This window comes from Vibrio sp. T11.5 (assembly GCF_027587155.1).
Lineage (GTDB): Bacteria > Pseudomonadota > Gammaproteobacteria > Enterobacterales > Vibrionaceae > Vibrio > Vibrio neptunius.
Genome location: NZ_JAPPTP010000018.1, coordinates 1 through 57671, shown reverse-complemented (window position 1 = coordinate 57671; position 57671 = coordinate 1). Strand labels below are relative to the sequence as shown.

Below are 57671 nucleotides of genomic sequence, written 5' to 3'. Positions count from 1 at the left end.
TGTCAAGGAACTGCTTAAACAAGGTGTGTCGCCAAGCAAGATCGTTCTCGGCGCTGCTATGTATGGGCGAGGCTGGAGCGGGGTCACTCGTGATAGCATGACCGATCCTACCAATCCAATCACAGGTACAGGCAACGGACCGATTGCAGGTAGCTGGGAACCAGGAGTCATTGACTATAAAGATATTGTCAGCGATTACCTTGGTCAATCCGGTGTCGAAGCATTCTACGATGCCACTGCAAAGGCCCCTTACCTATACAAAGAGTCCACGGGTGAAGTCATCACCTATGACGATGCTCGCTCTGTTGAGGAAAAAGCGGCCTATGTGCGCACTCAAGGATTTGCGGGCTTGTTTTCATGGGAGATCGATGGAGATAACGGCGACATCCTCAATGCTATGCAAAGTGGACTACTTGCAGGTGGAGAGCCGGGCAATCAAGCCCCCGTTGCTAATGCGGGTGATGATATCACCGTCGACTCCGCTCATACCGTACAACTTGATGGTTCTGGATCTTACGACAACGACGGCAACCTTATTTCCTATCAATGGGAACAGATTGCTGGCAATCGCCTCAACATCAGCGATGCAGACAAAGCGGTTGCTAGCGTTGCCATTCCCGACACAGGCACGAATGAAACATACAGCTTTAAACTAACGGTCACTGACAATCAAAATGCCACATCCACCGACATGGTTAACGTAAAGGCGCTATTCGGTAGTGTTCCCGATAACACCCCTCCTACCGCTGACCTTAATGGCCCGATTCAAGCGGAAGCTGGTGACCAAGTTGTGTTAGATGCTTCTGGCAGTTCTGATCCAGACGGTGACACTCTCACCTATAGCTGGTCTTCCTCAGACGTGGCACTGACTGACAATGGTCAAAGCGCAAGCTTTGTTGCTCCTGAGTTTGCGCAAGATACCAATGTTTCAGTCTCGGTGACTGTTTCTGATGGCACAGCTTCTGACACAGCTCGTCTATCAATTCTTGTCAAAGCCAAGGACGATGGGGGTAATCCAGATCAATACCCTCAATATGTTGAAGGTACTCCATATCAAGCAGGTGACCGCGTCACTAATGCAGGAAGTAACTACGAGTGTAAACCTTTCCCATATTCTGGTTGGTGCTCGGGCGTGGCTTGGGCCTATGCACCGGGAACTGGGTCAGCTTGGGGTGACGCCTGGACTAAACTCTAACCCAGACAGCAAACACCCCGCTATTGTGGGGTGTTTGGTTAAGTGCGGTACAGTACCTTAACAACATGCCAGCCAAATTTTGTCTTGACCAAGTGAGGGACCAACGTTTCGCCACTAAAGCAAACCTTGTCGAATGCAGGAACCATCTGCCCTCGACGAAACTCTCCCAAATCACCGCCTTTCTTTCCCGAAGGGCAAGTCGAATACTTTTTCGCCAATGTCTGGAACTTAGCCCCTTTCTTCAGCTGTTTAATAATGTCTTCAGCTTGTTCTTTGTGCTTGACCAAAATGTGTAAAGCCGCTGCGGTATTTGCCATATGAAAATCTCAAAGTGTAGGACATAGCTAGTGGCGCGTATTTTAACGATTTACGACACGATCACCATCCCATTTGCTAAATATCTATACTAATTGCCAAATAATCTTGCTTAATTGACCTATCTTAATTGAATAGATCTACAGATCAGTTACCATCTCGGTTTATAAAAGTATCAAATTTGAGAAACTCTCGTCATGGCAAAAACAATCAGTAAAGCAAATCAGTCTCAAGGCATGTTGATGTTCACACTGACCCATAGTGAACAGCTCTTTGCGATTGGTACATTAAAGGTTCGTGAGATTGTCCCTTATCAGCCGACAACTCAAATCCCCTATTCGCATCATCATGTCATTGGCACTGTCACTATTCGCGATAAAACTATCCCAGTGATTAATATGCCTGCCGCTATTGGCTTTAGGCCAATCCAGCCAGAAGAATACGATTCTTGCTATCTAATCGTCACCGATTGTTTAAGAACCGTTGTCGCCTTCATGGTACGTTCGATTGAAAAGATAATCGAATGTGACTGGCGCTCTATTGAGCCTTCTCCTCAGTCAGCAGGTAAAAACGTTTTCGTTACAGGCATCACCAGATACGATGAGCAGATTATTCAGATGCTAGATGTCGAACTCCTGCTATCAAAAATCTACCCTCAATATGAGTCGACTAAGATTCCAATGCTGACCGATATTGAAAGAGAAAGGCTCAAGGCACTGAACATTTTACTTGTCGATGATTCCTCGATAGCAAGAAAACAGCTCGCCGATGCGCTCGATAGCATTAATATTGCCTATCAGATCCGAAACAATGGCATTGAAGCACTGGAACTGATGAGAGAAGAAGCGGAACGGGGCCAACCGATTCAGTTGCTCGTCAGCGATATTGAAATGCCTGGGTTGGACGGCTATGAATTAGCGTTTGAAACCCAGAGTGATAAGCAGCTCAGTAACGCCTACATTATTCTTCACACGTCACTATCAAGTGAGATATGCGTTGACCGGGCTCGTCAGGTTGGTGCCCATGAGGCCTTAGAGAAGTTTAATGCGGGTGACTTAGTACAGGCGATGCTTCGTGGCGCAGCTATGCTCGAATCAGGAACCAAACCAGAGCGTGTTGAGGTAGCGGTTTAACCGTAACAAGAACCTATGATTTGATGAACTTAGCTAAGCTAAGTTCATCAAATCTATTACATAAATCAATTTTATTGCCATTAACTCAAGCATCTCAGGAGTAAATCCGCTAATCTTAACGTAATCGATAGTTAACGTAGAATTCTTATAATCAGATGACAGAAGACGATTTTAAAAAATCGACCGCTAACTTAAAAAAAGCTGTCCCACTTATGATGCAAAACCACGTAGCCGCAACGCCAGCCAATTATGCGTTATGGTATACCTATGTGGAAAATGCCATTCCTCAAATGAACCGTGAGCTTGAGACTATTCTGGAGAATTACGGTATATGTCCACCAGCAGCGGGCGAACAGCTCTATAACAATTATGTCGCCGCTAGAGCGGAAACCGACATTAGAGATCTGCGAGCAAACATCGAAGTGTTAGTGGGGCAAGTCGCCTCATCAATGACAGACACCCTCGCCGATACGTCACACTTTTCCCAAGTCATTGACAAAAGTTTTCAAAACCTTGAAAAAGTAGACGATCAATCGATGTCTATCGACGAGGTGATGAAAGTGATTCGTCAATTGGTCAACGAATCTAAAGAGATACGACACTCAACCAACTTTCTGAATAATCAGCTTGAGACAGCAACAGAAGAGATTCAACGACTCAAAACCCAACTGGCAGAAGTCCAGCAAGATGCCTTATTTGACGGGCTCACAAGCCTCTATAATCGTCGCTCATTCGACAATGACCTAGACACCTTGTGTCGATCTGAGCAGAAAATTTGCCTGATCCTCGCCGATATTGATCATTTCAAGAATTACAACGACACCTATGGCCATCTGTTTGGCGATGCCGTAATTAAAGGTATCGCAAAACGTCTTCAGACTAACAGCCGAGACGGTACTCATGCCTACCGCTTTGGCGGTGAAGAATTCGCATTGATTATGCCGAACAAGTCGTTAAGAATCGCACGCCAATTTGCTGAGAGTTTACGCCGTTCAGTAGAAAAACTGTCGATTAAAGACAGACGTTCGGGCAAGCCAGTAGGGAATATTACCGCCTCATTTGGTGTAGCAGAACTGCAAGCGGGTGAGACGCCTAACTCAATCATTGAGCGCGCTGATAAACTCCTTTACGAAGCCAAACAATTGGGTCGAAACCGCGTTATGCCGTTGTAAGCCCATTGCTATACGTTTGCCGCCAATAAATAGAGCCCCATAATGAGGGGCTCTTTTAGTCTCATGCCATTTAACCGTCTGAGGTTATCGCCTCAATCAGCTCTTTTTCGACATGCTGAACTTTATCATTGTCAATTTGACATGTTCCTGCGGCCTTGTGGCCACCACCTCCATATTTGAGCATTAACTCTCCTACATTGGTTTTTGAACTGCGATCAAATATCGATTTGCCGGTGGCGAATACCGTATTTTGCTTCTGGAAACCCCACATTTTATGAATCGATATATTGCACTGAGGGTACAAGGCATAAATCATAAAACGATTGCCAGCGAAGATGGTTTCCTCCTCGGTGAGGTCAAGAAAAACCAAATTGTCGTACACAGTAGCGCAGCGTTGGATCTGCTCTTTGAACAAGTTTTCATGCTCTTTGTACAGCTCAATCCGTTCTTTGACGTCGGGATGTTCCAGTATTTGGTCGATTGAATGAGAAGTGCAATATTCAATTAGGTCCATCATTAAGTTGTAGTTGGAAATTCTAAAATCTCTAAAACGTCCAAGCCCTGTTCGGGCATCCATCAGGAAGTTAAGTAAATTCCACCCCGTGGAATCTAACACCTCGTCTCTGGAAAACTGCGCTGAATCACCTTTATCAACCGCTTCCATCATGCCGAGCCAATCAGCAGGAAACGTTTGTTCGCCACCATAATACTCCCAAACCACTCTCGCGGCAGAAGGCGCATTGGGATCGATAATATGATTTGGCCTCTCCCCTGAATTTCGAATCATTTCTGATAGGTGGTGGTCAAACACAAGATGAGCCTGTTCAACATACGGAAGATTGGTAACAATATCACGCGCCGTAATTTCTATAATACCATCTTGCATATCTTTGGGATGGACAAACTTGATGTCATCAATGAGATCAAGTTGCTTAAGAAGCACGGCACATACCAAGCCGTCAAAATCACTTCGTGTCACTAAACGATGTTTCTGTTCCGACATCTTAAAATCCTTATCTTTAACAGCACAATGCACTTCATCACAATCAACCGCACTTATGTTTCACTCCTTTTTTATCGATAAGTGCCATTGGTCTATGTTTAATTTTAGACAGCTTCGATCTTTTAACAAACTTAAGGCAATGCTTTTTACCTACTCTTCTATACTTCATATGCAATTGATTTAATTAAAGAGAGGACAAGAATGAAGACAACAACCTGGGCTTTGATATCAGCATCTGCCCTAATGCTTGCAGGCTGCGCCAATGAACCTGATGAATATGAGGTAAAAGGCTATACATCGATTGCCAATCCAGCATCAGTCTTCTGCGCCAAGCAAGGTGGGAAACTAGAAACCGTGAGCGAAAATGAAAAACGTGTTACCTACTGTGTCCTTTCTTCGGACAACCGAATCGAGGAGTGGGAATACTATCGCCAACACCAAAAATCTTCAGATAGCTAATACTTATACCTACCGCGATTAATCACCCCAGCCACTTGAGGCAAATATTCGAGTGGTCTCGGGACAATTCAGCCAATAATTCCTCACCAATCGATTCAATCTGTAACAATATGCAACTAATGAACAGTGTTTTATTTATGACATTTCCCTGACAAAACCGTAAAAGTGAGCAATAGAATGTGTCACACATCACATTTATACCGTTCTACACTGGATGTCGTTATGAAGCACAAAACCCCCTCACTGCACGAGGAACGAGCAACTACCTCCGAATCTATTTCGCTTCAATCCAAAAAAATCATCTATAAATCAGCACTGAATGCGCTCATTATCATAGCAATCAGCATTTTGGTTAACTTATCGATTCGCGCTGATTTCAGCTACCTAAACGCCGGACTTGGTGAAGCCTCCATTACGGAGTCATTACAACTGCTGATGCTGGTGATTTCAGTCTGGGCCTTTTACAACCTGATGAGAGAGCGAAAAGACATAACTCATGCTGCTGCCTTAATGAGTGGCTTTTTCACTGTATTAGCGATTCGCGAAATGGATAGCTGGTTTGACATGATTTTCCACGGTGCTTGGGTACTTCCAGCATCAGCTGTCACTGCTGTTGCGTGTATTTATGCTTATCGAGGAGGTAAGAATACTGTCAACGAAATGGCAACGATTTTAAACGCTCGTGACATGAATTTCTTGATTGGCAGCGTCGTTTTACTGATCGTCTTTTCTCGTCTGTACGGCATGGGACATTTCTGGCACTCAGTCATGGGCGAGCACTATATTCGAGAAGTTAAGAACGTGTCCGAGGAAAGTATGGAGCTACTTTGTTACTGCCTCATTGCGCTCGCCGCTGTGAAAACTCGCATTAGCATGAGAGTTGGTTAACGCTACAGTTTGGCTGATTTTCTGGATCAAGCTGCCTGTTTAGCCACGTCAACGTTTGGTGGAAGTACGTCAACCGCGATTCTATTGCGTGACAGTCGAATTCTGAGGTTGTTGTGAGAACAACCTCTTTCATGGACTGTAACTTATCCTGTATTTCCACTGGGAGATTTAACAATTCCAGTAATGACAAAGCATGCAGAGCCAACTTTTCGGGTAAACACCTGACATCATCTAACGGCCTGTCAAATGCTCTGTTCACTATCCCTTCTAAATAAACTCGATACGTCGTCAACTCATCTACCAATAAGAACGCTTGAGCATACAAACCTTGGTGCGGATACATAACACTGCAATGCTGATCTATGTCTTGGTCAATATGCAGATTCAATCCAGAATTTGCACAATGCTGTTTAAGGGTACGCAACAAGCCCTGTTCATCCATCAGTGACTGGATTTCAAAAATACGCTTGAGATGGTAATCATTGGACACGAGTGTCACATCAACACGTTGATGTGCTAAGCCGAGTTGCTTTAACTTCAAAGCGGCATTGTGGATGTTTTGTACCGTATTCTGTGATTCGCCTTCTAGGATAATATTTGAGTCATGAAACTTCTTCGCTGACGGTAATTGTTTAAAGTAGTCTCTCATTGCCATTGCTTCAGACTTGGTTTGACCTGGTGTCACGCCACCACAAAACAACAACACCGTTTCATTCAGGTCATAAGAACTGAGTAACTTTGGCAAAGCTTCAACACGCGATTTCCCTTCAGCGGTCAGAGTATTGCCAACCAATCGTTTACCAAGAACAATAATCACATTACGAACGCCCACTATTTACTCACCTCTCAATTACTCATACTGATTTGCTTAAGTTCTGTACAAATATCACCTTTGCAGATAGCTTTAGCCAGGTTAATGTTTTGTTAACTATATTTAAATAGAGTCTGACTAACAGGCCACATCAACAGGAAGTAAGTCTATGCTGTCGATTTTTGATATTTTTAAAGTTGGGGTTGGACCATCCAGTTCCCACACCAACGGGCCAATGCTGGCTGGCCACCATTTTACACGTCTACTAAACGAGTCGATATCCAAGGTACATCGGATACAGGTTGATCTGTACGGCTCTTTATCCTTAACAGGTATAGGACATCATACGGATCGCGCTGTCATTCTCGGGCTGATGGGCAATCGGCCTGATACGATTAAAATTACCAGTGCCAAGCAAGCTTTACAGCATACGCTAGACCATGGTTCTCTGTTACTAGCAGGTGCCCATACCCTAACGTTTTACTATGAAAACGACATTATATTCCATAGCGACAACCTGCCTTTGCATGAAAATGGCATGACCATCACTGCGTACGACTCCTTTGGCGCGCAGCTCGCATTTGAAACCTACTACTCTATCGGTGGTGGTTTCATCGCCACGGCGGCTGAGCTAGAAAATGGAAGCAGTGAACAACCAGTCAAAGTCCCATATCCATTCACCTCTGCAGACGAAATGCTCAGTATGGCGGAAGAGCACGGGTTTAGTCTTGGTGGCATGATTCTGCAAAACGAAGTGTGCTTCTTTGACAGTGATGAGATTGATCGTAAGGCCGAACAAATCTGGAAAGTGATGTCCCTTTGTATGCAACGTGGCTTCGAAACAGAAGGCGTTTTGGAAGGAGGCTTAAATGTCACACGACGTGCTCCCAATTTGCTGAAAAAGCTAGAAGCAAACGAAGCGATTGAAAACGATCCAATGGAGATCATGGACTGGATTAACTTGTTTGCATTTGCGGTCAGTGAAGAAAATGCAGCAGGAGGTCAAGTTGTTACCTCTCCCACCAATGGCGCAGCAGGCGTTATACCCGCTGTACTGATGTACTATCATCGCTTTATTAAAGAGTTAGACCTCAAACAAATCAAAGATTTCTTAGCGGTGGCTGGCGCCATTGGCATCTTATACAAGACGAATGCCTCAATTTCAGGCGCTGAAGTCGGCTGTCAGGGGGAAGTTGGCGTTTCATCATCCATGGCTGCAGCAGGTTTGACCGCACTGAGAGGTGGCAGTAATGAACAGATTTGTATTGCCGCAGAGATTGCTATGGAGCACTCATTGGGTATGACATGTGACCCAATTGGTGGCCTAGTCCAAGTCCCATGTATCGAGCGCAATGCAATGGGAGCGATGAAAGCGATCAATGCTTCGCGAATGGCGCTGAAAAGAACCAGCAAGTGTCTAATTTCTTTGGATAAAGTAATCGCGACCATGTATCAAACAGGCAAAGATATGAACAAAAAATACCGCGAAACATCCCTTGGCGGGTTAGCGGTTATTCACATGGCACCGCCCTGCGAATAGAACAAGCGGCTACCAATCGCAAAACCAACACAAAAAAAGCGCAGCTGTTTCTGCGCTTATTCTAAGTTCAAGTAAGGCTAGATCTTATCTGCGACTGCCAGTGCAGCGGATAAGGTGTCTGCACCAAATTTAAGACTTCTTTCTGGCGACCATCCATAAAGTGGGTCAGGATAATCGTTATTATCTTTAAACGGCATTTCGATGGTGTAAGACAAGCACTTGAATTGCTCCGCGACCCAATTTGAACCGACTGTCAGGTTAGCTTTGCCCGGTTCATCTTTGTCATAGCCAAACTCATCTTGGAATTCTGGCGTAACGGTATACAGTGCCTGTTTGAATGCAGTTTCAAGTGAAGCCAAGCGCTGATCATAAGAAGGAATGCCTTCTGAACCGGCAACAAAGTTGTAAGGAATGGCTTCATCACCGTGAATATCAAGAAACATGTCCACACCAGTTTCAAGCATCTTCTCTCTTACCAAGAAGACTTCTGGACTTTTCTCCATGCTTGGAGATTGCCATTCACGATTGAGGTTCACCCCTACCGCGTTGCAACGCAGGTGCCCGCGGATACTGCCATCTGGGTTCATGTTCGGCACAACATAAAGTACCGCTTTGTCGAGCAAAGCACGTGCACCAGTGTCTTCATCATCCATCAAACGCTGAATCAGCCCTTCCATAAACCATTCAGCCATGGTTTCACCGGGGTGCTGTCTCGCGATGACCCAGATTTTCTTCTTACCTTCTTCAGGTTCGCCAAAAGTCAGCAAGCTCATGTCATTACCATCAAGGGTATGGCCAAGAGTTTCTAGTGTACAGTGATGAACGCTTTGCGCTGCATGCAATAGATCTTGGTGTCGGTCGTAGCTGTATGGCGCAAAATACGCAAAGTAGATTGAGCCATGTTCTGGGATCACAGTAAAACTCAGTGTATCTCCGTCAAATTCGGCAGGGACTCGAAACCACTCTTCTCGGTCATAAGACGCTACCACGTCATAATCCTTCCAACCCTCTGGATATGCAGAATTTTTGAGGTCAACGATCTGGATTGAGTGTGATTGCTCCGCTTCTGTCTCCAGTCGAAAGTGGAACCACTGATAAAACTCAGACTGATTGTCATTCGGGATCTTTAGTTGAATTGCCTCTTTATTATCGGCATTAACGACTTCAATATTACCACTTTCGAAATTGCTGAAGATCTTCATTGAACTACTTTCCTTATCAATAACAACGACTTTACCTAGAGACTAACACACTGGCTTGTGCACAAAAATGACAATCCATACACCTGATTAAAAGCCTCACTAGACGATGTGTTACCACGCAAACGATTTAGATCAATTTATATGTAAATAGTTCTGCGTTTTTTGCAAAAACTCGTACATCCGTAATCTGATCTGAGATAATGGCATCAGTTTATAACACTCGGCAATTAATACTATTATCAGATTTTAATTCTATATCAAACTCTAATTATGAGGCTATTATGTGGAATAATCTCAATAAATCAATGATGTTCTGCCAAGCAATGTTTGGTTTATCATTCTATGGTGTCATGGTGATCCTGACCCGTTTCTTTTTAGAAGATCTGGGATATAGTGAGGCAGACACTATGATGGTTGTCGGAGCTTTTTCTTCTATAGGCCCACTGTTCGCTATCGCGGGTGGATTCATAGCAGATAAATTCCTTGGTGCCTACCGCTCACTCACCATTGCTTACGGCACTTTTAGTACTGGCTACGCGCTACTTGTACTCGGCGCATCAACAACAAATATACCAATGAGCCTTGTCGGTATCGCACTGGCGAGTTACGCTCGTGGTTTGATGTCTCCCTCTTACCCAAGCCTTTACAAACGTACTTTCTCCACTGAAGAGGACTTTGAAAACGGCTATCCCGTTAACTACTCAGTGAATAACGTCGGTGCACTTCTCGGTCAGTACCTATTCCCAATGTTGGTTCTTGCCATCGGCTTCCATGGCAGTTTTATGGTATCTGCGGTAATGGCTGGTCTCGCTTTTGTTACTCTGGTGATCTTCAGCAAACCCTTGGTTAACGTTGGTGAAGATATCGACAAGAACTCAGTGAGCCTGAAAAACTGGTTATCGTTCTTTGCCCTTTCAGCAACGATGGTTGGCTTAGTGTTCTTCATGTTTTCAAATATGGATATTGGCCAGAACATTGTCTATGCCATCGGTGCTGCGGCTATCTTGTATTTCTTCACATTGATGATCAAGTCAGGCAAGTCAGACGCATTGAAAATGGGCACAATCCTTATCATGACTGTACTCACGACTTGCTTCTTCGTGTACTACGGTCAAATGATGACTTCGATGACCATAGTGACCATCAACACCATGCGTGGTGACCTGTTCAACATAATCCCTATAGCTCCAGAAGCTTCGATGGCAATGAACCCACTTTGGTGTATTGTTGCTGGACCCGTGATTGCCATGACGTTTTCTTCTCTAGAGAGAAAAGGCATCAACTTTTCCACGGCGACAAAGATAGGCTTTGCGTTTATTTTCACCGCTATCGCTTTTGGTATTCTGACAATAGCAGTAATGAATGTGGGTGAAGACGTTGTGATTCGTCCTGAAGTCTTCTTAGCGATTCACTTCTTCCAAGCATTTGCCGAAGTTATTGTTGGTAGCTTAGTCGTAGCCTTTATCCTTTCAGTAGCGCCAAAACACATTGAAGGTTTCTCTGTGTCACTCTTCTCAGTGGCGATAGCACTGAGTGGTATCGTGGGCGCGGTATTCTCAACGTCAATCGCGCTTGAAAAAGGCCAACAAATCACGCAAGAGATCGTACAGAATGTTTACGGCGATTACTTCCAATTGCTGACCGTACTCGCCGTTGCAATGGTAGCCATTGCTCTAGTTGCATCGGTTATCATTCGCAAGATGCTAGACGCGGCTCGTGCAGATGAGCAGCCTGAGTTAGTGGAAGCAGAAAACTAACCGATCCAAGAAACAGAAAGCCCCGGTTAAAATCCGGGGCTTTGGGTTAGTTGCTAGCGAAATAATTTTAGGCAATTAATCTCTATCGAACGCACGATAGCTGTAGTCTACATGTACAACAGGTTGGTAGGTAATCTGACCGTCAGGCCCCATCTTCTCAGTCAGAGTAACTGTCGAATCTTTAATTTCTAGCGAACGTGTCACTTCTGGGTGCCACAACTTAAAGCTCAAGTGACGGGTCAGCTCTCTAGAAGACATCGAGTCAATGTCATTGATGATATCTTGACCTTGAGCGTAGGCTGCCTCTTTCGAGGTTGCAGACTCACCGTTTACTGTTTTTGTATCAGAGTACATGCGGTATCCACCAGCGACCGCGGCAGTAGAGGTGATCATTAGGATGGTGGCAATACTTACTAATTCTTTCATAACTGACTCCTTAGTTACCTTAAACTCGAGCTCTTTACTTGACTCGAATACCAAAGTGGTACGTAGCAGAAGACCAAAAGGGCTTAGAAAATATTGCACTTGTTGTTCAATAAATTTGAAAAAGAAAACGTCTTTTTGTTGTCTAAAAAATCAGGGCCTTAGTGGCTTGTAATATGCATATGGTAAATATAACTTTGCTTCAATGACTTATGGTTCCGAGTCTTATTCAGAGACCAAAAAACTCTGTTGGCCTATATACTGATTGGGAATAAAACAAAGAGTAATTATCATAGTACAAAGAGGAAATTGTTGTCCGAGGTGGTGTTATCCACTAGGCGGTGAACAAAACTAAAGAACTGTCAAAACCAACCCAGTCAAGATCAATGTGGTTCCGGTAAAACGCGTAACCAAGAACTTTTCCGATAACCAAATAATCCCAAACACCATACCAAACACTATACTGAGCTGCCTCAACGCAACGACATAGCTGACATTTTCTGTCATTGTCATCGCATACAGAACGAGACCATAAGTCGTCGCCATCATAGTACCCGCCAACGCGGATGGCTTTTTAATCATCCATGCTTGCTTAAAATCTTCTAATCGTTTGGTCACTAACAAGTAAACGACGAGACACACAGCAATAGACCAAAATTGGATACCAAGATAAAAAATCGCAGAGCTCCTGTCACTTAACGCATGGCTAAATGTACTCCCCAAAACCAACAATGCCTCTTTATCCAGAATGGAATAGCCTGTGGTCCCTAGCGCAGCAAGCAGTGCGTAACACACCCCCGCGTTGAAGTAGCCATTGAGATGAAACTGCCTAAATGATTCTAAAGGCACAAATAAACAACCAAGCGTGATAAGCGAAAAGCCAATCCAACTGAGCGTTGACAACTCATAACCCAGAGCAACCGTACCCGCACCAACCATCAGCACAGGTAGCGCCCGCGCTATCGGATAAATGATCCCAATATCGGCATGCTTATAAGCAAAGCCCAGACCTAACAGGTAAATCATCTGTGCAATACCACTGAACAACAAAATCTGCCAAAAGACGTTGGGAAACGACGTTAAACCGACTTGATGAATGTACCAAATCACATAGGGCGTAAGCAGCAGTGCTACCACTGAACTGCTGGCGAGAAAGAAAGCGGGCCCAGAAGCCTTATTATTTTTACTGAGCAAATTCCATCCTGCATGGAGAAAAGCAGAAATAACGACTAGAAAAATAGCCCAAACAGACATAGAGAACCTTTGTAAAAAAGGCTTCCAAACAGAAGCCCAGTAAATTGAGATTTGAGATTAGTGGTTGAGCACCGCGATAGATTCAATACTGATCGCATCATGGCGCCAATATTCAATATCACAATCAATAAGTTCACCATGCTGATTGTAGTTGATACGTTCGACCACCATAGCGGGTGTGCCCGACGTAGCTCTCAACGCCTGAGCAGTATCTCCCAACAAACTGCTGGTACTGATGCGATAGCGAATTTTCTGATACACCATGCCGAAATGGTCACGATAGATATCAGTCAACGATTTAGATAAATCGCAGTCCAAAAGGTTAGGAAACAACTCAGGGCGAATATAGTTAGTCACAAAGACTACTGGGCGATCTTCTAGGTACCTGACCCTATCGACTTGATACACATCCGAGAATGGTTGCAGCCCAAGCATGCTAGCCGCCTGCTTATTTGCCAGAATACCTTTCGCGGCAACCAGTTCGGTCTTTGGTACACGGTGTTGTGCCAACGCCATATTACTAAAATTGAGCGTTTGAGTGGGATCATACTTAAGTGGCTGCGGGGAAATAAACCAGCCACGTCGGTCTTCGCGATAGATACGGCCTTCTGATTCCAGTAACGACAGCGCCTCACGTAGTGTTACACGAGTGGTATCAAACGATTCTGCCAATTTACGCTCCGCGGGTAGTTTTTGCCGCGGTGAAAGTAACCCTGATTCAATCTGCTCAACAATAGAATCTTTTATTTTTACGTATTGCACTCGTTGTCCTTACCTTTTGCGCCATGCCTGTGTTCTGTTTTCTAACCATTTCCCTAGCGTCATATGTATTAGCTTGGCAACTGAGGCTGAAATCATGATCATCACCGCCATTGCGGCTGCCGCGCCCGTTTTGCCTGCATCGTCCATATTTAATACAGAGACAGAAGCCGGAATGGTTTCAGTTGAATAGATGAATACTACCGCAGAAGTGGTGGTTAATGCATTAATAAACAAATACGTAGCGATATCCAATGTCGCAGGGACGCAGACGGGTAATGTGACTTTAAAGAACAACTTATATTGAGGTAGCTTGACGGAAGCTGCTGTCGCCTCGATTTCTGCTGGGATCTGCTTCAGCGCTGTCACGGCAGTCATATGGCCGACAGTGTAATAGTGAACCACTGTATTAATTACCAGAAAGGCCATCGTACCATAGAGAAAGCTCAGAGGGTTGTTCGCATCGTTAAAGTAGAATATATAGCCCAACCCAAGCACCATGCCCGGCACTGCCATGGGTACCACACTTAACATTTGCATAGCCTGCCTTACAGGAGCAAAGGCGCGCCCTTTCTCGATGCAGTATGCTCCGACCAAGATCAATGTTGTACCAATAATGGCAGTCCATGTCGCCAGTGATAATGAGTTGAAGTAAGGTTGCCAACCATAAGTGCTCATTTCTGCAAAGTTATAGTTGTTCAGCGTTAATGCTTTATTCCAAGGCCAGAACGTCACCAGAGAACCATAAACCGCCATGCCCAGCACCGTAATAACGGCTAATGAGATCAATGAGCAATACAAGAAACACGCACCATCTCGCAGTTTGTTCGGTTCAGGTTGATAGGGTACGGAACGCGTATCAAACAGACTCTTTTGCTTTTTCTGCACCCAGCGGTCTGCGACGAATGCTAACAAAGCGGGAATCAACAACAGAATACTGGTCACTGCACCCATAGAGAAGTTTTGCTGCCCGACAACCTGCTTAAAGATATCCGTGGCAAGAACGTTGTAGCTTCCACCGATAACTTTTGGCACACCAAAGTCACACACAACCAGAGTGAAGACAACAATCAAGGTACTGATCAAACCGTACTTCGCCGCAGGCAAAGTCACGATAAAGAATGTTTTAAGTGGCGATGTTTTCAACGCGCGAGCCGCTTCATACAAACGCGCATCAGATGTACGAAGCGAGGTAGTCAGTATCATCAACGCGTGGGGGAAGGTCCAAAAGATTAATCCCAGCGCAATACCAATTAGGCCATAAACGGAATTCCCACCCAAGATCTCTTTCGCCACACCCTGATTACCAAATAAAAAAATCAAGCTGATCGCAGGTAACAGCGAAGGGGCAAGAATAGGCGCAGTACCCAAAACATGGAACAAGCCTTTCATCGGCATACAAGAGCGAGTCAGTGCATAAGCATAACCAAATGCCAATACACCAACCACAGCGGTTACCAGCAAGCCAACCGTCAATGTATTGCCGAGAGATTGCCACAAGCTCGCCTGTGAAAAATAGCTGGCAAAATTGGCTAAGCCAACAAATTGACCTTCCGTGCCCTGCACGCTTTTCGCCAACATCGCCCATAAGGGCATGACGATAAAAACCACCAGCAACGAAAACAGAAGTGTAAGTAAGCCAAACAAGACGATGTTATCGCAACTGATACGCTTTAGCTGGCTAGTAGAGTGATTCTTAAGAGCAGTCAGCGTCGAATTATTCATTGTATTACTGTCCATTGTATTTATCCTAAGCCGCAATCGCTTTGTCGCCATTTGGGCTTAACACTGGGTATGCTCTTGCTCCTCGCTCGGCAAACTGAATATAACGAATATCACCAACGCGTAGCTTCATGTTTTGCGCTTGTTCACCGGAAACGTCAACAAAGATGGGAGCTGCGAGCTTGTCGTGCTGCAACTCACACTCATATCGGCAGAACGACCCTAAAAACTCATAGGTACGAATACGGATTGGCAACGCATCCTTTACTTGTTCGGAAAAGCGAACATTTTCTGGACGGATTGCTAAGTCAAAACGGTCACCTCGGACCAAATTTCGGTTTTCCAGCACAGGAGCTTGAATGAGTGACTCGGCAATACGTAGCTGACTGTCAGTTGCGACTGAAGCACCGATAAAGTTCATGCTGCCAACAAACTCAGCAACAAATCGGGTAGCAGGCTGTTGATAGATTTCCTGTGGCGTGCCAACTTGCTCAATAACGCCGTGATTCATGACCACAATGCGATCTGCCATTGACAGCGCTTCATCCTGATCATGAGTCACCATAATGGTGGTGATACCCAGCTTACGTTGTAGTTTGCAAATCTCATCACGCAAGTGAACACGTACTTTGGCGTCCAGCGCAGATAAAGGTTCATCAAGCAGTAGCAAGCCCGGAGAAAGAGCTAAAGCACGGGCAAGTGCGACACGCTGCTGCTGACCGCCAGATAACTGGTTTGGATACTTCTGTCCGGATGTAGCAAGTCCAATCATCTCCAGCCACTGATCGACTTTCTCTAGTGCTTCGCGGGTCGACATGCCTAGGTTCTTCAGGCCAATAGCAATATTTTCCTCCACAGTCAGATTAGGAAACAGAGCATATGATTGGAATACAATGCCAAAATCGCGCTTTTCAGGCGGCAGGAAAGTCGTCTCTTCACCGTGTTGAGAAATAGAACCTGAAGTTGGAAGATCGAGCCCAGCAATGGCTCTCAGTAGCGTCGTTTTACCGCAGCCAGATGGCCCAAGGAAACAAACAAACTCGCCTTTTTCAATGGCAAGTGAGATATTGTTAAGCGCTGTGAATTGTCCGAATTGCTTCACAACGTTTTCAATCTGTAGATAAGGTTGGTTAGTTGGCATAACACACTCTCCAAATGGTATATACCAACTCTAAATCTGGTTTATTTCAGACGCATGACAAATTTATTGACCAAAGATGACAAAAGCATGAAAGGCAGGGTGATTTGACCACCAAGACTGACTCAGACTAATCCCAAGCAACAGACATTCTGTAATATGGGATATCCCCCTTGTAAAAGCGCTCGCCCTGCTCTGTCATACCAAATCTTTTATACAGCGATAATGCACTCTCACGAGCATCACACCAAAAAACGATAACGCCCGTACTCTGCAATTGACTAATAATAACTTTGAGTAGGTTTGAGCCTATCCCCTGCCCTTGATACTCCGGAGAAGTGGCAAACTTTCTCAATCGAGCCACATCATCGGTAACAAATACAGAAGCGACACAAACAAGCTTCCCCGCAACAAATGCACCAAAGTGTAAGCTCGCGTCATCTTCTTCTAAACGACAAAAATCGACACTCTTCTCTGGCCAGAGTACCAGATGCCGTAAAGCAAGCGTGTCTTCTGCTGAGATCTTTCTAACGTCCATGATGTCCTCTACGCCGAATAACCTTTGAACAAATTTGCCTGTGATCAAGCCAAAATGCAAAAGGGAGAGCCCATGCTCTCCCTAAAATACTCAGCCACAACCAATAAGTTTATCTAGGTCTTATGATTTTGGCTCGGATTTAGCGTCAAATTTTGCCGACCAGGTTGCAAGGATATCTGCGCGCTTGCTACCCATTTGAGCAAAGTCCATATCTGCCATGTTCTCTTGTACGTTAGGGAAGTGAGAGACGGTCGCTTTGACATTTTTATGAGCAACAACCGGATACATTTCTACGTACAACTCGTTAGCCGCTTTAGAAATAGACCAATCAACCACGCGTTTGGCCGCATCGGACTCTTTGACTAAGCCTACCGCTTCTGACTCCCAGCCAATGCCTTTAGGTGTGATCACAGCCAAAGGTGCGCCCTGACTCTTCAACTTAGCACCACGGCTAGCCATAGAAATACCAATCGCCACTTCACCCATACCTGCTTGTACGCATGGTTTAGAACCTGAGTGGGTATAATGTGCGATGTTTTTATCCAGTGCTTCCATGTAGTTCCAACCTTTGTCTTCACCCATGTTTTGTAGCCATGCAGAAACCTGCATGTAACCTGTACCGGACGACGCTGGGTTTGGCATCGCAATATGACCTTTGTAAACCGGATCTGTCAGGTCTTGCCATGATGTAGGTTTAGGTAGGTTCAACTGTTTCGCCACCACTTCATTGAAACAAACGGCATTGAAAAACGCATCATTACCAAACCAAGCCTGATTCGATTGCGGGTCGTTAAGGTTCGCATGCAGAAACTCTATACCTTTAGGCGTGTATGGTTTAAGCAAGCCCTGCTCTTTCAATAATGCCATTGACGAGCCCGCTAAACCCCATACTACTTCTGCGCGTGGATTATTTTTTTCTGCCAGTAACTTAGCCGTCATGATACCCGTAGAGTCGCGGACCCACTTGATCTTGATGTCTGGGTTTTGTTTCTCAAACGCAGACTTGTACTTTGCAAGAATGTCCGTTTCAAAAGCGGTGTAAACCGTTACTTGCTGAGACGCCATTGCATTCGTTGCTAGCATAGACACAAGCGCAGCCAGCGATCCTTTCATCAAACGGTTGTTCATCATTTTCTCCAATTAAGACGATTTGTTGGAAACCGATTGACATGCATCCTCATCGCAAAAATCAATTGGTCTGTACCAGTTGGTAATATAAACCCTAAAATGGCATTGTGACGATCCTATGAACAATCGATGGCACTTTTTAGAAACCTCGCCAAAAGTTTGGTCAAGTTAAACGCCCAATCCATGTGATGTTAAAGTTTTATGAATTTGAGTTTTTGTCTATTTACTCATCGTTTTATGCCCTGATAGAGTACCCTTAAATTCTGGTGTATACCAAAGGGACATAGAAATGAAAAACGAATACTTACTGCTAACTCCTGGACCACTTTCAACGTCAGAAACGGTCCGTGAAGCTATGTTAAAAGACTGGTGCACTTGGGATGATGAATACAACAAAGACATCGTAGAAGTGATTCGCACTAAATTAACAAAGCTGGCAACTCCACACCAAGGCTATACAAGTGTGCTTATGCAAGGCAGTGGCACAGCGTCAGTAGAAGCAACCATTGGCAGTGCGATCGCAAAAGAAGGCAAACTACTCGTTGTTGACAACGGTGCCTACGGCGCGCGAATTGCAAAAATTGCACAGTGTCTGAATATTCCTTGTCATATCGTGTCCCCAGGCGAAACATCACAGCCGCACATGGGCGAGGTGGAAACAGCACTGGCAAAGGATCCAAGTATTACTCACGTTGCCATTGTCCATTGCGAAACTACAACTGGCATGCTCAACCCAATTGAGGCGATGACTCAGTTGGCAAAGCAACACGGTAAAGTAGTCATCCTAGATGCGATGTCTAGCTTTGGCGGTATTCCGATGGACATTGGCGAAATGGGCGTTGACTTTATGATCAGTTCTGCCAACAAATGTATTCAAGGTGTACCAGGGTTTGGCTTTGTCATAGCAAAGCAAAGTGAACTGGAAAGATGCCAAGGGCAAGCCCGCTCATTGAGCCTAGACTTGTACGATCAGTGGAAGTGTATGGAAGTGAACCATGGTAAATGGCGTTTCACTTCTCCAACGCACACTGTACGCGCTTTCTACCAAGCTCTGTTAGAACTTGAACAAGAAGGCGGGATTCAGGCACGTCATACTCGTTATCAGACTAACCAAACAAGCTTGGTCGCAGGCATGCGTTCGTTAGGCTTCGAACCATTGTTAAGCGATGACCTTCACTCACCAATTATTACTTCTTTTTACTCGCCTTCACATCCCGACTACCAATTTAAGGCGTTTTATGAGCGCCTCAAAGAGCAAGGGTTTGTCATTTACCCGGGCAAGGTATCTAACGCAGATTGTTTCCGAATTGGCAATATTGGCGAAGTCTACCCACAGGATATTGAACGTTTGATCGGTGCAATCAAGAACGCCATGTACTGGAAAGAAGTGCAAACGGTAGCTTAATCATGACTCAATTGATAAAAACAACCCACTTTCGCAGTGAAGGAGATGTGAATACCACCCCTGCTCGACAGGCTTGGAACGCATCCCTAAACGACGAACGCACGCAAGAACTGCTACAGCGCGATAGCGACGTCTTTCTGCATCAAGCCATGTCTACACCCTGTCTGGACGCACTTGAAGCAGCCGAAGGGATCTATATTCAAGATGCCACAGGCAAAAAGTACATGGATTTTCATGGCAACAACGTTCACCAGCTTGGCTACGGTCATCCACATGTGATTAAGCGAGTCACTGAACAACTTACGAATCTGCCATTTTCGCCTCGCCGTTTCACCAATGAAACCGCGATTCAGTGTGCTGAAAAGCTCACGCAGATCTGTGGTGGAGAACTCAACAGAGTCTTGTTCGCCCCTGGAGGCACATCGGCTATAGGCATGGCACTCAAGTTAGCTCGTCATGTTACCGGCAATTTTAAAGTGGTCTCTTTGTGGGACTCTTTTCACGGTGCCTCTCTGGACGCAATCTCTGTTGGCGGTGAAGCCTGTTTCCGTGAGGGTATGGGCCCTTTAATGGCAGGAGTTGAACGTATTCCGCCCGCGGTATCCTACCGCGGAGCTTTCCAAAGTGTCTCTTCTGATGGTAGCGATGTTCACTATGCCGATTATCTGGAATATGTGGTTGAAAAAGAGGGAGGCATTGGCGCTTTTATTGCCGAAGCTGTTCGCAATACCGATGTTCAGGTGCCAAGCAAAGCCTACTGGAAACGTATTCGTGAGATATGCGACAAGCACAACGTCCTGCTAATTATTGACGATATTCCTAACGGCATGGGGCGCAGCGGAGAATGGTTCACGTATCAAGCCTATGACATCGAACCTGACATATTGTGTATTGGCAAAGGTTTGGGCGGTGGATTGGTTCCCATTGCAGCGATGGTCACCAAAGACAAATACAACACTGCAGAGCAGATTTCTATGGGTCATTACACCCATGAGAAGAGTCCAATAGGTTGCGCCGCTGCACTCGCAACTATGGAAGTCATTGAACAACAAGGCTTACTGGAAAAAGTAAAAGACGATAGCGAATTTGTACGTGAAAAATTGCTGGAAATGAAACAGAAATACCCAGTAATCGGAGACGTTCGCGGCATCGGTTTACTTTGGGGCGTAGAACTCGTGACAGATAGGCAAACCAAACAAAGAGCGTTTGATCAAGCGGAAGCCGTACTTTATCAATGTCTGAATAATGGCCTCAGCTTTAAAGTTTCTCAAGGCAATGTTATTCAACTCAGCCCACCATTAATTATTTCACGTCAACAACTTACCGAAGCGCTGGCTATCTTTGAAGAAGCGATTGCCAATGTATGTAATGAACACAACGACTGATAACAGGATATCAATTATGACTTACTCTCACTCACCGATTCAGGCTGTCATCTTTGACTGGGCTGGCACCATTGTAGATTTTGGTTCATTCGCACCAACCAGCATCTTCGTTGAAGCATTCAAACAAGGTTTCGACTTTGATATCAACTTAGCAGAAGCACGCGAGCCAATGGGGCTTGGCAAATGGGACCACATTCAGGCGGTAGGTCGCCTTCCGGCAGTAGACAAACGTTGGAATGAGCAATTTGGTCGCTCCATGAATAGTGATGACATTGACCGCATTTACGCGACTTTTATGCCACTGCAAAAAGCAAAAGTCGCTGACCACGCAGAACCCATCCTGAATGCGATTGAAGTTGTCGATGGTTTAAAAGATCAAGGCATCAAGATTGGTTCATGCTCTGGTTATCCTCGTGAAGTCATGGATGTGTTAATCCCTGTCGCTGCTGACTATGGCTATAAGCCTGATTACGTTGTGGCGACTGACGACCTTCCTCAAGGAGGCCGCCCTGCACCCTATATGGCACTAAAAAACGTCATCGAGCTAAACGTAACGGACGTAAAGGCATGCATTAAAGTGGATGATGCGGCACCGGGCATAGACGAAGGACACAATGCAGGTATGTGGACGGTGGGTTTGCTGCTGTCTGGCAATGAAGCGGGACTCACCTATGAGCAATATCAGGCAGCGGATGAAGCGACACTAAATACTGCTCGCGAAAAAGCGAAAGTGAAGTTAATGAAGAGCACGCCACACTACCTGATTGACACCATTTCTCAGCTACCAGAAGTGGTTAGAGATATTGAGCGCCGACTGGAAGCGGGTGAACGCCCGTAAACTCATCGCTCGTGTCTAGCGCACAAGCCAGTAGTTCAATCCTACTGGTTTGTGATTTTAGAAAGGTATAAGGCTTTGTATTCCCATAAAAAATTCGGTCATGGCTAACGAGCCTTGCTTAGTAAGTGTCCAGCAAAATAGGCCAAAATTGGCACATAACGTTACCCAGAACAAACTCTTAAAGCCGATGTCATTGTACTTATGGTGCAACACAGATTGTGCAAGCAGAGCGCCCGGCCAGCCCCCGACAAGATTCAAGACATGGAAAGTCAGCGAAGGAACACGCCATCCTCCAGTATGAAGTGCCTGTTTATCTAGTGCGTAAACTATATAAGCAATCGTACTCAGTGCGATATAAAGCACCAATGAGAGTGGTGGATAATCGAGAATTAACACACTGGCCACTAGCGTGGTGAGAAACCAAATGGCAATCGCCAAAGAAAAATTAAACACCAGTTGTCTTTCAATATTCACAGCACGAATGCCGCCCTGATCATCTTTTGCCAGTCGAAACTGCACTCGTTCACTGATTCTTGGAGGGTGGCCGTACGCTTCTAAGTCACAGAGATGAAATTTGATTTGTGCATCTTGATCGTCAACCGAAATGTACCCGTAGCCCTTAGTATCGTGCCACTCACTAATGGTTCCTTGAATCGCCATTATGGTCCCTCACTCTCTCAAGCTCCCTGCCTCAGACGCCTTAGCCAAACACAACATATTCTCGTTTTACTTCTAAGTTCCAGTTTAGCCACATAATCAACAAGTAGCATAAAAAGAGTCAGAAATGTTTAGCACACCTAATATTTACATCAAAAATCATTACTGACAGATTCTGACACACCCCCGCCATACACTTGTTTCCGAAGTCAACTACACCACAAAAGGAATCATACAATGGAAAACGTGATTGAAATCGTTAGCTTTAAGCTGCTGGCAGGTACAACATCTGAAGACTTTATCGCAGCGGCCAATCAAAGCCAGAAATTCGTTGCGACATTAAAAGGTTTCCAATATCGTTCTCTAAGCCACAATGCAGAAAATGATACTTGGACCGATGTCGTCTACTGGGACTCAATGGAAGATGCCAAATCGGCGGGCGAGCAATTTGTTCACTGCACAGAGTGTCAGCCATTAATGGCATTGATTGATTCAGAATCGGTCAACATGCAACATCAAGTTCTACGTATGTGCGACCTTGCCGCTAAGTACCAATAGGCTTGACTTAACGCGGACTTAAGGAGGGTGCATAATGCGCCCTTCTGCAATGAGAAAGTAACGAGATGAGTAAATCTGAACGACTGTTTGAGCTGCTGACTTTGCTACGCTCAAAGCGTTATGCTGTCACTGCTGCTAACCTCGCCCAAACCATGGAAGTCAGTGAACGGACTATCTACCGAGATATTCAATCACTTGTGAATTCTGGGGTTCCCATTCAGGGCGAAGCAGGCGTTGGTTACATCTTACAGTCAGGGGCGCACTTACCACCATTGATGTTCTCAGAACGAGAAATGATGGCGCTGGAACTCGGAATGAGAATGGTTCGGGCTTGGTCAGATAGCGATCTTGCAGATGCCTCCATCAGCGCTTCAAACAAAATCCTCTCCGTATTGCCAGACAAACTCAAACAGCAGGTTGAGAGCTTTCCGATACTGGTACCTGACTTTTATACGCAGACCGCATCGGCTCGCCACGGACAAATGCTCAGGCATGCCATTGATGCAAAGTGGAAGATAGACATTGATTACGTCGCAGAAAATGGGTCTAGAACGCAGCGTACTCTGCAACCTCTCGGACAAATGTTCTGGGGAAAAGTCTGGACGCTAGTCGCATGGTGCGAATTGAGGGATGACTACCGTCACTTCAGACTGGATCGAATTGAAAAACTAAGCATCCTAGACCAGCAGTTTGAGACCAATAAAACTAAGTCTTTAGAGCACTTTATTACGCTTTACGCACCAAAGGACTAACCAGGAAGCCTAAAAGTGACGGGGTGTATATTTACCGCCATCATACACCCGTTAAAGTCATTCACGACGTCAAAATCGACATATTCCATTATATACGGCGGCCCGTCATCTCTACTCATATCTCTGACGTGAAAGAAGATCGTATGATGTGAGCTTTTATTAAAAGAGATTAAACCGTAGCCACGTTTAGCATCATACTTAACGATTAGTCCCTGCATATTCGTACCACATATTTGCCGCCTATGTTGACAATACATACTCACTGCAAGGAACAATGGATCACACAGTATTTAAGCGCGTAGAATATGCTTCAGTTCAAGTAGTGATTCAACCGTGTAGTTTGGTTCGATCCCTTCCACTTCATCTTCTTGAGTTGTATTTAACCAGCAGGTCTCAATCCCAAAGTTAATTCCACCTAAGATGTCAGAATGAGGGTTGTCTCCAACCATCAAGACTTTACTCTTACAAGGGTTACCCATCTTCTCCAGTGCGTGAGAAAAAATCCCCGCATCTGGCTTAGCGATACCGACTTCTTCAGAAATAATCACGTGCTCGAAGTAATCTGTCATTCCTGTTCGTTCTAATCGAATCGCCTGAAGTTCAGTAAAGCCATTGGTAATGATCCCTAGCTTGGCTTTGCCTTGCAATGCCTCCATAAGCTCTCTCGCTCCGGGTAGCAAAGTACAAATGTCTGCCATTGCTTCGAGAAAGGCAGTGTTCAGTTCTGAGGTCGTTGTCTCAAGCTTGTCAGCCCAGCCTTTAAATCGGGTGTGCTTTAATTCATGTGCAGTGATGGTGCCATTCTGGTAATCCACCCAAAGTGGTTTGTTTACCGTTTGGTAATGGCTGTAATCCTGTTGAGTAAATTCGATTCCTTTGCGAGAGAACATCAACTGCATCCCTTTAAAAGCATCAAAATGGAACAAGGTTTCGTCAGCATCAAATAAGATCCAATCGTATTTCATTTTTCTCTCCTCATTTTTCCCCGCTAGTGTAGATTGTTTTCCTCAAGATGATAATCTACTAATCAAGAAACTGATTGTTTACTAATACTCAACCAATGCAAGCCTATACCTCTATTCCTATTTTTGTTACCGTCGTAGAGAGCGGCAGCTTCTCTATCGCTGCAGAGAAACTTCACATCACCAAATCCGCTGTCAGTAAGCGTATCAACCAACTTGAAGACGAGCTGGGTATTCGTCTGCTAAATCGCACCACTCGCAAGTTAAGCCTAACTGAAGCGGGTCAACGCTATTACGATTACGTCGCTCAATCATTCAACCTTGCCCAACAAGGCATAGATGCGGTTACTGAACTTCAAGGAAAGCCAACAGGAAAACTAAAAATTACGGCACCAATGTCTTTCGGAGTGTTACATGTCGCCCCTTTAGTTGCAGAATTTCTAACTTTGTACCCAGACTTAGAAATCGACCTGCAATTGGAAGATCAAATGGTCGATTTGGTTCAAGACGGGTTTGATTTGGGCATTCGCATAGGCCATCTACCGCTTTCTAACCTGGTTGCGAAAAGGCTAGCGACTTGTCGTAGTGTTCTGTGCGCCTCTCAATCTTACTTAGACGAGCATGGAGAGCCAGAAAAACCCAGCGATCTGAGCCTTCACAATTGTCTACGTTACGCCTATTTTCGTGGCGGCAGCGAATGGACTTTCGAAAGCCCTACCGGACCAGTTAGTGTGGTGCCGAAAGGTAAACTGGTGGTAAACAACAGTGAAGCAATTCGCAGAGCTCTGCTGGAAGGCTTGGGGATTGGTCAATTGCCCACATTCATCGTGGCAAAAGATATTGCTGCTGGTACGCTCAGACCCATTATGACGGCTTATAAACTCCCTTCTCACTCTGTGTATGCTGTTTTTCCAGAAAGAAAGCACCTACCACTAAAAGTCCGAGTGTTTGTGGATTTTATCGCCGAGAAATTTGGGTCAGATGTCCCCTATTGGGATTTGACTTCACCGGCACATAAACCTTGAACAATGAGTCACTCAAGGTGTGACTCTGTCCTCATATCGCTGTGAATTGCTCGGCTCTAACTCGATTTCATGACCTAAAACAAAGGTGATAACACAATACAGGCACACAATTGAACGACTCATTGTTCCGTTGTATCCGAGGTCTTTATGAAACGATTTTTTCCTTCCAGTGTGATGCTCACCCCATTCGTGGTAAAACATTATTCTCAGCCAGAACAAGACGATACAGATATTGAACCCAGTGATGACTTTGACGAAAGCAGCGAATCGGAAGAGAAAGAATGAGACCCACTTCCGGTCCAAGTAGCCTATTTTCATCTAACCTATTGGCGTCAGTTCGATAAGGAAACAAATAATGAAAAAAATTGCAGTTATCCTCAGCGGCTCAGGCGTATTTGATGGCGCTGAAATTCATGAATCCGTGCTTGCGCTACATGCCATCGAAAAACAAGGAGCAAGCTGGCATTGCTTCGCGCCAAACATTGAGCAGCTTCATGTGATAAACCATGTTACTGGTGAAGAAATGGCGGAGACACGTAATGTCTTGACTGAAGCCGCTCGTATCGCACGGGGCAACATTGAAGATGTGGCGAAACTCAATGCTGAAGAATTTGACGCACTCCTTCTACCTGGTGGGTTTGGTGCGGCAAAAAACCTGACTGATTTTGCAGTCAATGGAGCGGAGTGCAGCATCAATACTCACGTCGCATCTGCTTGTCGAGCTTTCGCCCATGCCAGAAAGCCAGCTGGCTATTTGTGCATCGCACCAGCTATCATTCCGATGATTTACGCCAATGGCGTCAAAGGGACCATCGGCAATGATGAAGCCACGGCATCCGCATTCAATGCATTGGGAGGCGAACATATCGCCTGCGAGGTGGACGACATCGTCTTCGATGAAGAACACAAAGTGCTGTCAACACCTGCATATATGTTAGCGGGCAATATTTCTCAGGCAGCCAGTGGCATCGAAAAACTAGTAAGCAAATTGGTAGACATTGCTTAATTTCTCCATTCAGCACGACAGCCCTCTGCTCAATCGGAGGGCTTTTTTCATTTTCACACCAAGCCATCGCTGAACAAGATTCAAACAATCACGCTTCCTGTTGAATAAACGATTGCAGTAACCCACTAATATTTAACATTTTTATCATTATCAGAATAGTCATCTGACCAAGCTCACAAATCCAAAGCATACCGACCATTTTTGGGTAGGCAAATTGTTTGAGATCAAAATTGCTACGACCTTGGATATGCCAATCTATCTACAGTTTTTATTCTAAATATATTCGGAGCAAGTCGATGACAAGTGCATTTTTTATCCCTACTGTAAACTTAATGGGTGCTGGCTGTTTAAAGGACGCAGCAGACAGCGTGCAGTCTCAGGGCTTCAAAAAAGGTCTGATCGTTACAGATAAGATTCTTAACCAAATCGGTGTAGTAAAGCAGGTTCAAGATTTACTGACAGAACGTGACGTCCAAACGGTAGTGTTTGACGGTACCCAGCCCAATCCAACCACCAGCAACGTAAACGACGGTCTGGCTTTACTGGCAGATAATGACTGTGATTTCGTTATCTCTCTAGGTGGGGGCTCACCGCACGATTGCGCGAAAGGTATTGCACTAGTGGCTTCAAACGGTGGCAAGATCGGTGACTATGAAGGCGTTGATCAATCTGCAAAACCCATGCTGCCACTCATTGCCATCAACACAACTGCCGGTACTGCGTCTGAAATGACTCGCTTCTGTATCATTACTGACGAAGAGCGTCACATTAAGATGGCTATTGTGGACAAGCACACAACACCACTGATTTCAGTCAATGATCCAGAGCTGATGCTGGCAAAACCCGCCTCATTGACCGCAGCAACAGGTATGGATGCCCTAACCCACGCTATTGAAGCGTATGTTTCTATCGCTGCAACACCAATCACTGACGCCGTCGCCATCAAAGCCATTGAGCTTATTCAGGCTCATCTGCGCACCGCTGTTGAAAATGGTGAAGATATCGAAGCTCGCGAACAAATGGCTTACGCGCAATTTATGGCAGGTATGGCGTTTAATAACGCGTCACTAGGCTACGTGCACGCGATGGCTCACCAGCTAGGGGGCTTTTACGATCTGCCACACGGTGTATGTAATGCGATTCTTCTGCCACATGTACAGCGCTACAACGCACAAGTGTGTCCTGAACGCTTACGTGATGTTGCTAAAGCAATGGGTGTTGACGTTGAGGGCGTGACGGCAGAACAAGGCGCTGAAGCGGCAATCGATGCGATCGTAGCGCTTGCGAAAGATGTGGGCATTCCAGCAGGTATCAAGGAACTGGGTGCGAAACCTGAAGACATCCCAACACTTGCAGATAACGCGCTAAAAGACGCGTGTGGCTTTACTAACCCGAAACAGGCGACCCACGAAGAAATCTCTTCAATCTTCCAAGCCGCCATGTAATACCATTTTCTTTTCCTAACTCAAGCCTCCCGAGGGAGGCTTTTTTATTGAGCGAAAAGTTTAATATGCGCGGGTTAAAAGACCCAGTATTGAGGCGTCAGTTTCACCAAAATACAAGGTCACCGACTTGGTCTCGCCTTGTGCAAAGCTGCCATCTTGGTCAATTTTTGAAGGAGAAACATAGTGGTCATTGCCGAAATAAGCCTTAATTTGATTGGGTTTTAGAGTGATACCACCACCAGAGTTATTGGTCACCATCGCTTGTACCATACGCTTTCCACCCTGACTGTTATAGATGTCGTAAGATTCTAAGCTGAAGTAGCTATGGGAAGGCTTGTCTCGGTTGTGCTTTGGCTCAGGTACATACGCAGAACCATTAACGGTTCGCACGTAATGCATTGTATCTTGTGACTTTTCAATGCTATTTTTAATATCTCCAAGCTCCCATTTATCTTCACTGTCTACAGCCTGTGCAGACGTCGCACCAACTGAAACCAATAACATCAGTAAATAGCGGGCAAACATTGCGTATCCTATTTCGTTTCAAATTATAAAGGAGACAAGTCTAAAAAACGCTCAGTTTCATTTGTCAGTCAGGCGTTAATTTAATTACATTGCAAAGTAAGGTTCTCAAGCAGCCGTGCCAACACTAAGTATGTTGCTGGGAGCCTGAGACTTTAATTCATTCTGTGGTGTGGGGACGCTGCGCTTTCAGTGAATAATATACAACCACCATTGGCTCGTTCTATTGACATAGCAGTCACATTCCCTCTACTCATGATACTAAGACTAATCATCACTGTACTCACTGAGTGCGAACTTTCGCTACGAACAATGCAGCGCCGCCTTATTCACAGAGCACCTCAGCAATATTCGATGGAAAACTCAGTGCCTCCAGCTGTTCATTGATGATGATTGAGGTTCCATCATTTGTTATTACCGCAGAACGGCCAAAGTCTTTCCTATTGCCGCTAGATGCATAAATATAGGCACATGAGTCATATATCTGGTAAGAATAATTTTTTGCGCTACCTGACCTCGTAAACCCTTTAAAGACAGAACTGGCGTAAACACCAGCGGCGAAGCATACTCCTGCGAGCGCAATATAAAATATTATCCATCGGAGATTCAATTTACTGAGAATACTGGCTATTTGTTTCTCTTTAGGTTTCAAGTATTGCGGCTCGATAACTTGCTCAGACTGCGCCTGTTCAATTTTTCCGACAAATCGATAGCCCTTACCACGTTCAGTTTTAATGACCTTACCATACTTATCATCGAACGCTTTCCTACAGCAAGAGAGCGTATTCATTAAACTACTTTCTTCGACAAAGGCGCCTTTACGCGTCCATACATGATCCAACAAGTCTCTTTTAGACAACAACATATTAGAGTTATCTATAAAGTAGTTTAGTAATTCAATTTCATTAACTCCTAAACCAACGATGTAATTTGTTTCTGTATTTTTTACCATTCCTTTTTCAAGATCGACCTCGAAAGAACTATTGATTTTAATCATTATCCTTGCCAATTTAAATTCTACGTTTACTTACCAATTTCATAGTCGACACTTTATATTTATGCCTCGTTCTACACATAAGATAGGAGTAAAAATATCATTTTTATCCTCTCCTCCGTAATTTAAACATTTATTAATGCCGATAAAATGGCAATACAGACAATGCCTACAGCAAGCACTTAGGCCACTAAAATAATAATAAAAATCAGATAGTTAATCATCTAATTAAGGTTTATATATCTTTAATATTCGTAAAAACCCATCACATCAGATTAAAAATTAACCATGCATATAAAATTAAAATATAAAAAGAGAAATTATAGAAATATTTTATCTGGTCAAATATCAAGAAATTCAGTTTTTAAGTCAATGGAGTGAAATCAGTAAAATTTTAGCTTGTCTACTAGCCCGGCTGACAAATGATCACAAAAAATTTGTTTTAAAATAGCAATGCATCATTTTATGTCTACACTTCCTAAACTAACGGAGGTGGTTATGAAGATACAGTTGACGGTTATTCTCGCACTCGTGAGCGTATTTGCTACAGCGGGCGAAAATAAAATTTACAATGTAAATGGTAATGATTATGAAGGTTACTGGGCGAAAGTCAGTGACGATGCGCCATTAGTCTTACTCGTTCACGACTGGGACGGTTTAACCGACTATGAGATGAAGAGAGCTAAGATGCTCAATGATTTAGGCTACAACGTTTTTGCTGCAGACTTATTTGGTAAAGGTGTTCGACCAACCGAAGTAAAGGATAAAAAGCAGCACACAGGTCAACTGTATAAAGATAGAGACAAACTAAGAGCCTTGATGCAAGGTAGTTTAGATTACGCCACCAGTCTTGGTGGCAATGCCAATAATACTGTTGTTATGGGTTATTGCTTTGGTGGCGCTGCCGTATTGGAATCTGCAAGAGCTGGGATGAATGCCAAAGGTTTTGTCACTTTTCATGGCGGGCTAAAGACACCTCAAGGTCAATCTTACCAAGAGACAAAAGCTCCGATACTGGTTTTGCATGGTACTGCTGACAGTGCGATCCCAATGGAACAGTTCGCAGCATTGGCAAGTGAGTTAGAAGCCCAGGACGTAGCCCATGAGATGATTACCTACAGCGGTGCTCCTCATGCCTTTACTGTATTTGGCAGTGAACGTTATCGAAAAGAAGCAGATGAAAAATCTTGGCAGCGCTTTACGGAGTTTCTTGCCTCTTCCACCAACTAGTCTCGATTAGACCAGAGCCTCAACACCTCGAATCCATCTGGGTAGATTCGCATTGAACCAATCTAGATACTTTTGAAGTTGAGGCTTTTGACGTTCATACAGCAGATTAGTGACTTCGACCACTATCCACGCTTTAGCAATGATCACATGTCGGAACAATTCCTCTCTTGGCATCGCCTTGTGTACGTTCATGTAGCTATCTACAATGCGCAGCATGGCTTCTTCATCCCCGAGCCCTTTGATTAAAGGAACGAGATCTATCGCTGGGCTACCCTTGCTGAAGCGTTCCCAGTCAAACAATACCAGTTCCCCATTCTCTCTACGCCCCCAGTTACCATCGTTGGTGTCACCAGACAAGAGCGTTGGGTAATCAAAAATGATATGACTTTGGGACTGCAACTTTTTAAGCACTTTCTGTTCTTGAGAGCTGAGAGATAGGAGTTGAAACGCTGTACGCAGAGCATGATCACTCCAGCGATGCTGTTTAAGCGTCCAGTCCGAATTAATTGGAGTTTGGTGTATAGCCGCGATCTGACTAAATACTTGGCTTGAATGAGTTAGCTCCTCGAGTGTTACCGAATGAGGGATATACTCTATAACGATGGAATCAGCGTCAGCTTGGATAAGACAAGGTGACAGCACTCCCCGTTCACTCAAGGTTTTAGCAGCAGTGAGATAGAAAGCTCGCTCTACCTCATTTGCACCCTGCTTGTGAATACACCTCTGCCCTTGCCTTTCTATCAAACGTACTTTTGCGCTGCCCATTTGTGACAATTCATTGTCTTTATCCATACCTTAAGACGCCTAGCTCGCCGTTAACCCGTGTTCATACCCTACCTAAGTTTGATTAGTGAGCAAACCAAAATGCCCCATAACTTGGTTATAGGGCATATAAGTTTGCGGTTATGGGGCTGAGTCAATCTCAACCGGCAGGTAATGTTTTGGCTCTAGTTTAAGCCATTCCGGCAGCACGGTACCGATGGAGATAGAGGACCAAGTTCCCGACAATATGCCAATAAACATTGCAATCGCAAACCCTTCAAGTGCATTGCCGCCCATAATCCACAAAGCAGACACGGTAAGCAAGGTTGTGCCTGAAGTCACCATGGTTCGAGAAAACGTCGCGATAACGGCTTGATCGTTAATGTCGTCCGTTGGCGTAGACTGTTTGGCCACCAGTAACTCACGAATTCGATCTGCAATAATAATGGAATCATTGAGAGAATAACCCAGTATCGCCAGAATCGCGGCAAACACGGTCAAATTGAATTCCATTTGTGTCGCAGCAAAAAAGCCTAGTACCAGCACTACATCATGAATCAGAGCAAGCAATGAACCGCTTGCCAGTCTCCATTCAAAGCGGAAACACAAATAACCCAGAATACACATCATCGATATCAGCAGAGCCAGACCACCTTGGTCTACCAAGTCTTGTCCGACTTGCGAACCCACCATACTGTTGCTGACGACATCAACCTGATGAGAGATGGCAGACAGTACAGATGTAATGTCTGGCATAGACGCATCATCTTCTGGAACCGGATAGCGTATGATCCAGCGACCATCCTGATCCGAATGGGTTACCGCAGTGAACTCACCAAGTGTCGGCTGAAGTACTTCAAGTAAATCGTTGTTGTTCAGATTTTTATCGACCTGAACTTCGGTCACCATCCCGCCTGTAAAGTCCAACCCCATATTTAAGCCTTTGAAAGCAAAGATACCTAGAGAGATGACCATTAATGCAACCGAAACAAAGCTAGTAATGTAACGGATACGACGGATATTTTGTTTTAGATATTCAACCATAATTAAACCCTTACATCACGACGGCTATCGCGTCCCCAAACCAAATTGATAATTGCACGAGAGGCAAACACTCCACTGAACATACTGGTTAACAATCCTAGCCCTAGGGTTAAAGCAAAACCTTGAATTGGACCATTACCGATGGAGTACAGAACGACCGCAGTGATCATGGTAGTGATATTGGCATCAAGAATAGTACTCAGTGCACTCCCAAAGCCTAAATCGATAGATTGAGCAAAGGTTCGCCCCTCCGCTAATTTATCTTTAATCCGCTCGAAAATAAGAACGTTAGTATCCACCGCCATACCCACGGTTAATACCAAACCAGCGATACCCGGTAGGGTTAAAACCGCGCCCGGCAGTAAAGCAATCAAACCCAATAGGCTGACCATATTGACGACAAGTGCCACATTCGCCACCCAGCCCAAACGTCGGTACCATAGCGCCATAAAGGTCAGCGTCATCGCCATACCCAAAGCTAACGCGGCAAAGCCATTCTCAATGTTTTCTGCACCTAGTGATGCACCAATGGTGCGCTCTTCAACAATCGTAACCGGCGCCGTTAAGGAACCTGCACGAAGAAGCAATGCTAAGTTCTGTGCTTCATCCAGAGAGCCTGCCCCTGTAATTCGGAACTGACTACCCAACTGAGATTGGATGGTTGCGACACTGATGACCTTCTCGCTACGTTCTGTGTCACCATTAGCATTGGTGGTGTACTCACGGTATACGGTCGCCATTGGCTTACCAATATGCTTACCAGAGAAGTCACTCATGGTTTTACCACCCGAGTGATCCAGTGAAATATTCACTTCCGAGAAGCCCATGTTGTCTACGCCTGCGCGAGCATTAACGATGTGTTCACCCGTTAACACAGGGCGTTTTGACAGAACAACATCACGGCCATCATTGTCCTTGAGCACAATATCGCCATAGGAAATGCCTTGTGATGGCGATTTCGCTTCATGGAAAGCTAATGTCGCTGTGGCGCCAATGACGTTCTTCGCCTGAGAAGGGTCTTGCACACCTGGTAATTCTATGCGGATACTGTGCTCACCCTGACGCTGTACCAAAGCTTCGGTGATCCCAAGCTCTTCAATACGATCACGCATGATTTTCAGGTTTTGCTTGATAGTAACGGTTTGGAAGTCAGACTTGTTTTGTACCGTTGGCTTGACCGCTAGGTAGCCTGAATGGCGTTTAATGTCCCAACCCGGATAGTTCTGACGAATATAGTTCGCCGACTTAGTTAACGCGTCACCTGAATTACTTTTTAGGTCGAACCCATCCACGCCGACTTGAGCAAACTTAACGCCTCGAATGTGCTCTTGACGGAGCATGTCACGCATTTCATCAACGATGGTATTGCGCTGCTCTTCGAATGCTTTATCTACATCAACATTCAGTAAGAACTGTACTCCACCACGTAGATCCAAACCCAACTTAATTGGACTGAAACCCATATCAGTTAACCATTTAGGGGCTACAGATACGTATGAGAAAGTTATCGCGTCTTGTTTACCCAGTAAGCCATTCAATGCTTCACGAGCATGGGTTTGATCGGTTTCGTTATCGAAAACCAATGTGGTTGAGTTCTCTTGCTGAGTAATCTCTTTAGCATGAATGTTTCGTTGTTCCAAGTAGCGGTTCAGTTCGACTGGATTGTCGATGACAGTACTCTTTTGTGACGTTGTAACCTGTATCGAAGGCTGCTCGCCATACCACGTAGGGATCGCACTGAGCGCCAGTACAATCACCGTCACGACCAGTACCGCGTATTTCCAAGCCGAGTAGCGGTTCATCACTCTCGCATGTTTTGTTTTTGGCGTATTTTTCTTCATATTTTTATCTTTACATGCAGTACCCATTCAAAGTCTTAACTGAAATAGGTACAAAGTTATCTGACTCTTGGATTTGGTCAGTCGTATATACAATGGATTAGATCTGTAAAAAGGTAACGACTCTGAACTAATGCGTAGGATGACAACACAGCAGAGGTGATAATTAAGGTGCCAAGGGGCTTCAAGCTAGCTAATAAAACTAACTACACCTGTATTACAGATTGGATAGAAGGTGTTAGATGAATTGAGCGTTCAGGGCCACATACAGCGCGTTGGATTCTTTCCAACCTGAGATGCGATGATTTGACGTAAACGAGTTTTCGACCCAGCTGCCATTGTCAAACAGCGAGTAGGTATAAAGGCTATTGAGTGGCAGAGATGCCTGACTGGAATAATGACCATCACTGGTTCCTGGTGCTTCTCCCTCCTCTGAATGACGATCAGATAAGCTCCAGCGATTAAAATGAACAATGGCCAACACATCGGTGTCAATTTCAGATTGTGACACCGGATTTTGCGATGTTTCTTCTTGTTGAGACTCTTCGAACAGAGTCTGGTAATCCGCTTGGGATTGAGGTGCCGCATCCGTCGTAGGAGGAGCCAAACGCGCGCTAGCTTCATTTTCAGCTTGCGTAAAATACGCCATTGCTTGCGTTGGTAATACCATCGTAAGCAAAGTAAGCCAGAAAAATTTTATCAAACGTTGAGCCATTCACGACACCAATACTAGAAGACATTTGGATGGTAAGTCCAAGTCTATTTATAAACAACTAAAATGTTCTAAAACCTAATATTGCATATTTAATCGCAGTGCAAAATCAGTAAAACACCTGAGTTAGCACTGCTAGCGGTAAAATATTTCTCCGGTTTGCACATCCAGATAGATCTTGTTTGCCTGCTTGAGTCCCCCGCAGTATACGAAGTAAACGTCTCTCTTTTCAAACGTCAAAGAGCGCACCCAACCACTAGTTTCCTCAAAGTCTTCCGGCTCACACGTTTTTTCTTTGAGCAGTTGATCGGTCTTTTTAACAAACATCTCAAAATGTTGTTTGAAATCGTCAGACTTTTCTATGTAACTGCTGACTGTCTCAACTCGTTCCTCTTTGGTGATGGTTGGTGCAACCTCTAGTAGCGCTTCCATTGGCACCCATTCAGCCACCTCTTCCCCACCCTCTTCGTAAACATAGTAAGGAGAAATTCGCCCCCACCCATCTTTTTTTTCAAGAATATGCAGCTTGTCTCCTCGGTAAACCACGCTTTCAACAAATGCTTCATAACTCGGAAATTCTCTAACTCCGAGTTTAGGTGGACTAACGTAAAAGTCTGTTACTTCGGGCTTCGGTGGTGGTGGCGCCTCTTCTTTTATCGGCGCGGGCGGTGGTTGTTTATTTTCTTCCAGCAGCGCAGCAGCGGCAGCAGCGTCTTGCTGTGGCTTAAGGTAGAAGATGTAGTAACCACCACCTGCACACGCGATGCCAAGCAGCAGCAGAACAACCATAAGTATCTTTTTCATATTGAGTTAATGTCTTATCTATACTTAAACCATCTTTCATCAACAATATAGCTAATATGAAATGGCGCGGGCTATATATCACTGTAACGGCATTTATGCTGCTCACTTTACCAATTAAAGCTGTCAGTGAGCATTGTCGCGAAGATTCGTGGAATCAAGCCCTCAAATTTCAAAAGCAAACGGAGTCTTGGTACAACGAAAAGGCCAATAAATTCAATGATTTTCTAGCTTTTCATAAACAACAAGAATTCCTGTATCAAGAATTTAGTACAGCAGAGATGTCAGCGTTGTGGAACTCACAAAGCGAGCTATACCGGAGGAAGATCCTTGACCAATCGCAGGCTGCAACTACTGTCGTAGCAAACCTTCACAAAGAGATCGATGAAATTCGCCAACAGTCTTCGATCATAGATAGAGCAAACAATAACTGGAAAAACCTATCCACGCACTGTACCCAAGTGGCTCTCAATATAAATAGCTCTTCCAGCCAGTATTACATCAATACGAATCTCGCTTTAAAACAAGAGACCGAGCGCCTTGTAAGTAAGCTCAATGTTATGATTGGCATCTATCAGCAAGAAATTCAGGCTATAGAAGCCCTCAAACCATAACTAGACTTTGCCCATAACAAGCTAATAGAGATAACGCTATCATCGCTTCTTGCACCATGCCTTGAACAAGCTGGAGTCAGTGAACTAGCACAAAAAAGCAGCAAGTTTATCATTATTGCGCACTTGCAATTGGCAACAATGGAATAGGTTAGCGTTGACAAAAGGGTAGAGGGACAATGCATGTAAAAATGGCCTGAAGCAAGAAAGAGGAAGGGATTGCTTCAGGCCTCTTGGAATCAATCGCTCAGTTGGTCGCACTTTGCGGCGCAGATGAAATCATTTCGATGAAGACCTTTGATAGAGTGGCTCCACCAAGTGACCGTCACTTTACCCCACTCCAAAAGGATTGAAGGATGGTGAAACTCATCCTCCGCCAGTTGTGCGATTTGGTCTGCAAAAGCCCACGCCAACTTAAAGTTCTTAAACTTATACGCTTTTTCAAGTTGGGGAATTCCGTCACGTTCTATCAACTGCCACTCATTGAGCTCAGTCAGCAATAATCTTTGTTCTTCTTTAGTCAATGCAATCGCGTCACTGCTGCACGCTTCACATCGTAATTCATTAAGCATGTGTGATTTCCTTAGGTTCAAATAACGGCGGTAGCAGACCCGCTTTCATCGCCTGATGTACATATGACATCAAGTCCTTTTTGCTCAGGTCGTACAACTGTTTGATATCTTCGAGAAGAAAGTACGTTGGCTGCATAATATCGATGCGATATGGTGTTCTCAGCACCGTATGGATATCAAAGCCTTCTCGCAACGGACGTTCATCATCCAAAGCATAGAGTGTCTCTCCTGGAGAAGATAAAATTCCGCCTCCATAAATTTTGCACTCTTGCTCTTCTTTCACCAAGCCAAACTCGACGGTAAACCAGTACAGTCTAGCGAGGTAGACCCTTTCCTTACTCGTAGCCTCTTTACCAAGTTGGCCATATATATGAGTAAATTCAGCAAACTCAGGATTAGTCAGCATTGCACAATGACCAAAAATCTCATGGAAGAAGTCTGGTTCCTGCAAATAATCAAACTCTTCACGAGAGCGTAGAAAAGTCGCGACTGGAAATTTTTTATCCGCCAACAGAGCAAAGAAACGATCGAAATTTATCAATGCGGGAACAGGTTCAACTTGCCATCCTGTTTCCTTTTTTAAAACCTGATTAATTTCAGGCAACTGCGGAACCCGATCGATCGGTAAATCAAGCAGTTCCAAACCGCGCAAATATTCCTTACAAGCACGTTGATTCACTAAGTCCAACTGACGGGAAACCAAATCGTGCCAAATCTGATCTTCCTCGCGACTCCAGTCGACAAATCCTTGTTTATTAATAGGTTTAGATACGTACTGAGTCATCACCTTTCCTTTTAACAACTCCTTTACATTTAAGCCTATCGCCTCATGAAATCGGTGACAATTCACCAGGGTACTTCCCCTCCCAAACAGATGTAACATAAATTTTACATTTTACTTTTTTTTGCTTATTTTTCAGCAATATGTTTCTTGGCCGATTGTTTGACATTGACTGTTTTTGCAACAAAACTTAGCCATAGTTAGGGAAAATGTGTAAGACGAGGAAGTGATGTCCACTCAAGAGTCAGTTGAGCTGGTCCCCCTATGGGAACCCAGCGGAGAAAGAGCCTCCGCATCCAATTTGAATAAGTTTATCCAGCATATCAACATGCAGGGCGAAGCCATCGAAAACTACCACGACCTGCACCAGTGGTCTGTTGATAACAAAAAGCATTTTTGGCTTTCAATATGGCAATTTTGCGATGTGATTGGTTACAAAGGTGACTGCATTCATGGTGAGGGCATTGCACGTTGGGGCAAATTTTCACCGAGCCGTGACACCATATGGTTTCCTCAATCACAGTTAAACTACGCTGAAAATCTGCTCTCTTATGCCTTTCAGGATCCTGAAGGTGTGGCTATCTGGTTTAAAAACGAGAGAGGACAAAGCCGCAAATTGACTTGGCAACAACTGTGTGACCAAGTCTCCATCCTACAACAGTGGTTAAAACAAAACGGAGTTGAAAAAGGTGATGTCGTTGCAGGTTATCTTCCCCACATGCCTGAAACCGTCGTCGCAATGCTGGCTACAACCAGCCTTGGTGCAATATGGACATCCACCTCACCAGACTTTGGCGTAGAAAGCGTCAAAGAACGTTTTGGTCAAGTACAGCCGAAGATTTTGTTTTGCTGCAATGGCTACAGTTTCAATGGCAAAACGTTCAAAATGGATGAAAAAAACAACCAGATTGTTAGCGCTATATCTAGCATCCAAAACGTCTGTCACATTGATTATTTACAAATTGGACAAGAGAGTTCGTTCGGCAATGAACAATGCTCAGACTGGGAATCCATTCTCGCCAGTTACATCCCTCGCGGGCTGAGATATCAGCGGGTCGGATTCAATGATCCTCTGTTCGTTCTCTACTCTTCAGGAACAACAGGCAAGCCAAAATGCATTGTGCACTCGGTGGGTGGTACCATACTTAATCACTTAAAAGAGCATCAACTTCACTGTGATGTACAACCTCGTGATCGGGTATTTTATTATACTACCTGTGGCTGGATGATGTGGAACTGGCATGTCTCAGCACTCGCTAGCGGAGCAACCTTAGTCATTTTCGATGGTAGCCCAATGTATCCGATGCCAAGCGTGTTATGGGAGTTGGCTGAAGAGGCAGACGTCAGCTTGTTTGGTACGTCGGCCAAATACTTGGAAGCACTGCAAAAAGCAGAGTTCAACCCAAGTCATTACTATCGCCTTGATAGCTTAAAAACGCTCTGTTCAACGGGTTCCGTGTTGTACCCGCAACAATTTGACTACGTCTACAGCCGAATCAAAGCCGATATTCATCTTGCTTCTATTTCTGGTGGAACCGACATCTGTGGGTGCTTTGTGATAGGGAACCCTATCTCTCCTGTCTATCGTGGGGAGTGTCAGGCACCAGGATTAGGGCTAGATGTTCGTGTATTCAACGAAAAAGGCCAACCGGTGGTGAATCAGCGTGGTGAGCTTGTGTGCCTCAACAGCTTCCCCAATCAACCTGTCGGCTTTTGGCATGACAATGGTGAACGCTATCACAATGCCTATTGGGGAAAATATGAGAACACTTGGCATCATGGAGATGATGTCGAGATGACGAGCACTAGCGGTGTCATTTTTTACGGAAGGAGTGATGCAACACTCAACCCTGGAGGTGTAAGAATCGGAACTGCAGAGATTTATCAACAAGTGAATCAACTCTCTGAGGTTGAAGATTCTATTGCCGTCGGTCGGCTGCTCAATGGCGATGAAAAAGTGGTCTTGTTTGTCCAACTCGCGCGCGATGTAACACTCAATGAAGAATTAATGGCAACCATCAAGCAACAGCTGAAAACTCAGTGCTCTCCGCGTCATGTTCCCGCAGAAATTTACCCCATCAGCGAGGTACCAAAAACAAAATCTGGTAAGCTCGTTGAGTTAGCGGTGAAACAAGTATTGCATGGTAAAACAGTGCAGAACAAAGGCGCTATAGCCAACCCTCAGGTTCTTGACGAAATCGCTCAGTATGCCACTCAAGCCGTTTCCTAAAGCAAAAAGCCCGAACCATTAAGTTCGGGCTTTTACGATCTGAGAAATCAAGGTTACTTCTTGGCGATGGCCATCAATACTGTCAATTTTCCGTTCGGGGTATCGAAACTGAATGGTGTTGTTACTTCGACCTCATCAAAACCGACACTACTTAGCACTTGCAATACATGAGTGGGGGTCATTCCACCTTCTTCATCTTTCTCCGATAACCAGTCCCAATGAACAAAATAGTTGCCTTTATTGAGCAGGCTGTAGACGATATCAACGACGTCAGAATAGTTTGGCAAAAAGCTACAAACTGAAGACGCAACCACTAAGTCGAATTGACTTCGGAACGCCGGGTGCATGGCCACCAACCCTCTTGTTAGGAGGTCAACGACTGGCTCTACATTATCAAGTTCTTTCTTATCTAGCTGCTCAATCATCGCCTCTGAACTATCTAACGCTACGATATCTTTGGCGAGAGGAGACAGTTTTTGGCTCAGTAGTCCGGTACCACAACCAAAATCAAGAATTCGTTTCCCTTGGACATCGACAATTTCCTGAAGAGAGTCAAACGCTTTCTGTGCATACAATACTGCTAAAGGCTCGTTTTCCCACTCTGCTGCATAATCATCCCAAATAGTAGCCATCATGATCTCCCTATTACCTCATTCATTTGGCGTTAAACAAGAGTATCAAAACTGCATGAAATTCATAGCTTTTGGCGTCATAAAACAGACAAGCGTAATGTATTCTTATAACATTAGCCTATATAAGCACCAAATACGCGAATTGCCCAGATGAACCTATCGCAGATTGAAGCCTTCTGTACTATTGCTGACACTGGGTCAGTGTCCGAAGCTGCTAGACAACTCGAATGCAACCGAACAAAATTAAGCATGTCGATAAAAGCACTGGAAAAGGACCTAAACATTGAGCTTTTTGTCCGCACGGGCAACCATGTTTCTCTGTCAGAAGCAGGCAAAGCCATCTATAAAGACTGCCAGAATATGTTGGTTACCGTTTCGCGAATTCGTCAGACCTGTGCTCAAGTGTCCGGTGAGTTCAACGCTGAAGTCTGGATCGCACGCGATGATTCGTTGCCAGATGATATGTGGCAGAGCCTTTCCCACCAGCTCAACAATAAATTTCCTGCAACCTCGTTTAATATTGTCCTTGCATCCAGTGGTGATCTGGCAAACCTAGTGGTCACTCAACAAGTCGACTTTGCTTTTGGTGTTGATTACGAACGTATCGATGACCCCCATATAAGTTACCACCCGTTGGGCAAGATCCGACTGATGTCGGTATGCAAAGCCGATCATCGCCTCAGTCAGCTTCGACGCGTTTCGGACAACGAACTGCGTAATGCAATGCAAGCGGTCATGGTTTATCTCAACGAAAAAGATAATCCCGAATTGCAGCCTTTCTCATTACGCCATATTGGTTTCTCTAGTTTTGACTATATGCTCAGTACCATTCTCACCGAAGATGCTTGGGGGGTATTACCAGAACCTCTTATCCGTCATCATTTGCGTAAACAAGAACTGGCTGTCATTAAGCATACCTATGGTTTAACGCAAGAAGATTACTGTATGTTTACCGCAGCAGGCATGGCAGAGCACCCCGGCATGTCATGGTTGGCGGATAAATTAAACGAATATTTGTTTGATTTTTGATAGTTTCGCCTTTGTTCTCTGTGACAACGGAGGCGTTGCGCTGCGCTTATCTTAACAATACGACAGTCAGTGTCAGTTTTTATGACACTAAAAATCAAAGTTAATACCCTGAATTATAAAGACAAAGTGTGTAACACCACTATTTCTGGTTATTTTAAGTACAGATCAAGTTTGTCAAATAGGCTGAGTACGCAAAGAATAAAGATATAAATTGCGAAGAGAATACTCTATGTGTGACAGGACAAGCTTAAATGAAAAACGGATTCTGATCTTCTCAGCCCTATTAGCTTCAGGCTTTGCAGTGGGGGGATTGGTACTCGGGGTGCTTGTTGGTTCACTGGTTATTGTCTTTGATGGCGTTTATTCATCTGTCAGTCTGCTGCTAACTTTATTGTCGCTCGCAGCTTCCAAATATATTCAAAGCCCTTCAAGAAGCCACTTTCCATTCGGCAAAGCCGTGCTTGAGCCTGTTGTTATTGCCGTCAAGGGCAGTGTTATTCTCGCGGTAGTCAGTTACTCACTCTACTCTGCCCTTATTGCTGTCTTCAACGGTGGTCGTGAAGTGGATGCTTCAATCGCCACTTTATTTGGTGTGGTCAATGTACTAGGCTGCGGCTACGCGTGGTGGCACATCGCTCGCAAATCAAAACGTCACTCTTCTGGCTTGATTGAAGCGGAAGCCAAACAATGGCAGATGGACACACTACTGAGCGTTGCAGTCACACTCGGCTTTATTGTGGCATGGGGTATCGCCTTATCACCTCTGGCCGAATACTCTGTCTACGCCGATCCTATGATGATGATTCTAATGTCGTTTTACTTTATAAAAGTCCCTTTCGATATGCTTAAAGAAGCCATTAGAGAGTTACTAATGATGCCACCGAGCGATGAGATCTGCGATGTCGTTGATAAAGAGGTCATAGCGTTAGATAAACAAGTGAAACAGAAAATTAGGTTAGCCGCTGTCACTAAGGTAGGCCGAGAGCTTAGAGTTAACCTAGATGTCCACTCCATGGAAAAACAGGTGGCGGTGGCTGATCTCGAACAAACTCGACGTATTTTGAAGAGCAAACTGGCTAAACTTCCACTCGACTTAAGGCTGAACCTGAACATAGCCAGTTAAGCAAACTACTGTTTGCCAATGAAAACGCCTTCCCAACAGGGTGTTTTTATCTATAACCCTACAAAAAGCGCCAGTTAGTTCTATTATTATGTATATGATTTCATAATAAACATCTCCAGACAATAATGGAGAGGCCGTAGCACGAAAAACATCAAGGTTGGCGCCTATGAAAAACCCATTTGCATCACTACTTTCTGACAAACAGTCAAAGAAAACCGAACCTCATCAAGACGACAGCATTAAAACCAGCGTCTTAGACTTATTGTCTGACGGTATGGTGATCTTCGATGGTCAATCTGGATCAAATGCGATTTTTTATGCTAATCCGGCCTTTCTCAAGTACTACGGCCTTCTTTCAAATCAAGTGATCGGCCGTAACATCATTGAATTCTACTCACACTATCTTAATGATGATCATATTGCTGAACTCCATAGTGCCGTTCATGAGGCCGCTTCTCACACCAGTGAACTTTGTATACATCAAGAGGCACAAAAAGGCTGGCTACGCGTCAATTTAGAACCGATGAAGAAACAAGGAGGAGGCAACCATTACCTGATCCTCACTCAGGCCGACATCAACCAAATGAGGCAGGTTCGCCAGGAACTAAAGGCATCCAACCAAAAGCTCCAACAATTAGTCTCTAACCAGAATCAGCGGATCAATGAGCAAGAATTGCAAATGGGAGTGATGTTTGAGCAAGCGGTCGACAATATGCTGCTTCTCGATGACAAGCTGAAAGTACTCGACGTGAATGACTCGGCACGGACACTTTTTGAGCACAGCAAAGCTGACTTACTTGGGTTGAAGCTGACATCACTCCTATACGAGTTTACAGAGAGCAAGATTGAGGAAAAACTCTCAAGCGTCGAAATGTATCAAGAAGTCGCACTGGACGAAGTGATTAAAGTCAGCCGGACCAACGATGTGTTAAGCATGCTTGGCTATGTTAAATACATCACAATGAAGGCAAAAAATTACATTGTCTTGACCTTACGCGACATCAGCAAAGAGCGAATCGCCCAGAATGAGTTAAGAAGAAGCCAAAGCGAACTGGAAGAGGTGGTAAGAAGCCTGAACCTAGCGACTCAAGCCGGTGGGATCGGTATCTGGAGTTGGGATTTCAAAACCAACGAGCTCTCTTGGGATGAACGAATGTATCAGATTTATGGGGTCGACCCAAATAACTGCGACAATAACTACGCCATGTGGCAAGAAAGAGTGTTGGACGAGGATATATTTACTGCTGAGGAATCCCTTAACAAAGCGCGAGAAAACCTCACTCAGTTCAACGCTGAATTCAGGATACAACTGCCTGATCAGGGCATACGTTGGATAAAAGCGGCAGCAGACGTTCTCTTTGACCAAGACGGCACAACGCCTATTGGCATGGGCGGTGTCAACATTGACGTAACCAAAGAAAAGACGGCGCAGGCAAACTTGAGGCATGAAAGTGAGATCGCCTTAGCGGCCAGTGAAGCCAAATCCATGTTCTTGGCCAACATGAGTCATGAGATACGCACACCAATGAATGGTGTCGTCGGCATGTTAAGCCTGCTTAGTGAATCAGAGCTCAATGGTGAGCAGAGAAGCATGGTAACCACTATCAAAGACTCGGCGTTAACCCTTCTGCACATTATCAACGACATCTTAGACTTTTCAAAAATTGAAGCCGGTCAAATGTCGCTGGAAAGTGTCCCAGTCGAACTACAAAAGCTAATAGAAAGAACCTTGGATGTGCTCTGCCTGCAAGCCAACAATAAAGGTATTGAACTCTATTTAACTTACGATGCCAGTCTACCTAAAGTGATAATGAGTGACAGTGTCAGGCTAAGCCAAGTGCTACTTAACCTCGTTGGCAACGCCGTCAAATTTACGGACAGCACCGATGAGATGAAAGGTAAAATATGGGTCTCTGCCACACTGAACCAACACGACATCGCACCCTATGTCGAGATCATGATTGAAGACAATGGCATTGGCATGACGGAAGAACAAATAGAGAAGCTGTTCAAAGCCTTCAGCCAAGCTGATACCAGTACCACAAGACTCTATGGCGGGACAGGTTTAGGTCTCTCGATTACTCGCTCACTTCTCGAAATGATGGGGGGAGATATTCAAGTTGACAGTCGATTTGGTGTAGGCAGCCGTTTCTCGATTGAACTTCCTTTTATTGAAGTGGAAGAAGCCCCGCAAGATCCGACACCAAACTACGTGAACGGCTCTAGGATTCTGTTTGTCACCAATGACCAAAACATTGCCACTTTCTGCGACATCAACCTTGCTAACTTCCGCTGCAAAACCAACTGTGTCGCCAATATGCAAAGGGCGATTGCAGTACTGGATTACGCCAACAAAGCCGGTGCCACCATTGACTTGATTATTGTTGGCCCTGACTTGTATCACTATTACGAGGAAAAACCGCTCTCGCTGCTTGGGTCAGCGCTGCTTGAAGAGCAAAAATTTATCTTTCTCTCTCACGACCCGAGTGTTAAGCCTGGCCTCGCGAAACCCAACTACTACGTAATGCCTTGTAACCCTTTCAAGCCAAGTGAACTAACCACAGCCATAGGCGTCATGAGAGAACTGATTAGTGATGAAAAAAACATCAAGTCTATCGTAAACGAATCTGAACAATACATTAGTCAAAACAAAAATGGACTCATCCTCGTGGTCGATGATCAACCCACCAACCGTGACGTCATTCAGCGGCAGTTGCATCACTTGGGTTATCAATGTGAATTGGCCGTCCATGGACAAGAAGCGCTTCATAAATGGAAACATGGTCGATTTGATTTGATTTTAACCGATTGTCACATGCCAGTAATGGATGGGTATGAACTGGCAAGTCAAATCCGAAGCATAGAGCGGCAGTCGCCAAATATGGGACATACGCCGATCGTCGCCATTACCGCCAATGCAATGGTTGAAGCCTCTGAACAGTGTTTCGCTTCAGGGATGGATGATTATTTAACCAAGCCAGTCGAACTCAAAACTCTTGATCAATCGATTGAAAAGTGGATGCAGCTCTCTCCTATTCCCATAGAAGAGAAGGCAGCAACAGAAGCAATGTTAGAGCCCAACGACGTTGAAGTACCGAGCGTCAACCCTCGACAAGAACCGATCTGCATGTCGACTCTAGAACAGATTTTGGGCACAAGAGAATGGTCTATTGTAGCTCCTTTACTTGCTGGATATTGGGAATCTGTCAACGAAGACATTGGCAACATTGAGCACGCATTAGTCAAACAAAGTCATGCAGAACTTCAACAAATTGCCCATGCAGCAAAAGGAGCTGCTCGCTCTGCCGGGGCCAATAAACTCGCAGATAAATTTGAGATTCTACAGAATACAGCACATCGACAAAACTGGCGGGAGCTATCTAGTACGTTAAAAATGGCTAAAACCGAGCTGAGCTGCATAGAGAGTTACCTGGTTGAACATTCAATTATCGAAGATACGGAAGTGATTTATGAGTAACTATGACCCGACCGACTTTACGGTACTCGTCGTTGAAGATCACAAGTTTTCTCGCCAAGCACTGGTCGGAATGCTAGTGAGAGGAGGCTACGAAAATTTGCTATGTGCCAAAGATGGCAAGGAAGCCATGACCAAGTGTGCCGAAAATAAGATTGATTTGATCATCACTGACATCAACATGCCTAATCTCAATGGACTCGAGCTGATCAAAGCGATTAGAACCAATCAAGCCCAAGTCGCCTGTGACACACGGATCATCGCCGTGACGACACTTTCAGATACAGCGACGATTTCGGCTTGTATGACATTGGAAGTGGATGCTTTTCTTGTGAAACCCATTAGCATCAAATCGGCAAAAGAAAAAATCCAGAGCGCGATCACTGAGCCAAAACGTTTGTACCAACAGCACTTCTATCAGGATGTCGATACCCGTATCAATTTGGCACCTCAGGACAATACGCAGCAGATGACAAAACGTATTCGCTCGATCAATAGTTGCGTACGTGAACTATCGCAACTTTCGGAGATCAAAGAAGGCATGACACTGGTCTACGATATCAACGCGGTCTCTGGAGGCTGCCTACTCCGCGCAGGCACCAAACTCAACAAAAAGCTCATTTTGCGCTTATTTGAGCTGAGTAAGATCATTGATACAAATAGCATTGTTGTACGAGAAGACAAGACGCAAATAGCGGTATGATCTGGTTTTCTAAAATTGAGAATCAAAATGAGAACGGACAAATACTCCTAATTTTGAGAAAAAGATGACAACTCCGCAACCAAGATAACTAGGTAAGACAACAAAGTATGATATTGATTATTAACAATAATTATTGATCAAGCTGCTAAATACAATAGTTGGTTCGATATTTGCTATCCTTTTGTTAAGCAGCACGATGTCAACTTAACCTCGTTGTGAAGGAGCAATTTATGTCAACATTTGAACTCAGCAAATTTACGATTCTGGTTGTAGAGGACAACAACTTATCCCGCAAGGCATTGATCGGCATGTTGTTCAAAAGTGGCTACGAAAACATTCTGAGTGCACCGGACGGTCGCAGTGCCATAGAAAAAATCGAACATAACCATATTGACCTGATCATTACAGACATCAATATGCCGCACATTAACGGTTTAGAGCTGATTAAGTCCGTGCGTATGGGGCAAACCAAAGCGACACCGGAAACCAGTATTATTGCGGTGACAGCCCTGTCAGATACAGAGACTATCTCCACCTGTATGCGCTTTGAGATTGACGCGTTTCTCCCCAAGCCCATCACTGTAAAAGATGCGCGAGAGCAGATAGAACAAGCCATCACTGGCCACACCGAATTATACCAGCAACATTTATACAGTGATATCGACACTGAACTCAACAGTGATAACGAATCAGGCAAACCTAACACACAAGGTTCAGACATAGGCAAGTTCACGACTGTACAGAGTTTGCATGAGCTCCAAGCGGGTATGACTCTGGTCGGTGATATTTTTGCCAACAATGGCGGCTGCTTGTTAAAAGCCGGAACGCTTCTCGATAACCGTTTAGTAAAAAGGCTAAGAGAGCTCCAGTCAATCATTGACGATCATCCAATCCGAGTTCACCTAGAAGAAGACCAAGCACAAGAAGCCTGATAGCTCAGGCTTCGGTTATTATGCCAGCTCTGCCGCTGTTCGCTTTCATTCATAGCGACGCAGAAAAACAAGCTGCATAACGCTAGTTTTGCTTGAGCCAACCGATATGGCTACCCCTCACATCGGTTGCTCCGATTGACTCTCTTTATTTTTCTCTTCACAACACTTTTGGGTTGCGGGTTGGACATGGCAAGCGTATAGTTAATCGCAATTCGACGATTAACTATCAATAGACACCTCATGGTAAACCAATGCAACCTTGCAAACCAGCAAGCATTCTCGACGACAGACGCTGAAATCGCAGTAGAAACGGCCTTTGCGTTGAAGGCAAAAGCACTTTCACACCCAGCCCGAGTCAGGATCCTTAAGATTTTGGTGACATTGGATAACCTTGGTGGCTGTCTCAACAGTGATTTGGTATCCCAGTTAGGTCTCGCTCAGTCAACAGTTTCTGAGCACTTGCGTATTCTAAAGCAGGCAGAGTTCATTATCGCGGAACCCAATCCACCTAAAGTTTGTTACAAGGTCAACCGGGAAGCCATTTCCGAATTTAGCCACGCATTTAATACCATCTTTAACTGAACTGACATCTGAGTATGTCACGCTACTACTCGGATCTTTACACCTTCATCAATCGCCTTTCGACGATAAACGAAAGAGAGAGACACAATGAAAACTGAAACTGCAGTAAACAATGCCGCAAACAACATGAGCTTCCTCGACCGCTACCTTACGGTGTGGATCTTTGTTGCCATGGCCGTTGGGGTCGCCATAGGAGCTCTATTTCCTCAGGTTGCAGAGTGGAATCAAGCCATGTCTGTTGGCAGTACTAATGTTCCCCTAGCCATCGGCTTGATACTGATGATGTATCCACCCTTGGCAAAAGTAAATTACAGTCTCTTGGGCAAAGTACGTCAGGATAAAAAGGCAATTACGCTGTCATTGGTGATGAACTGGGTTGTTGGCCCTGTTCTAATGTTCATTCTGGCACTGACGTTTCTGGCTGATCACCCAGGCTATATGGTTGGCATCATTTTGATTGGTCTAGCGCGTTGTATTGCGATGGTTTTAGTCTGGAATGATATTGGTGGTGGTAACAAAGAATATGGTGCCGCTCTGGTTGCACTGAACAGCGCTTTCCAGATCGTGACCTATAGCTTCATGGCTTGGCTGTTTATCTCTGTGCTTCCGCCGGTATTTGGCTATCAGGGTTTCGAAGTGGATATTTCCATGCTAGATATTGCACAAAGCGTAATGATTTACCTTGGCATTCCATTTCTAGCCGGTTTTTTAAGCCGTAAGTGGTTAGTCGCGGCTAAAGGCGAACAATGGTACAACCAAGTGTTTATTCCTCGTATCTCGCCTATCACCTTGATTGCCCTGCTCGCGACGATTGTGCTGATGTTCAGCTTAAAGGGGGAGATGATTCTGGAGCTACCAATGGATGTGGTGCGTGTCGCTATTCCACTGGCTATCTATTTTGTTGTGATGTTCTTTGTTAGTTTCTTTATTGGTAAGAAAATGGGCATCGAATATGATAAAAATGCCTCGATTGCCTTCACCGCGACAGGCAACAACTTTGAGTTGGCGATTGCGGTATCGATCGCGGTATTTGGTCTTAATTCAGACCAAGCTTTTGCTGGTGTGATTGGCCCATTAATTGAAGTGCCTGTTCTGATTCTTTTAGTTAATATCGCTCTACGAATGAAACAGAAATACAAACTAAGCGCACGACACGCCTAGCTACTTCTCGCCCGCCAGACATGGCGGGTACTATTATCCCCTTTCCTTTTTGCGTTGCTCACAGCGTATCAATATGGCCTGCTTTTCCTCATCCGTGCAGGAGCGCCACTGCAATATCTCATCGAGCGTACGAAAACACCCAACACAGATATCATCATCATCGAGACAGCAATTTCTTACACAAGGAATTGGCACCTGTTCATCCATGGTTTCTGTTTTCATCTTGACCTTGTTACTTTAAAGCTAGTGCTTGAAGATCCCGCTGTCGAATGGAATACAGATTTGCTTATTGTGGCAACAAAAAAGAGAGCCTCAGCTCTCTTTTGCTTCTTTATCACACTGGAAGTGTTGTTCGTACAGCTCCATAAAATCTTTCCTGATTTCCTGTTCCAAGTGCGTCGCTTTATCAGTTGGGCAGAAAATCATAAAATGCACGACCTGCTCGCCTGTCGAGCTACTGGAAATATGGATATGAGGTTCCGCACCGGGCAAATCGACCCCCGCATGCTTTTCGATCATTGTGTTGTATCGAGTGGCAACATCACTAAAATAGTGGCAATGCCCCTCAATCTTTTCGATCATTAATGGAACCAAAGGGAATAAGTTGACAAACTCGCCAACGATAATAGAAAAGTTATGATAGACGTAGCGCTTCATAAAATTGAGGTTTTTCACTGGGTAGGTGAAAAACATACTGTTTGGTAATGTCGCCGTTTTCCCTGTGTAGTGGTACTGACCATGATGAAGATCTATCTCTTGAATCACAGTGGCCATCATATTGTGCTCAATCACCTCGCCACAAATCTTGCCAACCTCAATCCAGTCGCCAATGCGAAATGACCGTGAGCTCGCTCTCTGGATAGAGCCTGTAAAACAAAGAATGATCTCTTTCGATGCCACAACGATAGCAACGGCAATCGCCGTAACCGACAGCGCAAATTCATTAACTTCCGACTTCCACAGCATGAAAAGCAGCACAACGGTAATGGCGAATGCACCATTCTTAGTGCGCGACATCCAGTTACGCTGTTCTTCAGACACAAACGCAACGTCACCACGAATTTTGGATAAAACAATACGGCGTATTATCGCTATCAGAAGGATAATGAGCGCGGTAAAAATAAATTTTTGAGTCAGAAGAAAATCGATTACGGCTTGTACTTTCTCCATTCTCGGCTCCTATTGTTATTATAGAGAAAGGGGCCAAAGCCCCTATAAAAATTCCGTTTTGAATGAGATTAACTTCCCATAATTATTGATAATAATCTAGTTTACATTTCTATTAATGCAGACTGTGTAGCGTTGACAAGCTATTTGAAACGCGCAGACGTAATAAACTCACCAAAGGTTTCACACCAAACAATCACGGTATTGTATTGGGCCACATCAACGTCTTTTGGCAAGCTAAGGGCAAAACGATCAAACGTCTTCACCTCTCCCACTCTCACCATGGTATGCTTTTTCTGGTTGAAGTTGGCTTCAGTTTCAATAAACTGAGGTGATAGGTAAAGTTTATAGTCCGGACCAGGGGCAAGCTCACCGACAAAAGCAATTTGGTCATGACTAATAGAAACAGAGCCCTCTCCCCAATGAAGAAAATCACTGTCTTTTCGGTCGCGCTGGAAGGTTGCAGTATAAACCGCCTTGTTGGTCACAGCCTCCACTGAGCTCATTGAGGGAGAATCTGGCTGGATAAGAATGGGTAAGGCATAAATACCGACAGCAAAACCGATTGCCCCACATATAAGGTGTGTAAACAGTAAAAAAATCCTTTTCATCCCCGAAACCTCTGTTTATCAAGCATACATAGTCAATGTACACGATAATCAATGAGATAACAGGGACATATCGGAATTTTATCTGTAGTGAAGTGCTGTTTTCTCACACAAGGTCACAATAACCTGTACAGCCTGCTCCATACCTTCAATGCTAATAAATTCATGAATACCATGAAAATTATAGCCTCCTGTGAAGATATTCGGACAAGGTAAACCCATAAAGGACAACCTAGCACCATCGGTGCCACCACGAATGGGCTTAATTTTAGGCTCGACATCGCAAGCAATCATCGCTTGCTTGGCGAGTTCAATAATATGCGGATGAGGCTCGACCATTTGTTTCATGTTGAAATAGCTGTCTGATAATTTCAGCTCTACACGTCCTTTGCTTAATGTCGAGTTAAGCTCCTTCACTTTACTCTGCATCAAGGCTTTGCGTTGCTCTAGCCCGTCACGCTCAAAATCACGAATGATATAACCTAGCTCACAGCGCGCCACTGCCATTTTTGCAGACTTCAAATGATAGAAGCCTTGATATCCTTCGGTCGATTCAGGGGTTTCATCAGCGGGCATCATCAATTGGAACTGGGCGGCAATGTTCATGGCATTCACCATTTTATTTTTTGCGCTACCTGGGTGGACGTTGACTCCGTAGCAAATCACATCAGCACTGGCTGCATTAAAGTTTTCGTACTCCAGTTCGCCCACCGGACCTCCATCAATGGTATAGGCCCATTGTGCTCCAAACTTCTCCACATCAAACCGGTCCGCACCACGACCAATTTCTTCATCTGGTGTAAAACCGATGCAGATATCGCCGTGGGGAATGTCTGGATTCGCCTGCAACTCAGCAACAGCGGAAATAATTTCTGCAATACCGGCTTTGTTGTCCGCACCGAGAAGTGTGGTGCCATCCGTCGTGATCAGATTGTGGCCAAGCAGTCTACGCAGCTCAGGGTATTGAATTGGCGACAGCACTTCATCACCTTTACCTAGGGCAATATCGCCACCCTGATAATCTTCAACAATCTGAGGTTTGACATTTTTTCCTGACGCATCAGGTGCGGTATCCATATGAGCGACAAAGCCAATGGCTGGCACATCGTAGTCAACATTACTGGGCAGCTTCGCCATCAAATAGCCGTTATCATCAAGTAACACCTCACTCAAACCAAGTTCCAACAATTCTTGTTGGAGGAATTGGGCGAAAGTGTATTGCCCTTCACTACTTGGGCAGGCGGGGTTGGAAGGGTTGGACTGCGTGTTAAAGGACACGTAGCGCAGAAAACGTTGAACCAGTTCATTCATAGCGGTATCTCTTTATATTATGATTGTTAGCATACTGGCGTTCATCCTACGCCTTATAAACAAAGAGGTTTTGCTGTAAATCAGTTTTTAAGCGATGAGAGCAATACAGTGCATAACGATGACACTGGTGGTCAGCCTTGCTCTGAGGACCTTGTACCCTACGGGTTTGCGCTCTTTTTCCGCTATTCTGACTGCTCGCTCTGAAAACCAAACCAGAAAATAACCAAAGCCCAACAAGACAAGCGCTAAAGCGACGTTCTGGCGTGACAGTAGCAAGACACCCCATGTCATCACGGCAAACAAGTTACTGAGTAAAAGTGCATTACGGCTAATTTTATCTACCGAGTGATCGATGCCATTGCCCCACAGTACTCCCGACAAAAAACTCAAGATCACCACACTGTACGAAATAAACATTTCTTCGCCTGTAAGCCCGAAGAGCCTCGCACCTGTGACAATACCGATGAGGCTCAGCGCGAAAGGCACTAGCCCCAAATAACCCAGTTTAAACATGATTGACATTGACGATCTTCCATTGCTCATAAACGCATTCTTAAGTATTTTTGTTTATTACGACGAAAAAGCCCGAATAGTTTGCTATTCGGGCTTTTAATTATCGACTTAAGGCAGCATTAAAGCAGGATGAAAATACCCGCCAAACAAGCACTCATAAGATTCGCAAACGTACCAGCAAGCACAGCTTTGATACCAAGATTAGCCACTTCTGAGCGGCGCTCTGGCGCAATCACTCCGATAGAGCCAAGCTGAATAGCAATCGAACCTATGTTTGCAAAGCCACACAGTGCAAACGTGACGATCACTTGGGTATGTTCAGAAAGCAGCGCTTTGTGCTCGACAAAATCGATGAAAGCCACAAACTCATTCATAACAATTTTCTGGCCAATGTAAGAGCCCGCCATCAGCATTTCATTGGCCGGCACACCAATCACCCATGCCAAAGGAGAGAACAGGTAGCCGAACAGCGTTTGCAGCGTCAATCCGCTAAAGCCCGCCACGTCGCCCAAACTTTCAAGACCCGTGTTGACCATGGCAATCACGCTAACGAATGCAATCAACATGGTACCGACAGCAACGGCAACCTTCATGCCGTTCATTGCACCACTTGCTAAAGCATCAATCACATTACTGTCTTGCGCTTTGTCCATTGCAATATCTGATTGATCAATTGGCGTTTCACGCTCAGGAACAATGATCTTAGCCATCATCAAACTGCCCGGCGCAGCCATAAAGCTTGCGGCAATTAAGTACTTGAGCTCAACACCTAATCCAGCATAACCACCCAGTACACTGCCAGCCACAGAGGCCATGCCCCCCGCCATCACAGCAAACAATTCAGAGCGAGTCATGCGCGAAAGGAAAGGTCGAACAAGAAGTGGAGACTCACCTTGAGATAGGAAGATATTACCGGTAGCAACCAGAGACTCGGCTTTACTCGTCCCGAGGAACTTTTGGATACCACCACCGATAAACTCAATCACCTTTTGCATAATGCCAAGGTAATAAAGTGCCGAAATTAGTGCACTAAAGAAAATGATGATAGGCAGAACACGAACCGCAAAGATAAACCCAGTATTGGCTAAATCACCAAACAAGAATCCGATACCTTCATCAGCAAAACCTAACAGGCTAGAAACACCATTACTTAAACTGGTGAGTGCGGTTTGTCCCCAAGGGAAGTACAAGACTAAAGCGGCAAAACCGATTTGAAGTAACAAGGCGCGAGAGACTGTTTTCCAGTTGATCGCTTTACGACTCTCTGACAGCAACACAGCACATAATAACAGTGCCGCAACACCGATTAATCCGAATAGGACATTCATTAAAGATAACCTCTACAAGCATTGGTAAATAGCTGGTCCGGTCCGTGGGGTCATTCACCATTCCATGTGACGGCTTGTATTGGCAGAGCAGTACTCTTAACCGGGCGGAGAGTATAACGCACGCAGTGAGATATTCATCACATATTTTAACGCAAACGTTCAAATGTTCACTCAATAAACAGCTTAATCGGCAACGAACCCAATTGAGCAGATGAAATCGGAGTAGAAAAACATAAAATATGCACTTACTTGCTATAAAACCGTGAACAAAGATCACACTTTTGAAGCTATCCCCCCATTCAATGACTGAAAAAGTTTGGCAACTTATTATTTGCCATCTAGGTTTATAAAAGTGTCAACTAACGTACTAGTGACAAAAACAGATTCTCTAACAACGTCAGCAGCTAACAACGCAAACACAACAATACACTGCCCCACCTTTGGTGGGGCTATTTTGTTTATCGGCAGGACAAAAAGGTCTGGCGTCGCAGCGCACAACAAGTACTCTGTTATTTTGAACTAGATTTATACCACTAGCGGTATAGAATAAGCGCCTCTTTAACCGATGCCAGAGATCACCATGCAACGCGATTACACCCTCTCATCCCTGCAAGCTACCCCAAGAGAAGAGCTCGAAGAACTCAGTCTGCGAATGATCCACCGCCTGATCGCAGAAGAATCGATGACTGAGTTGTTTACGTTCGATGCCGATGAGACGGAATCCGAAGACAAACTGCAAGAGGCACAGTTTGATGCCATGTTGAGGATGAGTGCGATCGCTCTTAGTGAACTGCCAGCCCTTTTCAGCGAATCAGACAATCAACAGCAAAACACGCTACGCATGCAACGCTTATTGCTTTGGCATTTTTATTCGGTTTCGTTTCACCTTGAACAGGCAATACCACTTGAAGTCCATTGTCAACATGTGGAAGTGCTGCTTAAACAAGCCCCAACCAACGCATTAGAGTGGGTCACAGCTTTAACCGACTTACTGCGTCAATACGCGGCCATTAACCAAAGTCGCTAATTCGAACTCGGTAGAACTGCGATAACCCAACCTCACAACATTGCGAGAATCGCCACTAGGATACTGAGTGTGAAAGGGAAGCAAAAGCCAAACTGAGGCCAATTAGTTGTTATTCCACAACCACTAAAAAGGCCGGGCTGACCCGGCCTGATTATTTAATCGTTAGTGAGAACGACACGAGCATTCTGTTTCTGAATTGGGCGGTTGTTGTTACCCATCACCATCTGCATTTGTTTTGCCTGTTCTGTGGTTAAATTTTGCGCAGATTTAAGCACAAACCAGCGTACGCCTTCAGAACAAGGTGGCGTCGTCAGAGAGCCATTAAAGCGGTAGTACTCCCCCGTTGCAGGCAACATATCTTTTACTGCAAACGGCGTTTGTAACCTCACGGTTTGACCGGGTTCAGGCATGGTCGCCGTCAACTGTGTGATCTGGTTATTTTCCCCCGGTGCTGCGTTATACATCACAGCAACAACCGCTAGGTTGCCATCTTTATCCGCATTAACAAAATGCGCTTCCAAGGGAAAGTGTTGACCACGAATGTGGTTTTCTGAAGGAGTATGGAAATGGAACTGCGCCAGATTAAACTCAACTCCATCTACTGTTACGGCGTTATTCCCCTCAACAACCGCTTGGAGTGTATGCCCGTTATTCGTCAGCCCAGTCACCATACCCTGATACTCAATGTTGAGTGGCATCAGCTCCGCATCAACCACATCCTTGATATCAATCGGGCTTTGGTTTTTGCCAGTGGCACACTCTTTGGCAACGTCTCCCCAATGTTCAGGTCCTTTATCCCCTTTGTAACCCCATTCAGCGGCCTGAACCGTTCCCGCCATCGCAATCATCAAACTTGCGGCAATCAATGTGTTTTTCATGTTATTTCCTTATTATCGTCACCAACGGAAGATCGGCCACCATCATAAGTCGATGACCAAATCCATGAGTAGTAGGAAAACTTTGATTACCTGCGAATTTTGGAACCGGATACAAAAAAGTGAAAGTTACTTTTTTGTCAATTTCATTGGAAGATGCCTTTGTCTTTCTAACATTGCCAGTTTGATCTTGCCCTAAAACAAAAAGCCAGTGTTGTATCACCAACACTGGTTTTCGGACAATACTAGGTATCAGAGATCAATCAACGAAGTAAGGCAGTTGCTCTTGAGTTAAGGCACTGTCAACAGCAAACTCAGCGTGCTCTGTCACATTGCTCACATTCCAATTAGTCAGGTCTTGGGAAAATGCCTTAGATGACATAAACATACGGCTCATATTTGTCACGCTTGATGTATCCCAATGACCAATGTCTTGATTAAATGCGTTCGCCTCTTTAAACATATACGACATATCAGTAACGCTTGTGGTATCCCAACCACTAATATTCTGGTTGAAACTTTCTGCACCAGTAAACATGATACTCATATTAGTCACTTTAGATGTGTTCCAGAGGCTGATATTCTGGTCAAAGACTTTTGCAAATCCGAACATATGCGCCATATTAGTTACATTTGAT

Annotated in this window: 58 protein-coding genes (1 of these 58 running past the window's edge); 27 read left to right on the top strand and 31 right to left on the bottom strand. The window is 44.7% G+C overall.

Features of this window, described 5'->3' with window-relative positions; all coding sequences use genetic code 11:
- On the top strand, positions 1–1195 hold the end of the coding sequence (locus OH455_RS16855; RefSeq protein WP_045977254.1) for a glycosyl hydrolase family 18 protein. Its footprint begins 1361 nt before the window's first position; the window shows 1195 of its 2556 coding nt (coding positions 1362–2556); its start codon lies beyond the left edge, outside the window; it ends in the stop codon at positions 1193–1195.
- Between the two features lie 38 nt (positions 1196–1233).
- Here the strand turns inward: OH455_RS16855 and ppiC are convergent, their stop codons facing one another.
- Entirely contained in the window at positions 1234–1512 is a 279-nt protein-coding gene (ppiC, locus tag OH455_RS16850; RefSeq protein WP_045977255.1) for a peptidylprolyl isomerase PpiC, read from the bottom strand.
- Between the two features lie 195 nt (positions 1513–1707).
- Here ppiC and OH455_RS16845 point away from each other — a divergent pair, with 195 nt between their 5' ends.
- Positions 1708–2643: a chemotaxis protein gene (locus tag OH455_RS16845; protein WP_269982173.1), complete on the top strand. Its 936-nt coding sequence runs from the start codon at positions 1708–1710 to the stop codon at positions 2641–2643.
- A 155-nt stretch (positions 2644–2798) separates the two neighbouring features.
- Complete coding sequence (locus OH455_RS16840; protein ID WP_045977257.1) at positions 2799–3815, top strand: GGDEF domain-containing protein; 1017 nt, start codon at positions 2799–2801, stop codon at positions 3813–3815.
- Positions 3816–3885: 70 nt separating this feature from the next.
- On the opposite strand, the gene OH455_RS16835 is transcribed toward OH455_RS16840, so the two are convergent.
- Entirely contained in the window at positions 3886–4818 is a 933-nt protein-coding gene (locus OH455_RS16835) for an exopolyphosphatase (protein ID WP_269982172.1), read from the bottom strand.
- Between the two features lie 201 nt (positions 4819–5019).
- Between OH455_RS16835 and OH455_RS16830 the strand changes: the two genes are divergently transcribed.
- The gene (locus OH455_RS16830; protein WP_269982171.1) at positions 5020–5277 is read left to right on the top strand and encodes a putative hemolysin; all 258 of its coding nucleotides are present in this window, start codon (positions 5020–5022) and stop codon (positions 5275–5277) included.
- A 222-nt stretch (positions 5278–5499) separates the two neighbouring features.
- Positions 5500–6165: a hypothetical protein gene (locus OH455_RS16825; protein WP_269982170.1), complete on the top strand. Its 666-nt coding sequence runs from the start codon at positions 5500–5502 to the stop codon at positions 6163–6165.
- Here the strand turns inward: OH455_RS16825 and OH455_RS16820 are convergent.
- Positions 6146–6997 carry a YdcF family protein gene (locus OH455_RS16820; RefSeq protein WP_269982169.1) on the bottom strand — a complete coding sequence of 284 codons (852 nt, stop codon included), beginning with the start codon at positions 6995–6997 and terminating at the stop codon, positions 6146–6148. The genes OH455_RS16825 and OH455_RS16820 overlap by 20 nt on opposite strands.
- Before the next feature lie 148 nt (positions 6998–7145).
- Between OH455_RS16820 and OH455_RS16815 the strand changes: the two genes are divergently transcribed.
- Positions 7146–8516, top strand: coding sequence for an L-serine ammonia-lyase (locus OH455_RS16815; RefSeq protein WP_269982168.1), 1371 nt, complete (start codon positions 7146–7148; stop codon positions 8514–8516).
- Between the two features lie 77 nt (positions 8517–8593).
- Here the strand turns inward: OH455_RS16815 and OH455_RS16810 are convergent, their stop codons facing one another.
- A complete protein-coding gene (locus tag OH455_RS16810; RefSeq protein WP_269982167.1) occupies positions 8594–9718 on the bottom strand; it encodes a M14 family metallopeptidase in 1125 nt (374 codons plus the stop codon).
- Between the two features lie 281 nt (positions 9719–9999).
- Here OH455_RS16810 and OH455_RS16805 point away from each other — a divergent pair, with 281 nt between their 5' ends.
- Complete coding sequence (locus tag OH455_RS16805; protein WP_269982166.1) at positions 10000–11475, top strand: peptide MFS transporter; 1476 nt, start codon at positions 10000–10002, stop codon at positions 11473–11475.
- A gap of 75 nt (positions 11476–11550) precedes the next feature.
- Here the strand turns inward: OH455_RS16805 and OH455_RS16800 are convergent, their stop codons facing one another.
- The 7 genes from OH455_RS16800 to OH455_RS16770 form a co-directional block, all read right to left on the bottom strand.
- Positions 11551–11901: a DUF3316 domain-containing protein gene (locus OH455_RS16800; RefSeq protein WP_269982165.1), complete on the bottom strand. Its 351-nt coding sequence runs from the start codon at positions 11899–11901 to the stop codon at positions 11551–11553.
- Positions 11902–12249: 348 nt separating this feature from the next.
- A complete protein-coding gene (locus OH455_RS16795) occupies positions 12250–13152 on the bottom strand; it encodes an EamA family transporter (protein WP_269982164.1) in 903 nt (300 codons plus the stop codon).
- A 57-nt stretch (positions 13153–13209) separates the two neighbouring features.
- A complete protein-coding gene (phnR, locus tag OH455_RS16790; RefSeq protein WP_269982163.1) occupies positions 13210–13914 on the bottom strand; it encodes a phosphonate utilization transcriptional regulator PhnR in 705 nt (234 codons plus the stop codon).
- Between the two features lie 9 nt (positions 13915–13923).
- A complete protein-coding gene (locus OH455_RS16785; protein WP_443088607.1) occupies positions 13924–15636 on the bottom strand; it encodes a putative 2-aminoethylphosphonate ABC transporter permease subunit in 1713 nt (570 codons plus the stop codon).
- Between the two features lie 25 nt (positions 15637–15661).
- Positions 15662–16774: a putative 2-aminoethylphosphonate ABC transporter ATP-binding protein gene (locus tag OH455_RS16780; RefSeq protein ID WP_269982161.1), complete on the bottom strand. Its 1113-nt coding sequence runs from the start codon at positions 16772–16774 to the stop codon at positions 15662–15664.
- A 127-nt stretch (positions 16775–16901) separates the two neighbouring features.
- Positions 16902–17309, bottom strand: coding sequence for a GNAT family N-acetyltransferase (locus OH455_RS16775; RefSeq protein WP_269982160.1), 408 nt, complete (start codon positions 17307–17309; stop codon positions 16902–16904).
- 120 nt (positions 17310–17429) lie between these two features.
- Positions 17430–18440, bottom strand: a complete 1011-nt coding sequence (locus tag OH455_RS16770; protein ID WP_269982159.1) for a putative 2-aminoethylphosphonate ABC transporter substrate-binding protein — start codon at positions 18438–18440, stop codon at positions 17430–17432.
- Between the two features lie 286 nt (positions 18441–18726).
- On the opposite strand from OH455_RS16770, the gene phnW reads away from it, so the two are divergent.
- From phnW to phnX, 3 genes are read left to right on the top strand one after another with little or no spacing between them, the layout of a single operon-like run.
- Positions 18727–19842: a 2-aminoethylphosphonate--pyruvate transaminase gene (gene phnW, locus OH455_RS16765; protein ID WP_269982158.1), complete on the top strand. Its 1116-nt coding sequence runs from the start codon at positions 18727–18729 to the stop codon at positions 19840–19842.
- Between the two features lie 2 nt (positions 19843–19844).
- The gene (locus OH455_RS16760; RefSeq protein ID WP_269982157.1) at positions 19845–21227 is read left to right on the top strand and encodes an aspartate aminotransferase family protein; all 1383 of its coding nucleotides are present in this window, start codon (positions 19845–19847) and stop codon (positions 21225–21227) included.
- 16 nt (positions 21228–21243) lie between these two features.
- Positions 21244–22065: a phosphonoacetaldehyde hydrolase gene (gene phnX / locus OH455_RS16755; protein WP_269982156.1), complete on the top strand. Its 822-nt coding sequence runs from the start codon at positions 21244–21246 to the stop codon at positions 22063–22065.
- A gap of 57 nt (positions 22066–22122) precedes the next feature.
- Here the strand turns inward: phnX and OH455_RS16750 are convergent, their stop codons facing one another.
- Positions 22123–22725, bottom strand: coding sequence for a DUF1294 domain-containing protein (locus OH455_RS16750; protein WP_269982155.1), 603 nt, complete (start codon positions 22723–22725; stop codon positions 22123–22125).
- A gap of 234 nt (positions 22726–22959) precedes the next feature.
- Between OH455_RS16750 and OH455_RS16745 the strand changes: the two genes are divergently transcribed.
- Together OH455_RS16745 and OH455_RS16740 are read left to right on the top strand one after the other, a co-directional pair.
- Positions 22960–23280 carry an antibiotic biosynthesis monooxygenase family protein gene (locus OH455_RS16745; RefSeq protein ID WP_269982154.1) on the top strand — a complete coding sequence of 107 codons (321 nt, stop codon included), beginning with the start codon at positions 22960–22962 and terminating at the stop codon, positions 23278–23280.
- Positions 23281–23345: 65 nt separating this feature from the next.
- Positions 23346–24032 carry a helix-turn-helix transcriptional regulator gene (locus OH455_RS16740; RefSeq protein WP_269982153.1) on the top strand — a complete coding sequence of 229 codons (687 nt, stop codon included), beginning with the start codon at positions 23346–23348 and terminating at the stop codon, positions 24030–24032.
- Positions 24033–24322: 290 nt separating this feature from the next.
- Here OH455_RS16740 and yjjG read toward each other — a convergent pair whose 3' ends face one another.
- Positions 24323–24997: a pyrimidine 5'-nucleotidase gene (gene yjjG, locus OH455_RS16735; RefSeq protein WP_269982152.1), complete on the bottom strand. Its 675-nt coding sequence runs from the start codon at positions 24995–24997 to the stop codon at positions 24323–24325.
- A 95-nt stretch (positions 24998–25092) separates the two neighbouring features.
- Here yjjG and OH455_RS16730 point away from each other — a divergent pair, with 95 nt between their 5' ends.
- The 4 genes from OH455_RS16730 (at position 25093) to yiaY (ending at position 28470) form a co-directional block, all read left to right on the top strand.
- On the top strand, positions 25093–26019 hold the full coding sequence (locus OH455_RS16730; RefSeq protein WP_269982197.1) for a LysR family transcriptional regulator: 927 nt from the start codon (positions 25093–25095) through the stop codon (positions 26017–26019).
- 147 nt (positions 26020–26166) lie between these two features.
- Positions 26167–26304, top strand: coding sequence for a hypothetical protein (locus OH455_RS16725; protein WP_167335778.1), 138 nt, complete (start codon positions 26167–26169; stop codon positions 26302–26304).
- Between the two features lie 70 nt (positions 26305–26374).
- Positions 26375–27025 carry an isoprenoid biosynthesis glyoxalase ElbB gene (gene elbB, locus OH455_RS16720; RefSeq protein WP_269982151.1) on the top strand — a complete coding sequence of 217 codons (651 nt, stop codon included), beginning with the start codon at positions 26375–26377 and terminating at the stop codon, positions 27023–27025.
- Between the two features lie 296 nt (positions 27026–27321).
- On the top strand, positions 27322–28470 hold the full coding sequence (yiaY, locus tag OH455_RS16715) for an L-threonine dehydrogenase (RefSeq protein WP_269982150.1): 1149 nt from the start codon (positions 27322–27324) through the stop codon (positions 28468–28470).
- A gap of 60 nt (positions 28471–28530) precedes the next feature.
- On the opposite strand, the gene OH455_RS16710 is transcribed toward yiaY, so the two are convergent.
- Together OH455_RS16710 and OH455_RS16705 are read right to left on the bottom strand one after the other, a co-directional pair.
- Positions 28531–28995, bottom strand: a complete 465-nt coding sequence (locus OH455_RS16710) for a hypothetical protein (protein WP_206375237.1) — start codon at positions 28993–28995, stop codon at positions 28531–28533.
- A gap of 322 nt (positions 28996–29317) precedes the next feature.
- On the bottom strand, positions 29318–29989 hold the full coding sequence (locus OH455_RS16705) for a winged helix-turn-helix domain-containing protein (protein WP_269982149.1): 672 nt from the start codon (positions 29987–29989) through the stop codon (positions 29318–29320).
- A 495-nt stretch (positions 29990–30484) separates the two neighbouring features.
- Here OH455_RS16705 and OH455_RS16700 point away from each other — a divergent pair, with 495 nt between their 5' ends.
- Complete coding sequence (locus OH455_RS16700) at positions 30485–31216, top strand: dienelactone hydrolase family protein (RefSeq protein ID WP_269982148.1); 732 nt, start codon at positions 30485–30487, stop codon at positions 31214–31216.
- A gap of 6 nt (positions 31217–31222) precedes the next feature.
- Here the strand turns inward: OH455_RS16700 and OH455_RS16695 are convergent, their stop codons facing one another.
- From OH455_RS16695 to OH455_RS16675, 5 genes are all read right to left on the bottom strand, one after another.
- Positions 31223–32008, bottom strand: a complete 786-nt coding sequence (locus tag OH455_RS16695; protein WP_269982147.1) for a phosphotransferase family protein — start codon at positions 32006–32008, stop codon at positions 31223–31225.
- Positions 32009–32119: 111 nt separating this feature from the next.
- Complete coding sequence (gene secF / locus OH455_RS16690) at positions 32120–33022, bottom strand: protein translocase subunit SecF (protein WP_045977286.1); 903 nt, start codon at positions 33020–33022, stop codon at positions 32120–32122.
- Between the two features lie 2 nt (positions 33023–33024).
- The gene (gene secD, locus OH455_RS16685) at positions 33025–34863 is read right to left on the bottom strand and encodes a protein translocase subunit SecD (protein ID WP_269982146.1); all 1839 of its coding nucleotides are present in this window, start codon (positions 34861–34863) and stop codon (positions 33025–33027) included.
- Positions 34864–35098: 235 nt separating this feature from the next.
- Positions 35099–35575 carry a hypothetical protein gene (locus OH455_RS16680; RefSeq protein WP_206370780.1) on the bottom strand — a complete coding sequence of 159 codons (477 nt, stop codon included), beginning with the start codon at positions 35573–35575 and terminating at the stop codon, positions 35099–35101.
- A 132-nt stretch (positions 35576–35707) separates the two neighbouring features.
- Positions 35708–36376, bottom strand: a complete 669-nt coding sequence (locus tag OH455_RS16675) for a hypothetical protein (protein ID WP_205622500.1) — start codon at positions 36374–36376, stop codon at positions 35708–35710.
- A 56-nt stretch (positions 36377–36432) separates the two neighbouring features.
- Here OH455_RS16675 and OH455_RS16670 point away from each other — a divergent pair, with 56 nt between their 5' ends.
- Positions 36433–36987 (top strand): hypothetical protein, encoded by a 555-nt coding sequence (locus tag OH455_RS16670; protein ID WP_269982145.1) that lies wholly within the window; start codon positions 36433–36435, stop codon positions 36985–36987.
- A 236-nt stretch (positions 36988–37223) separates the two neighbouring features.
- Here the strand turns inward: OH455_RS16670 and OH455_RS16665 are convergent, their stop codons facing one another.
- Positions 37224–37556 carry a 4a-hydroxytetrahydrobiopterin dehydratase gene (locus tag OH455_RS16665; RefSeq protein WP_045977290.1) on the bottom strand — a complete coding sequence of 111 codons (333 nt, stop codon included), beginning with the start codon at positions 37554–37556 and terminating at the stop codon, positions 37224–37226.
- Positions 37549–38340: a phenylalanine 4-monooxygenase gene (gene phhA / locus OH455_RS16660; protein ID WP_269982144.1), complete on the bottom strand. Its 792-nt coding sequence runs from the start codon at positions 38338–38340 to the stop codon at positions 37549–37551. Before phhA ends, OH455_RS16665 begins: the two co-directional genes overlap by 8 nt.
- Before the next feature lie 226 nt (positions 38341–38566).
- Here phhA and OH455_RS16655 point away from each other — a divergent pair, with 226 nt between their 5' ends.
- Entirely contained in the window at positions 38567–40567 is a 2001-nt protein-coding gene (locus OH455_RS16655; RefSeq protein WP_269982143.1) for an acetoacetate--CoA ligase, read from the top strand.
- A 53-nt stretch (positions 40568–40620) separates the two neighbouring features.
- Here OH455_RS16655 and OH455_RS16650 read toward each other — a convergent pair whose 3' ends face one another.
- Positions 40621–41199 carry a class I SAM-dependent DNA methyltransferase gene (locus OH455_RS16650; protein ID WP_269982142.1) on the bottom strand — a complete coding sequence of 193 codons (579 nt, stop codon included), beginning with the start codon at positions 41197–41199 and terminating at the stop codon, positions 40621–40623.
- Positions 41200–41349: 150 nt separating this feature from the next.
- Between OH455_RS16650 and OH455_RS16645 the strand changes: the two genes are divergently transcribed.
- From OH455_RS16645 to arsB, 7 genes are all read left to right on the top strand, one after another.
- Positions 41350–42228, top strand: coding sequence for a LysR family transcriptional regulator (locus OH455_RS16645; RefSeq protein WP_045977294.1), 879 nt, complete (start codon positions 41350–41352; stop codon positions 42226–42228).
- A gap of 229 nt (positions 42229–42457) precedes the next feature.
- Positions 42458–43351 (top strand): cation diffusion facilitator family transporter, encoded by an 894-nt coding sequence (locus OH455_RS16640; protein WP_269982141.1) that lies wholly within the window; start codon positions 42458–42460, stop codon positions 43349–43351.
- A 166-nt stretch (positions 43352–43517) separates the two neighbouring features.
- The gene (locus OH455_RS16635) at positions 43518–46829 is read left to right on the top strand and encodes an ATP-binding protein (protein ID WP_269982140.1); all 3312 of its coding nucleotides are present in this window, start codon (positions 43518–43520) and stop codon (positions 46827–46829) included.
- Complete coding sequence (locus OH455_RS16630; RefSeq protein WP_269982139.1) at positions 46822–47529, top strand: response regulator; 708 nt, start codon at positions 46822–46824, stop codon at positions 47527–47529. Before OH455_RS16635 ends, OH455_RS16630 begins: the two co-directional genes overlap by 8 nt.
- Before the next feature lie 230 nt (positions 47530–47759).
- Entirely contained in the window at positions 47760–48461 is a 702-nt protein-coding gene (locus OH455_RS16625) for a response regulator (protein WP_269982138.1), read from the top strand.
- A gap of 240 nt (positions 48462–48701) precedes the next feature.
- The gene (locus OH455_RS16620) at positions 48702–49043 is read left to right on the top strand and encodes an ArsR/SmtB family transcription factor (protein WP_045977299.1); all 342 of its coding nucleotides are present in this window, start codon (positions 48702–48704) and stop codon (positions 49041–49043) included.
- A gap of 87 nt (positions 49044–49130) precedes the next feature.
- A complete protein-coding gene (arsB, locus tag OH455_RS16615; protein WP_269982137.1) occupies positions 49131–50204 on the top strand; it encodes an ACR3 family arsenite efflux transporter in 1074 nt (357 codons plus the stop codon).
- A 33-nt stretch (positions 50205–50237) separates the two neighbouring features.
- Here arsB and OH455_RS16610 read toward each other — a convergent pair whose 3' ends face one another.
- From OH455_RS16610 to OH455_RS16585, 6 genes are all read right to left on the bottom strand, one after another.
- Entirely contained in the window at positions 50238–50426 is a 189-nt protein-coding gene (locus OH455_RS16610; protein WP_084720270.1) for a DUF1289 domain-containing protein, read from the bottom strand.
- 90 nt (positions 50427–50516) lie between these two features.
- Complete coding sequence (locus tag OH455_RS16605) at positions 50517–51374, bottom strand: mechanosensitive ion channel family protein (RefSeq protein WP_045977301.1); 858 nt, start codon at positions 51372–51374, stop codon at positions 50517–50519.
- Positions 51375–51514: 140 nt separating this feature from the next.
- Entirely contained in the window at positions 51515–51982 is a 468-nt protein-coding gene (locus OH455_RS16600; protein WP_045977302.1) for a DM13 domain-containing protein, read from the bottom strand.
- A gap of 78 nt (positions 51983–52060) precedes the next feature.
- Positions 52061–53290 carry a peptidase T gene (pepT, locus tag OH455_RS16595; protein ID WP_269982136.1) on the bottom strand — a complete coding sequence of 410 codons (1230 nt, stop codon included), beginning with the start codon at positions 53288–53290 and terminating at the stop codon, positions 52061–52063.
- A gap of 87 nt (positions 53291–53377) precedes the next feature.
- Positions 53378–53812 (bottom strand): DUF3429 domain-containing protein, encoded by a 435-nt coding sequence (locus OH455_RS16590; protein ID WP_443088606.1) that lies wholly within the window; start codon positions 53810–53812, stop codon positions 53378–53380.
- A gap of 110 nt (positions 53813–53922) precedes the next feature.
- On the bottom strand, positions 53923–55131 hold the full coding sequence (locus OH455_RS16585; RefSeq protein ID WP_269982134.1) for a NupC/NupG family nucleoside CNT transporter: 1209 nt from the start codon (positions 55129–55131) through the stop codon (positions 53923–53925).
- A gap of 580 nt (positions 55132–55711) precedes the next feature.
- On the opposite strand from OH455_RS16585, the gene OH455_RS16580 reads away from it, so the two are divergent.
- Positions 55712–56158 carry an exoribonuclease R gene (locus tag OH455_RS16580; RefSeq protein WP_269982133.1) on the top strand — a complete coding sequence of 149 codons (447 nt, stop codon included), beginning with the start codon at positions 55712–55714 and terminating at the stop codon, positions 56156–56158.
- Positions 56159–56313: 155 nt separating this feature from the next.
- Here OH455_RS16580 and OH455_RS16575 read toward each other — a convergent pair whose 3' ends face one another.
- A complete protein-coding gene (locus tag OH455_RS16575; protein WP_269982132.1) occupies positions 56314–57036 on the bottom strand; it encodes a carbonic anhydrase in 723 nt (240 codons plus the stop codon).
- Between the two features lie 256 nt (positions 57037–57292).
- Positions 57293–57671 (bottom strand): BspA family leucine-rich repeat surface protein (locus tag OH455_RS16570; RefSeq protein WP_269982131.1); only part of this gene is annotated, 379 nt, incomplete at its 5' end.

What these genes read in the sequence shown, in the direction of transcription:
- OH455_RS16640 (WP_269982141.1), top strand. Translation starts at nt 42,458, where the DNA reads ATGTGTGACAGGACAAGCTTAAATGAAAAACGGATTCTGATCTTCTCA.
- OH455_RS16740 (WP_269982153.1), top strand. Translation starts at nt 23,346, where the DNA reads ATGAGTAAATCTGAACGACTGTTTGAGCTGCTGACTTTGCTACGCTCA.
- OH455_RS16710 (WP_206375237.1), bottom strand. Translation starts at nt 28,995, where the DNA reads ATGTTTGCCCGCTATTTACTGATGTTATTGGTTTCAGTTGGTGCGACG.
- OH455_RS16800 (WP_269982165.1), bottom strand. Translation starts at nt 11,901, where the DNA reads ATGAAAGAATTAGTAAGTATTGCCACCATCCTAATGATCACCTCTACT.
- yiaY (WP_269982150.1), top strand. Translation starts at nt 27,322, where the DNA reads ATGACAAGTGCATTTTTTATCCCTACTGTAAACTTAATGGGTGCTGGC.
- OH455_RS16695 (WP_269982147.1), bottom strand. Translation starts at nt 32,008, where the DNA reads ATGGATAAAGACAATGAATTGTCACAAATGGGCAGCGCAAAAGTACGT.
- OH455_RS16700 (WP_269982148.1), top strand. Translation starts at nt 30,485, where the DNA reads ATGAAGATACAGTTGACGGTTATTCTCGCACTCGTGAGCGTATTTGCT.
- OH455_RS16585 (WP_269982134.1), bottom strand. Translation starts at nt 55,131, where the DNA reads ATGAATGTCCTATTCGGATTAATCGGTGTTGCGGCACTGTTATTATGT.
- OH455_RS16705 (WP_269982149.1), bottom strand. Translation starts at nt 29,989, where the DNA reads ATGATTAAAATCAATAGTTCTTTCGAGGTCGATCTTGAAAAAGGAATG.
- secD (WP_269982146.1), bottom strand. Translation starts at nt 34,863, where the DNA reads ATGAAGAAAAATACGCCAAAAACAAAACATGCGAGAGTGATGAACCGC.
- phhA (WP_269982144.1), bottom strand. Translation starts at nt 38,340, where the DNA reads ATGACTCAGTACGTATCTAAACCTATTAATAAACAAGGATTTGTCGAC.
- secF (WP_045977286.1), bottom strand. Translation starts at nt 33,022, where the DNA reads ATGGTTGAATATCTAAAACAAAATATCCGTCGTATCCGTTACATTACT.
- OH455_RS16625 (WP_269982138.1), top strand. Translation starts at nt 47,760, where the DNA reads ATGTCAACATTTGAACTCAGCAAATTTACGATTCTGGTTGTAGAGGAC.
- OH455_RS16795 (WP_269982164.1), bottom strand. Translation starts at nt 13,152, where the DNA reads ATGTCTGTTTGGGCTATTTTTCTAGTCGTTATTTCTGCTTTTCTCCAT.
- OH455_RS16645 (WP_045977294.1), top strand. Translation starts at nt 41,350, where the DNA reads ATGAACCTATCGCAGATTGAAGCCTTCTGTACTATTGCTGACACTGGG.
- OH455_RS16605 (WP_045977301.1), bottom strand. Translation starts at nt 51,374, where the DNA reads ATGGAGAAAGTACAAGCCGTAATCGATTTTCTTCTGACTCAAAAATTT.
- OH455_RS16655 (WP_269982143.1), top strand. Translation starts at nt 38,567, where the DNA reads ATGTCCACTCAAGAGTCAGTTGAGCTGGTCCCCCTATGGGAACCCAGC.
- phnW (WP_269982158.1), top strand. Translation starts at nt 18,727, where the DNA reads ATGAAAAACGAATACTTACTGCTAACTCCTGGACCACTTTCAACGTCA.
- OH455_RS16730 (WP_269982197.1), top strand. Translation starts at nt 25,093, where the DNA reads ATGCAAGCCTATACCTCTATTCCTATTTTTGTTACCGTCGTAGAGAGC.
- OH455_RS16775 (WP_269982160.1), bottom strand. Translation starts at nt 17,309, where the DNA reads ATGGACGTTAGAAAGATCTCAGCAGAAGACACGCTTGCTTTACGGCAT.
- phnX (WP_269982156.1), top strand. Translation starts at nt 21,244, where the DNA reads ATGACTTACTCTCACTCACCGATTCAGGCTGTCATCTTTGACTGGGCT.
- OH455_RS16835 (WP_269982172.1), bottom strand. Translation starts at nt 4,818, where the DNA reads ATGTCGGAACAGAAACATCGTTTAGTGACACGAAGTGATTTTGACGGC.
- OH455_RS16830 (WP_269982171.1), top strand. Translation starts at nt 5,020, where the DNA reads ATGAAGACAACAACCTGGGCTTTGATATCAGCATCTGCCCTAATGCTT.
- pepT (WP_269982136.1), bottom strand. Translation starts at nt 53,290, where the DNA reads ATGAATGAACTGGTTCAACGTTTTCTGCGCTACGTGTCCTTTAACACG.
- OH455_RS16680 (WP_206370780.1), bottom strand. Translation starts at nt 35,575, where the DNA reads ATGGCTCAACGTTTGATAAAATTTTTCTGGCTTACTTTGCTTACGATG.
- OH455_RS16840 (WP_045977257.1), top strand. Translation starts at nt 2,799, where the DNA reads ATGACAGAAGACGATTTTAAAAAATCGACCGCTAACTTAAAAAAAGCT.
- OH455_RS16845 (WP_269982173.1), top strand. Translation starts at nt 1,708, where the DNA reads ATGGCAAAAACAATCAGTAAAGCAAATCAGTCTCAAGGCATGTTGATG.
- OH455_RS16575 (WP_269982132.1), bottom strand. Translation starts at nt 57,036, where the DNA reads ATGAAAAACACATTGATTGCCGCAAGTTTGATGATTGCGATGGCGGGA.
- OH455_RS16590 (WP_443088606.1), bottom strand. Translation starts at nt 53,812, where the DNA reads ATGTCAATCATGTTTAAACTGGGTTATTTGGGGCTAGTGCCTTTCGCG.
- OH455_RS16825 (WP_269982170.1), top strand. Translation starts at nt 5,500, where the DNA reads ATGAAGCACAAAACCCCCTCACTGCACGAGGAACGAGCAACTACCTCC.
- OH455_RS16650 (WP_269982142.1), bottom strand. Translation starts at nt 41,199, where the DNA reads ATGGCTACTATTTGGGATGATTATGCAGCAGAGTGGGAAAACGAGCCT.
- OH455_RS16670 (WP_269982145.1), top strand. Translation starts at nt 36,433, where the DNA reads ATGAAATGGCGCGGGCTATATATCACTGTAACGGCATTTATGCTGCTC.
- OH455_RS16675 (WP_205622500.1), bottom strand. Translation starts at nt 36,376, where the DNA reads ATGAAAAAGATACTTATGGTTGTTCTGCTGCTGCTTGGCATCGCGTGT.
- OH455_RS16610 (WP_084720270.1), bottom strand. Translation starts at nt 50,426, where the DNA reads ATGAAAACAGAAACCATGGATGAACAGGTGCCAATTCCTTGTGTAAGA.
- OH455_RS16750 (WP_269982155.1), bottom strand. Translation starts at nt 22,725, where the DNA reads ATGGCGATTCAAGGAACCATTAGTGAGTGGCACGATACTAAGGGCTAC.
- OH455_RS16635 (WP_269982140.1), top strand. Translation starts at nt 43,518, where the DNA reads ATGAAAAACCCATTTGCATCACTACTTTCTGACAAACAGTCAAAGAAA.
- OH455_RS16805 (WP_269982166.1), top strand. Translation starts at nt 10,000, where the DNA reads ATGTGGAATAATCTCAATAAATCAATGATGTTCTGCCAAGCAATGTTT.
- OH455_RS16785 (WP_443088607.1), bottom strand. Translation starts at nt 15,636, where the DNA reads ATGAATAATTCGACGCTGACTGCTCTTAAGAATCACTCTACTAGCCAG.
- OH455_RS16770 (WP_269982159.1), bottom strand. Translation starts at nt 18,440, where the DNA reads ATGATGAACAACCGTTTGATGAAAGGATCGCTGGCTGCGCTTGTGTCT.
- OH455_RS16665 (WP_045977290.1), bottom strand. Translation starts at nt 37,556, where the DNA reads ATGCTTAATGAATTACGATGTGAAGCGTGCAGCAGTGACGCGATTGCA.
- ppiC (WP_045977255.1), bottom strand. Translation starts at nt 1,512, where the DNA reads ATGGCAAATACCGCAGCGGCTTTACACATTTTGGTCAAGCACAAAGAA.
- OH455_RS16620 (WP_045977299.1), top strand. Translation starts at nt 48,702, where the DNA reads ATGGTAAACCAATGCAACCTTGCAAACCAGCAAGCATTCTCGACGACA.
- OH455_RS16815 (WP_269982168.1), top strand. Translation starts at nt 7,146, where the DNA reads ATGCTGTCGATTTTTGATATTTTTAAAGTTGGGGTTGGACCATCCAGT.
- OH455_RS16630 (WP_269982139.1), top strand. Translation starts at nt 46,822, where the DNA reads ATGAGTAACTATGACCCGACCGACTTTACGGTACTCGTCGTTGAAGAT.
- OH455_RS16810 (WP_269982167.1), bottom strand. Translation starts at nt 9,718, where the DNA reads ATGAAGATCTTCAGCAATTTCGAAAGTGGTAATATTGAAGTCGTTAAT.
- OH455_RS16780 (WP_269982161.1), bottom strand. Translation starts at nt 16,774, where the DNA reads ATGCCAACTAACCAACCTTATCTACAGATTGAAAACGTTGTGAAGCAA.
- arsB (WP_269982137.1), top strand. Translation starts at nt 49,131, where the DNA reads ATGAAAACTGAAACTGCAGTAAACAATGCCGCAAACAACATGAGCTTC.
- yjjG (WP_269982152.1), bottom strand. Translation starts at nt 24,997, where the DNA reads ATGAAATACGATTGGATCTTATTTGATGCTGACGAAACCTTGTTCCAT.
- OH455_RS16580 (WP_269982133.1), top strand. Translation starts at nt 55,712, where the DNA reads ATGCAACGCGATTACACCCTCTCATCCCTGCAAGCTACCCCAAGAGAA.
- OH455_RS16600 (WP_045977302.1), bottom strand. Translation starts at nt 51,982, where the DNA reads ATGAAAAGGATTTTTTTACTGTTTACACACCTTATATGTGGGGCAATC.
- elbB (WP_269982151.1), top strand. Translation starts at nt 26,375, where the DNA reads ATGAAAAAAATTGCAGTTATCCTCAGCGGCTCAGGCGTATTTGATGGC.
- OH455_RS16760 (WP_269982157.1), top strand. Translation starts at nt 19,845, where the DNA reads ATGACTCAATTGATAAAAACAACCCACTTTCGCAGTGAAGGAGATGTG.
- OH455_RS16725 (WP_167335778.1), top strand. Translation starts at nt 26,167, where the DNA reads ATGAAACGATTTTTTCCTTCCAGTGTGATGCTCACCCCATTCGTGGTA.
- OH455_RS16745 (WP_269982154.1), top strand. Translation starts at nt 22,960, where the DNA reads ATGGAAAACGTGATTGAAATCGTTAGCTTTAAGCTGCTGGCAGGTACA.